Source organism: Corynebacterium sp. UBA4397, assembly GCF_002390965.1.
GTDB lineage: Bacteria > Actinomycetota > Actinomycetes > Mycobacteriales > Mycobacteriaceae > Corynebacterium > Corynebacterium flavescens.
Map to the genome: position 1 here is coordinate 1 of NZ_DGRD01000035.1, position 43,542 is coordinate 43,542.

Here is a 43,542-nt window from a genome sequence, read left to right on the forward strand (position 1 = left end):
AAATAAACAACAACTCAATAAACAACAGGGTGAAGGCCTGCACACACGCAACACCAGCGTGTGCGCGGGCCTTCAACCCGTTTTAACACCCCACAACACACACGCCCGGGCCGGGGGTGGTGGAGGCAAGATGAAGAGTCGGGATGACCTGTATCGAGAGTCATCGATAGCGACCGCACACCACTTTCACTGCCCGAGTAAAGCTCTCATCAACACGGCCCAGCTAGACAGCTAGGTCGAGGCGCACGCCATGGATGAACTTGAGGTCGCGGGGTCGTAGCGGCTTAGGGGAGTATCCTGGGAGCTAGAAGTCCTATTGGGAATTGAGGCTCTCATGTTCAGTATTACGCAACGTGCTTGGAACGTACTTATCTTCACAGGTATTGCGGCCGCTGTTTTCGGAATTATCGCGCTGATATGGCCAGCCCAGACGGCGCTTACTCTTGTCCTTATCTGGGGTTGGTATGCCTTTATTGACGGCGTAATTGAGCTCGTTGCGGCATTCCGGCCGGAGGGGCGCGCCACGCGCGGGTTGTTAGTAGTCACGGGCATTGTCGGCGTGCTTGCTGGACTCGTGGCTATTTTCCGCCCCCTGGAGAGCGCAGTGGCGCTCGCCTGGGTACTGGGAATCTGGTTGCTGGTCCGTGGAGTGTCCTCGGCTATTTCAGCTTTTTCGGAGGCATCCGTTACTCCACGGTGGACGCTGGTGCTCGGTGCCGTGTGCTTCGTGGTCGCGGGCTTGATTTTCATCATGAACCCAGGTGCGGCAGCGTTGACGCTGAGCATGTGGTTGGGCGCTCTGGCACTCGTGTGGGGAGTGTCGATACTTGTGGCAGGATTCGCACTACACCGCATGTCTGGGAAAGAGAAGGCAGCGGTGTAGCCCCCGCGATCTTCTAGGTGTGAGCGCTTAAGCCCTCAACTAGCGGCGTGGTCGCACGACCGATCAGCCGCGAAAGCGTGCCATCACTAAAGGCGAGGTCACCCGCACGGATGGCCTCGCCTAGTGCTGTGCTGAACCCGATTAGAGCCTCGTCTACGCCGGCTTCGCCCAGCGCGCTGATCAACTCAGCGGTACTCACAGGGCGATACTCCACCTCGCGTCCGATGACTGTAGATATGGCGCTTGCCAGTTCTTTGTAGTCCCAAGGCTCGTCGCCGCCCAATTCAAGTGTGTGGCCGAGGAAACCTTCTCCCAATGCAATGGCTGCGAGGCCCGCCGCATAGTCAGCACGACTGGCACTGGCCACTTTACCTAGCCCAGCGTTGGCCAAGACTGTTCCGGTGGTGCGGGCGGTAGCTACATCGGGAAGATAGTTTTCGGTGTACCAGTTGTTACGGGCTATGACGAAGGGGACGGCGCTGGCCTTGAGCGCAGCCTCGGTTGCTTTGTGCTCCGGAGCCACGGGATTGCTCGTAGTATCCGCCTGCGTGACGCTGGTGTAGATCAACTTGGAAATACCTGCCTCCGCGGCGGCGTCGATGACGGTCTGGTGCTGCTTGATTCTTTTTCCAATTTCGGAACCAGAAACAAGGATGACGGTGCCAGCGCCTTCCATGGCTGAAGCCACGGTTGCGGGATCATCGTAGTCCATGCGGACTGTGTTGACTCCCAGCTGCGCCAAGGGCCGGAGATGCTCGGTGTTGCGGCCGGCAGCAATGATGCGTGCAGGCTCCAAGCCGCGTTCAATAAGCGCGTGTACTGTAAGCGAGCCGAGGTGGCCGCTGGCGCCGGTGACAAGGATGGTGGGTTGCTCGTTGCTCATGATGAGAGCCTCTCTGTAGGTCTAAGGCGGGGGGAGGGAATGTTCCTCCCTTGCCTTTGCCACAAAGCGCAACACTTATGGTTTATTCCATATTATCCCCGCCCTGTTGAAACATGGCGGAGAGCAAATGCGCGTCTAGGAGTTCAGACGGCGTACGGCCTCACGAATGATTTCGGGACGCTTAGAGAAGGCGAAACGCACCTTGTGCTTCCACGGATCGGGATGATCTGTAAAGGCGGTCAGCGGAATGGCCGCCACGCCCTTTTCTGCAGGCAGGCGCTTACAAAACTCTCCTGCGTCTTCACCAACATCCGCGACGACATAATAGGTTCCCTTTGTATCGTGCACGCGGTAGCCGGCGCTTTCGAGGCCTGCCACGAGGATAGACCGGCACTCGGAGAGCTCTGCGACCATGCTCTCCACCCACGCGCCTTCTTCGCGCAGCGCATACGCCACCGCAGCCTGGAAAGGCGTGGCGCCGACGAAGGTGATGAACTGCTTGGCTTTCACCACGCCGTCGAGCAGCGCGGGGGTGGCAATGGCCCAGCCCGTTTTCCAGCCTGTCACGTTGAAGGTCTTGGCGGCTGAGGATACCTTAATCGTACGTTCAGCCATGCCAGGCAGGAGCCGGATTTCTCTATGCTGGGCATCCCCGAAAGTCAGGTGTTCGTAGACTTCGTCGGAAAGGACGAGGAGGTCTCGCTCAACGCACAGGCTGGCGAGGTCACGCATCCCCTGCTCACTAAAGATCGCGCCGGTGGGATTGTGCGGGGAGTTGATGATGATCATGGCCGTACGATCCGTGACGGCGGCGCGGATGGCCGGGACATCAATATCCCATGTATTGCCAACGGCTTTGAGAGGGACTGCGACGCGCTGGGCACCGGCGAGTGCGATGGCTGCGGCATAGGAGTCATAGTAGGGCTCTATGACTATGACTTCTTGGCCGGGTTCAACCAAGCCGAGAACGGAAGCGGCGATAGCCTCCGAGGCTCCTACCGTGACAAGCACGTTGTCTACAGGAACGTTGTTGTCGGCGCTGATGGCCTCGCGCAGGGCCATTACGCCCATTCCGGGAGCGTACTGGTTACGGCCGGTGGCGATCTGTTCCTGGGCGATCTCGAGCATGCGCTTCGGGCCGTCACTATCAGGAAAACCTTGACCGAGATTGACCGCGTGGTTGTCCAGAGCGAGTTGGGTCATGGTGGCGAAGATGGTCTCGCCGAACTCTTGCATCCTTTTGACGACCATTAGAGCACCAAGAGATCGTAGCGGGTGGCTTTGACGTCACTGAGGCGCTTGCGTGCGCGCTCGAGGCGTGCCCATTCGTCTTGGGGGATTGACTTGCGGGCAATACTTACCGTCTCCGCATCAGGGGTTCCCCAGGCGATTGGCATCGGTGTGACCTGCTGCCAGTGCTGCGAATCCGAGCTGTTGCGGTGTCCAGAGACGGCCGCGACTGGAATCTTGGTTCCCACGGTGCGCTTGACCCCAGGAATACTCGTTACGGTGCGCAGGCACACTCCCCAGCGCGGCTCGATGGTGGGGTCGACGTTGGTATTAACCAAGGCCATCAGGACCATGTCACGCTCGTTGACCTCGGCGACAACGGCAGGGGCGAGCGGGTACTTGTCATAAAGATCTTGGGCGGTTCCCACCTTGCGCGAGGCCAAAACCCCGACGATGGCAACGAAAATACCGAAGAATAGAAGCACGAGGCCGACGGTTATCCGCCACGCGGCATCCACGGTGAGATAGAGCGCCACCGCGCCGGCGATGAATAGCAGGCCCATGACAAGCCCGGAGTTGCGCAGGCGAGACGAGTCCCGCAGGAGTTCGTTGTTTTTATGTGCGAAGGTCTCATCGACCTGAAACTTGAAGATCTTCATTAGCTCATAAGTCTACTGCGTCGATGAGGCGATAGGAATATCCCTGCTCGGCGAGGAAGCGTTGCCGGTGAACTGCATAGGAGGCGTCGAGGGAATCGCGGGCCACCAGAGTGTAGAAGGCGGCTTCGCGGCCGTCGGCCTTAGGGCGCAGCAGGCGCCCGAGGCGTTGGGCCTCCTCCTGGCGGGATCCAAAGGTGCCAGAGACCTGAATGGCAAGGGCTGCCTCAGGGAGGTCGATAGAAAAATTTGCCACCTTGGAGACGACGAGAGTGGGCAATGCGCCACTGCGGAATTCGGCGAAGAGTTTCTGGCGGCGCTTCGTCGAGGTGCGACCATCGATGACCGGGGCGCCCAGATGCTCCCCGAGGGCGGAGAGTTGGTCAATATAGGCTCCAATAACAAGTGCCTGTTGACCGTGGTGGAGCTCCAAGAGCTTGTCGACGGCGTGCATCTTGCCCTGGGCAGTAGCGGCAACGCGGTAGCGATCTCGGGCGGTGGCCGTGGCATAGGCCATGCGCTCGTCGAAGTTCATGTCGACGCGCACTTCAACGCAGTCTGCGGTAGCGATGTATCCGGCGGCCTCGAGCTCTTTCCACGGGGCATCGTAGCGCTTAGGGCCGATGAGGGAAAACACGTCTGATTCCATGCCGTCTTCGCGCACCAAGGTTGCGGTAAGGCCGAGGCGACGCCGCGATTGCAGGTCCGAGGTCATCCGGAAGACCGGGGCGGGAAGTAGGTGCACTTCGTCGTAGATGATAAGGCCCCAGTCCCGCGAATCGAATAATTCCAGCGCTCGGTACTCACCTTTGGTCTTGCGCGTGACCACCTGGTACGTAGCTATGGTAACCGGCTTTATCTCCTTCTTTTCCCCTGAGTACTCGCCGATCTCGTTGGCGGTCAGCGAGGTGCGTTTGAGCAGTTCCTCACGCCATTGGCGTCCGGCGACCGTGTTGGTGACGAGGATAAGCGTGGTGGCCTGGGCCCTGGCCATGGCTGCGGCTCCGACGAGGGTCTTTCCCGAGCCGCAAGGCAGGACGACCACTCCGGAGCCACCAGCCCAGAAGGAGTCTGCGGCATAAGACTGGTAATCACGCAGCGACCAGCCTTCCTCTTTCAGCGAGATGGGGTGGGATTCCCCGTCGACGTAGCCGGCGAGATCCTCGGCGGGCCAATTGGCCTTGAGGAGCTCCTGTTTGAGTCGCCCGCGTTCTGAAGGCGCAACCGCAAAGCTGTGCTCATCAATGCGGGCACCGAGCATGGCGCCAATCTTCTTGTGCCGAGAGAGCTCTTCGAGGATGGGGACCTCGGAGGATTCGAGGATGAGACCGTGGGCGGGGTGTGACTGGAGGCGGACTCTGCCGTAGCGCGACATGGTCTCAGCGACGTCGATAAGCAGGGACTGGGGCACGGGAAACCGGGAGAAGCTCTCTAAGACGTCGACAACCTGCTCGGCATCGTGGCCGGCGGCGCGGGCATTCCACAGCGCCAGCGGGGTAATCCGGTAGGTGTGGATATGCTCCGGCGCGCGCTCAAGCTCGGCAAACGGGGCCAGCGCGGCTCGGGCCTGTGCCGCCTGGGGGTGGTCGATCTCGAGCAAAACGGTTTTATCGGATTGGACAATCAAGGGTCCAGACATGGACGTTCTCCTCGGAATACTTGTGGCTTTAGGTCAGCTTAACGGAGGTGATCCGGTGCAATGGGAAACGGATGGTGGCACCGTCTGCGCTCGTGCCATCGACCTGTCCACCGGCCACAGACAGAGGGGTGATCTCGCGCTTGCGCGGGTTGCCTGCCTTGTCCGCATAGGTGATGAGGACGGTCCTCCTCCCGCGCGCCGCTGCCTGCAAAATATCTAACTCTGCAGCCTCGGGTTGGGTGGGGGAGGGCTGGCTGGCACTAGCTCGCAGGGCCGCGATGGCGCGTTGCGGGTCGGCAGGATGCGGGCGTGGCTTCTTGGGTGCAGGTGTCGGTACGAGTGCGGGTTGGGCAGTGGCGTTAAGCGTAGCTCCCGTAGCGTCTTCCGCGGCGGGAGAGAGCCCGTGAGCGCGCAGCTTCTCCAGCAGTTCTCCCACGTGCAGGTCGGACACGGCCACCGTCGGGGCGAGGCGGCGTAGTTCACTCAAGCTGCGCACCGCCAACTCGAGCAAGGCCGGATCTTCGCTGCGCAGATAGCTCAGTGCTACCCCGGAACGCAGCGTGCCGTGACGTTTGGCCGAGTCTTCGACCAAGTAGGCCACCGACTGCGGGACATCGCCGCGCTCTTTCAGAAACGCGAGAATCTCTGGGGCAGATAAGCCACTATCCATAGCCCGGCGAATAGATTCCTCGCTCAGGCGGTAGACGCTGGCTAGACCAGGCGATTCGAGGTCTGCCATGCTCACAAGAGTGCGATGGGCGGATGGAACAAGAGGTCCTGGAACCAGGATCGTCATATCGGCTTGGATGAGGAAGTGATCCACCGGCTCGGGGGTCAATGCTGCGGCGGCAGCTGGTCCCTCGATGAGTACGCGGGTGGCCTGACCTTTGGCCACCGCGCCGATCCACTCCGCCTCGTGGACAAGGGCTTCGATAGTTGCGACGGCGGTATGGGAAGAGACCAAGGGTGCCGCAAAGCGGAGCTCCTCATGAAACTGTGCAGAGTCTAAAGGCACGCGCGCATGCAGAAATATCTGGAGAATCCTCTCCCGGAGTTGCGGCACAGAGGTAGATCGTGCGTCGGGGGATAGAGTGCGGCCGGGTGCCTGTGGGTTCCACGGGGAGTATATCCACGCCTCGAGTATGCGCCGCCATTGATCTGCCAGAGAGAGGTCAGCCCACTGCGCACCCTCCTCAGTAAGCGCTAGGAAGTTGCCCTCGTATCCGTGCGGCTCGCCGCGGCTGACTAGGCGCGCGGCGTGCGCAAGCTCACTCAAGCGTCTGACTTCTTCAGGCCTTAAGTCCAGCCTCTTGGCGAGTGCCTGCAAGGGGCGCACACCGACGGTTTTATCCTTGAGCAATTCGATGGGGCGAGGCCCTATTTCCTCCAGCACGCGGCTAATTCCGCGCACTACTTCGAGCCCTGCGGCAGCGCCTGCCTGATCGGCCTCTGCGGATCCTTCCATAGGCGCGTCTCCCATGCGGCCGGTGGGCTGCAAAGGAATCGCTTCAGGGTAGAGCCCATGTAGCGCGCGATGGATGGCCTGTGGCAGCCGGACGGTGGAAGAATCCACGCGCTGCAGCAGACCCTTGGCTATAAGGCGCGGAATGGGCCGCAGTGGGTCCGCGGCTGGATCTGCATCCCGGGAGGTGCCAAGGCCTCCGGAGGTGTCGAGAGTTCGCACAATGTGAGCTTCATCGGCGGGTAGATCAGCTATGGCCTGAGGATCCACGGTTAGCTGATCGAGCAAAGACCAGCGGGTGGGCAAGGCCGGCATGAGCTCACGCGGGATCATTACTTCCCCGAAAACCAAACCGCGGGCCTTGAGCTCGCGGGTGACCTGTGGATTTGGATCAGCGACCTCTTCTAATTCCCCGCCGCGGCGCGCAATCTCCTCGAGCACAGCAAGTTGTTGGGCGTTGCAGTCAGCCAAGGCCCTGGCGAGGGAAGAACGCAGGGACAGGCGGGTGGCCAAGGAGGCAAAGCTGGGGGGAAGAGGAACGAGGGCGTCGGGGCGATTGCCCAAGAGCTTGGCGAGTTCCGAGTTAGTTCTTTGGGAGAGCCAGTCACGAAAACTGGGAGCAGATATGGATTGGGTCATTGTGACGTTTTAGTTTAGTGGGCGATTAAGTTACTTTTTCGCGCCGGGTTTGGAATAATGAGCACTATGTCGAATGAGAAGAAGGGCTTCGTCTCCCCGGCTTGGCCGAAAAACGAGCACCGTGAACACGCAATTACCGAGGTTTCTTCACCCTTTGCTGGTGCTCCCAGCCCTTATGGTGATGATCTGATTCTCCCCATGCCGGCGGAGAAGCTCAACTACGTGCATCCCTACACTCGCATCAACAAGTAGCGCGCGTCGAAATTCCCGCTCCTCTCAGCAGGCCAAGGCCTGCTGAGAGGAGCCCTTTTTGGGTGTGTACCAAAGTAGAACAAAAGGCGGGGCGGGCAAGAACCAATGAAGTGGTCCTTGCCCGCCCNNCCCCCCCCCCCCCCCCGCCTTTATTGCGCGTAGCTGCTATTCGGCGCAGCTACCATCTTGAGGCGTGAAACTTTTTAGAGGCTTCCGAGTAGCTGTGCAACGGGGTCAATGTAGTTGCGGTTTGCAGAGTAGAAGTCATTGAAGTTACCGCGGTTGGCGTTGTAGTGAGCGGTCAGCTCAGCAGGAACGGCGATGCCGTACTTGGCGGCGGTGTCAGTGACCAGCTTATAAACGGCGTCTACAGCGACCTCATCCGGCTTGTTGGCAGCTGCCTGCTGCACGGCGGCAGGAGCGGCGGCGGGGACGGCTGCAGGCTGCGCAGCAGGGGCGGTGCGCTGGGTGGCACCGGAGTTTAGGCCTAGGCGGGAAGAGCAGGAAGGCCATGCGCCCCAGCCCTGGGAAGCGAGCACGCGCTCGGCGACGACGATCTGCTGTTCGCGGGATGCCTGGCTGGCAACGGGTGCGAACTCTCCTCCGCCGTGTCCGCTCCAGGTCTGTGCAGAGAACTGCAGGCCGCCGTGGTAGCCGTTACCGGTGTTGATGGCCCAGTTTCCGCCGGACTCGCACTGTGCGAGGCGGTCCCAATCGGAATCAGGTGCGGCGGAAGCGGTCGGCGCCATGATGGCGGCGGCTGCGCCGAGGGCTACGGTGCTGGCGGCAAACTTAGCGGCGATGGAGCGGTGCTTGGTGGAATGGCGTCCCATTAAATAAAATCCTCTTCTCTAGGTTTCTCGCGCCCACGTGAAAATCAGTCCGGCAAGTGGAGTGTGTGAAAATTTGGCTGTACATAGATGCGAGACGCCGTGGGAACCCCGGACTGTGTGGGGCAGGGTTCCTGAAGTGGACGTCTCAAGTACCTGAGGGAGAGAGTAGCCGTTTATAACGAAATAGTCACGTAATGGGCAAGGAATTGTGTCGAACGTGGAGTCGCTATCTACGTTTCCGCTGGTCGTGCCGAAAGTGTGAGTTACGCCACTACTGTGACGTGTGTTGTTGTTGTGATCGAGGGTGGTGTGTTATTGCCCGAAAATTGTCTATCGCGGTAGACTTAATCTCCTTGTTTACTTAAGAGCTAAACTGAGAAGAGAAAGTGGGTAGGCGCGTGCCAATCGGCAAAGTTAAGTGGTTTGACGCTGAAAAAGGTTTTGGATTCGCCAGCAATCCGGGCGATGAAGACGTCTATGTTGGCCGCTCCGTCCTACCCGAGGGCGTCGAAGAACTCGTGCCAGGTCAACGCATCGAGTTTGATTTTGCGGCCGGGCGGCGCGGCCCCCAGGCGCTTCGCGTAAAAGTACTGGAAACGCCTCGCCGCAAGCACGCTCACGCGCGCAAGCCGGTAGAACTGGCCAGCATGCTCTCTGATGTGATGACTTTGCTGGAAACCCAGGTGCAGCCCGTCCTCAATAAAGGCCGCTACCCAGACCGCAAGACTGGGCGGCAGGTTGCGGAGATCCTGCGCGCCATTGCCAGGGACCTCGATAGCTAGCTAGTTTGAGGCCTCTTTGAGCTCCTCGTCCGTCATCGTGGACAGGGACCATACAGTTGTATAAGGGGTTTCCTCGCCGGCATCATTGGTGCCGATCATTAGAGAGGAAACCTCAACGACCATCAGCTTGGCCTTCTCGCCTTCGGCAGCACTGTTAGCATTGCCGTCGCTGCCGGCATCCCTCTCAGAGTCCTGGCCCATTGATACGGATCCGGGAATATCTGCGCTCTGGGCGTCATTCGGGCCGTGGATCTTTTCATCGTTGGCTGCGGGATTGTCATAGATGCTCAACACCCGCCACTCGTGGTCGGTGATGTCCTCGGGCAATTCAAGGTGCAGGGTGTCATCGGCTCCGACCGCCAGGTTCGGAACCTCGCCCTCGGGGCACTCGACGCCGGGCTCGCACACGAGGTAGGGCGCAACCTCCAGGGACTCTTCTCCCACGCTGGCCTTGATGGTGACCTCTGCGGGCTCGGGGCCCGGGCGTCCATTCCACCATTTTTGAAAGATGACGACGCCGACCACGATGATGACGACGGCGATGATGAGTGCCAAGACTTGCAGCAGCGTCTTTTTTCTTGCTTCCTTAGGGGTTGCCATGGCCTCAAACTTTACTCGAAGCTCACGCGATAAAGATCAGCCCACCGTTTCCCGGTGATCCAGAAGTCTTTGCTGCCGGGGATATGGGCGATACCGTTGAGGACATTGTCTTTAGAATCAGCCCCGGCATCGTCTAATGCTGAGGCGTCAATAACGCCGTTGACCTCGCCGGAAGCGGGATCGATGCGGAGGAGTTCAGTGCTCTTCCACACGTTGGCGTAGACGAGTCCGTCCACGCACTCGAGCTCGTTGATATTGCTAACGGGGCTACCCTCACGCGTGACGGTGCTGCGGGGGCCGCGCTCGGCAAAGCTCGTCGGATCCAGGTGACGAAGCTGCGCTGAGCCATCAGACATGATGAGCTCATCTGGCATCGCGCACAGACCCCACCCTTGGCCTGGATAGGAGATCTCCCCGGTCTTTTCCAGAGTATCCGCATCGTAGTGCATTGCGCGCTCGTTCTTCCAAGTCAGCTGCCAGATGCGATCACCGGAGCGAGTGATTCCCTCGCCGAAGTAATCGGCGGGTAGATCCTCTTGCTGCAGCACCGTAGAATCCGCTGGGTCGAAGCGAAGCAGCCGGGACTTTCCATACTGCCCCGTGCCGATCAAAAGCTTGCCTTGCTCGTCAACCTCAAGGCCCTGCGTAAAGGAGTCCGCGAGCATGGGCACACGCTCGTGAACGACGACGTTGAGCTTTTCGACGTCGGATTGTGTCGCAGAACCTGTCGCAGAACCCGGCTCAGAATCTGCTGCATCGGAGGTGCAAGCTGTAATGCTCACCGCTACTAGAGGAACAAAGGCCATGGAAAGCGCTTTGTGCAGAGAATACGTTGGGGCAGGAGCACGGTGAGGCGTAGTCCCTGAGGAAGGCCGGCGTGCATGCGAAGAAGAACCCATGTGGGTAATTGTGCCTCACATGATGAATAATGAGGAACGTGACTAACCGGAAATCTAGCCCCTTGATTCAAGCGCACGCTATCGACATTGCCCGCGCGGCTTTGGAGGAAGTGGGCGAGGGCGGCGTCGGCAAGCACATCGGCGTTGCCGGAATGGGTGCGAATGTGGCAACCCACCGCTTCGCGGCCGACGTGCCCGGCTACCCCGGATGGGAGTGGCAGGCAGTGGTGGCCTGTGCTGCGGGCTCGCGCCACGTCACCGTTAACGAAGTGGCGCTGGTGCCAGGTGGAAGCGCCCTGCAAACGCCGGATTGGGTGCCCTATAGCGAACGCCTGCGCCCCGGAGACCTAGGCCCGGGCGATCTCATGCCGCCCGCGCCTGATGACGAACGTTTGGATGAGGGAGAGCTTTCCCCAGCTGGCCTGGCCCAAGCGGAGAAGCGCTGGCGTGCAGAATACGGTCCTAATTCCGAGATGGCGGCGCAAGCCCCACTGCAATGTAAGACCTGTGCTTTCTATCTTCCCTTTCTGCCTAATTTTGGTGTGTGTGCCAATGAATACTCTGCAGATGGGCGCGCAGTACACGCCACCTATGGTTGCGGCGCCCACTCGGGAATCAAGCTCAAGGAAGATTTGCGGCCTTCCGGCTCCGCCTTTGACGATGAGAAGCCGATCTATTAGTTCTTCAAAGGTGCCGAAGGCACTCGGAGGAGTGCAAAAGAACGCGGAACAATAAAGCATGCCGCGAATGTTGTCGGTTGTGTGTTCTCTGCCTCATTGATTTTGTGTTCAAGGTCCCAACAGGCCAGACTGAATCTGTAAAAATTCCTCCTGGCACTAGGTAAAGGGGCTGCATCGATGAGCGATGTACTAGATAAATATTTCAAAATCTCCGAGCGAGGTTCTTCCGTAGGAACGGAGGTTCGCGCCGGCGTCGTCTCATTCTTCGCAATGGCCTACATCATCCTCCTCAACCCCCTCATCCTGGGCACCTCCCCGGATTCCAACGGGCATACCTTGGGAATCCCCCAGGTCGCCGCAGCCACCGCACTGGTAGCAGGCGTGATGACCATCGCTTTCGGCGTCATTGCCAAGTATCCCTTCGCCATGGCGGCGGGGCTGGGTATGAACTCCTTCGTCGCCGTCACCATGGTCGCCACCAAGGGCTTGAGCTGGCAGGAGGCCATGGGCCTCGTCGTCATCGAGGGCATCATCATCGTCCTTCTGGCCGTGTCCGGATTCCGTACCGCGGTATTTGAGGCTATTCCGCGTTCGATGAAAGCGGCCATGGGCGTCGGTATTGGCATGTTCATTGCCATCATCGGCTTCGTGGACGGCGGATTTGTCACCCGCGTGCCGGATGCCGCACAGACCACCGTTCCGGTTGGGCTGGGCATCAACGGTTCCATCGCCACGTGGCCCGCATTCGTCTTCGTCATCGGCCTTATCATCTGTGCCTTCTGCGTCATCCGGAAGATCCCCGGCGGACTCTTTATAGGAATCGTCTCCACCACTATCATCGCCATCATCATCCAAAAGGTCACCGGGTCTGAGGACTGGGGCATGGCCACCCCAGGTGCGCCGACCTCGTTGGGTGGGCTGCCTGACCTGTCCATCGTGGGCGATGTCAGCATCTTCGGCGCGTTTACCCGCTTGGGCGTCATCGCCACCGTTTTGCTCGTCTTTACGCTCTTGCTGACCAACTTCTTTGACGCCATGGGCACCATGACCGGTTTGGGCAAGCAGGCCAACCTCGTTGATGAAGATGGCGTACTGCCGGACATGAAGAAGGCACTGGTTGTTGAGGGCGTCGGTGCAGTAGCCGGCGGTTTGGGTTCCTCCTCCTCGAATACCGTATTTGCTGATTCTTCCGCTGGTATCGGTGACGGCGCGCGCACCGGTCTGGCCAACATCATCACCGGTGTGCTTTTCCTCCTGGCGATGTTCCTCACCCCGCTTTACGAGATCGTTCCCATCGAGGCCGCCGCCCCTGTACTGGTCATCGTGGGTGTCATGATGGCCAGCCAGATCACGGAGATCAGCTGGACCAAGATGGAAATCGCCATCCCTGCCTTCCTCACCATCGTGGTCATGCCCTTTACCTACTCCATTGCTAACGGCATCGGTGTCGGTTTCATCTCCTTCGCGCTCATGGCTACCTTCGCAGGAAAGGCCAAGCAGGTGCACTGGATCATGTGGCTGGTGGCAGCCTTGTTCGTGGTCTACTTCGCCATGACGCCCATTTCGAGCTTGTTTGGCTAAGGCGGTACTCTCAGGTGCATGCGCACCTCAATTGCTGATCCTCGTGACCCTCGCCTCGACGATGTCAGGGACTTGAATAAGTCCGACAAGTCGGGCGAGGGTCTCGTCATTGCGGAGGGGCCTTTGGTGGTCTCCCGTCTAGCCCAGTCTCGTTTCTCCTTGCGCTGCGTCGTCGGCTTTGGCCCCAAGCTCGATTCCTACGTGGAGCAGTACGGAGACCCCGGCTGCCCGCTCTATGAGGTGGAGCGGGAAGTACTGGCCCAGGTGGCGGGATTCGACATGCACCGCGGCCTCGTTGCCGCCGCTGACCGCGCCCCCGAGCCCGAGCTTTCCAGCGTTCTGGAGGAAGCGACAACCCTCGTCGTCCTCGAAGGCGTGGGAGATCATGAAAATATCGGCGCTATCTTCCGCAACGCCGCGGGAATGGACGTTGACGCAGTCCTACTCGGCTCGGGGGCCGCTGATCCTCTCTACCGCCGTTCGGTCCGTGTATCGATGGGGCACGCGCTGCGGCTGCCCTTCGCCCATTTAGAGGGCGGGCACACCACGTGGCAACGCTCTCTTGAAAGACTGCGCAGCGCAGGATTCCGCCTAGTGTCTTTGACTCCGGACGAGTCTGCTGTGCACCTGGCTGAGGCTATGCGCGGCGCCGACAAGGTGGCATTGCTCGTGGGGGCGGAGGGGCCGGGACTGACGGAACATGCCATGCGCGCCACCGACGTACGTGCCCGCATCCCCATGGCCGCGGGCACCGATTCCCTCAACGTGGCCACCTCGGCGGCCATTGCCTTCTATGAGCGCCAGCGCTCGCGGACGGCCTTCGCTGCGCGCGAGATGTAGCTAGAAGCACGGGAAGCAAGCCGCTTTCCGCTCTCCCAGAGCTCCTGACTCGTTGAACCAGGCTCGGTGTCATCGGCGAAGTTATTCTCATAATCGTCATAATCGCTCAAGCCGAGCTTTCCGGCGGAATCGCTCGCGAGTTCACTCAGGGAGCGCCGTGATTGGCGCGCCCGCGCGATCTTCGGCTCCGGCCTGCCATCTACCGCATAGCCCACGACATCTAAGTCGGGGCCGTCGCTGCCGATCTCACTTCCCAGCCAATAAGACTGTGCCTCCTGCATGAGTCCACGCGGCTCAAACGGCAGGGAGATTCCTCCCAGTGCAGGGTACTTTTCCCCCGCCCAATAGGCAGCCTCAAAGGGCTCCGGCAGCCCGTGGTCCTCGAGGAGCTCGAAGCGGGTGCCGCACAGGGAACGCTTGAGTTCTTGCTGTTCCCAATGTGCGAATCCGGCGTAGCCCTCATCTCCGCCTTCACTGAAGGCATAAATATTGCGGGCTGGCACTGCCTCCAAGAGCTTGGTGGGTAGCTTGGATAACCGCAGTGACTCGCCCTCGATGACTGTCTGCACGACCGCGATGCCGGGATAGCCGCCAATGTAGTACTCGTGCGGGTCTGCCGTAGCCGAGCGATTCAAGGGAAATTGACCGATAGCGGTTACCGGCAAGCGCGGATTGAGCTGAGCCAAAAACTTCCGGCCAAAACCGCGGTCTGCCTTGGGCTGGGAAGCCAGAACCTTGGCTGGATCTGGGCAGTTGACGTACCAGACGGTGAGGACTGCTCGAGAGATTTCCACGGCAGATTCCTTTTAGTCGCGCGGACGCTTGGTATTAGAACGCACACCAAGGAGGACGTCCTCCCAATGGGGCGTCACTGCCTTGCGACGGCGCTTGCTTGGCTTGCGCTCCGCGGGTGGATTCTGCAGGAAATTATCCTTTTCTTCTCCGGCAGAGCCGTCTGCCTGCGCGGGCTCTTGGGAGGAGGCAGATTCATTGGCAGAGGCTTTCTCTTCCCCGGAATCTGCGGAATCCTCTGCCGCCTCGGGGCGGGGTGCTGTGGGGGTGGTGAAATCTGCAATGTCCGTCACCGAGCTGGGGCCTTGTCCGTCGAAGGCTTCTTCGTAGCGTTCTCCTCTTCCGATGGAGGTCAGAGAACGTACAGGTTGCACGAAGTCAGGGTCCGTGAGATCGGCTGCAACTGAGTTGCGAGCTTCCACTGTGGCCGGCGTGGACATGGACTGCCGGAAAGTCCACTCCGCCTCGTTCTGGGAAAGGCCGGCCTTCCAGGTGATACGCACGATCCACGGCTCGCCCTGGTGGCGGTAGGCATCCCAGGTTGATTCGGAGAGCGAATGCCCGCGCGCTGCGAAGGAGGTGGCGAGTATTTCCCACAAGGTGAGCTTCGCCGGTCCATCCTCGCGCACTGGGTGTGCCTGCTTGGCGACGTCGGCCACGCGCTCGCGCTCCAACATCACTGGGTAGGCAAAAGGCTCAATGCGTGATTCCGGTACACCCAACTCAGCGGCAAGATCGGCTGCAGACCCGCCAGCGCGGATGCGATTCTGAATCTCTGCAGGACGCAACGGGATGGGCTCGGTCGCGGCTCGCTGCTGCGTGGGCAGGGAGTGAGGCTGGGTTATCGCCGTGGTAGCCGCCTGGCGCCGCTGGCTGGCGGGGGCAGCAACGCCCGCGCCTTTCGATGGTTGTTGCTGCGGTTGAGCCGCAGCAGAATCAGCAGCAGCAATAACGTCAGCGGTGGGGGAGAGCAGCTCGCGGAGCTCTTCGGTGACAGCGAGGAAGAACTCTTCGCCACCTTCAGTGCGCAGCACCAAGGAAGATTCGGTTGAGTCGCTGCTGACGAGGAATAGCTCGCGCATAAATGGCGCTCCTTCGGCACGGTAGATCGACAGGTATCCAGGCCGACGCCCGTGGGCGGCAGCTGTGATTGGTTCCACTCTAACGCAGAAAGGCCCCCCGATCCGCTAAGGACCGGGGGGCATGTTGTCGCTATGGACTAGCGACGATCAAGGATGTAGTCGATGGCCTGGGTGAGCTTTTCGACGTCAGCCGCATCAATGGCCGGGAACATACCAACGCGCAGCTGGTTGCGTCCGAGCTTGCGATAAGGCTCCACATCGAGGATCCCGTTAGCGCGCAGAGTCTTGGCCAGCGCAGCTGCGTCGACGTCATCGGCGAAGTCAATGGTGCCGACGACGAGGGAGCGTGCCTGCGGTTCCGCTACGAAAGGAGTTGCCTCCGCGCGCTTTTCCGCCCAAGAGTAGAGGATCGAGGAGTTCTTTGTGGTGCGCTCGACCATCCCATCGAGGCCGCCGTTCTCATTCATCCACGCGATCTGGTTCTCGAGCATGATGAGAGTGGCCACGGCCGGGGTGTTATAGGTCTGATTCTTCCGGGAGTTATCTACAGCCGTCTGCAGATTGAGGAAGGCCGGGATGAAGCGCTCGGAGGAATTGATCTTCTCGATACGCTCGAGGGCCGCCGGAGAGGCTGCGGCCAGCCACAGCCCGCCGTCAGAAGCGAAGCACTTCTGCGGAGAGAAGTAGTAGACGTCCGCATCGGCGATGTTTACGGGCAATCCGCCGGCGCCGGAGGTTGCGTCAATGAGCACGAGCTGCTCTTTGTTCTTGGGGTTGGGGCGGACGACGGGCACCATGGCGCCCGTGGAGGTCTCGTTGTGAGCCCAAGCGATGACGTCTGCACCCTCGGAGTCAGCTGCGAGAGGATCCGGGGAAGTGCCGACGGGGGACTCGTTGATGGTGGGGGCGTCTAGCCACGGAGCGAGCGAGCTGGCCTTGGCGAATTTTGCGGAAAACTCGCCGTAGGTCAGGTGCGCGGACTTACGCTGAATGAGGCCATAGGTAGCGGCATCCCAGAATGCCGTTGCGCCACCCAAAGACATGATGATCTCATAGCCTTCCGGAAGGGAGAAGAGATCCGAGAGGCCCTCCCGAATAGATCCGACCACGTTCTTGACGGCGGGCTGGCGGTGGGACGTGCCGATGATGGTATTCGCACCCTTGTTAATTGCCTCAATTTGGGCGGGGCGAACTTTGGAGGGGCCACACCCGAAGCGTCCGTCGACGGGGAGTAGATCTGCTGGCAGGGAGATTTCTGGAGAAGTCATGCGGATAGTTTAACGATTTTTCGAGGGTAGGGAAGAAAAATATTGAACTACTCGCTGTTGGCAGTGTCACAAAGTTTGATACTGTGTGAGGAGATTAAGTCAACCATGCCGGTATGATCCCGGCGTTATTGTTGAGAAAGGATCAACAAGTGGCATCTGAAGACGACAAGGTCGTACTCCACTATCCTGGCGGAGAGTACGAGATGGGTATCAAGCAGTCCACCGAAGGTGACTCCGGCTTTGATATTGGCAATCTTCGCAACGCAACAGGCCTGGTTACTTTCGATCCCGGATATACCGCAACGGGCTCTACGGAATCGAAGATCACCTTCATCAATGGCGAAGAGGGGATTCTGCGCCACCGTGGATATGACATTGCGGATCTGGCGGAACATGCCAGCTTCAATGAAGTCTCCTACCTCCTGATTAAGGGCCACCTGCCTAATCTGGATGAGCTGCACGCTTTCAACAACGATATCCGCCACCACACCTTGTTGGATGAGGACTTCAAGGCGCAGTTCTCTATCTTCCCGCGTGATGCTCACCCCATGGCGGTGCTGGCATCTTCGGTCAATATTCTCTCGACTTACTACCAGGATCAGCTCGATCCCCTGGATGAGGAGCAGCTCGACAAGGCAACCGTTCGCCTTCTAGCCAAGGTCCCCATGCTGGCTGCTTACGCCTATCGTGCATCCCAGGGCAAGCCCTATATGTACCCGGATAACAACCTCAATGCCCGGGAGAACTTCCTACGCATGATGTTTGGTTACCCAACCGAAGAGTATGACGTCGACCCCGTGGTTGCTAAGGCTCTTGATAAGCTGCTCATCCTGCACGCGGACCACGAGCAAAACTGCTCTACCTCCACCGTGCGTATGATTGGTTCCGCGCAGGCCAACATGTTCGTCTCCATCGCCGGAGGCATCAACGCTCTGTCCGGCCCGCTGCACGGCGGCGCTAACCAGGCGGTGCTGGAGATGTTGGAGGATATCCAGGCCAACAACAACGGTGACGCCACTGACTTCATGAACCGCGTGAAGAACAAGGAAAAGGGTGTCCGTCTCATGGGCTTCGGGCACCGCGTCTACAAGAACTACGATCCGCGCGCAGCCATCGTGAAGGAAACCGCACACGAGATCTTGGAGCACCTCGGTGGCGATCCCATGCTGGATCTGGCCCTGCAGCTCGAGGAAATTGCCTTGAACGATGACTACTTTGTCTCGCGCAAGCTTTACCCGAACGTGGACTTCTACACCGGCCTCATCTACCGTGCTATGGGCTTCCCCACGGACTTCTTCACGGTTCTCTTTGCCATCGGCCGTCTTCCAGGCTGGATTGCGCAGTACCGCGAGCAGCTCGAGCTCAACACCAAGATCAACCGCCCGCGTCAGATCTACACCGGTGAGGTTTTCCGCAAGGTAAACCCACGCAGCGAGCGTTAGTTCTCCAGCTGAGGCAGCACTGATACCGCCGAATCGATGCTTAACCCCTATAATGAGGAAAGCTCGGTTCGGCTCTTGTCGTTCGAACCTTAAGAAAACCTCCATAGTTCCCAAGGAGAATTATCCCCATGGAAAAGCCTGTTATTGAAGCTCAGACCGGTCCCGCCCCGACTGACCTCGTCATCGAGGACATCGTTGTTGGTGACGGTGCCGAGGCGCAACCGAGCGGTGTCGTTGAAGTGCACTACGTCGGGGCGGACTACGAAACCAACCAAGAGTTTGATTCATCTTGGGATCGTGGACAATCCATCGAGTTCCCATTGACTGGCCTCATCGCCGGCTGGCAAGAAGGTATACCTGGAATGAAAGTGGGCGGACGCCGCCAGCTCATCATCCCTCCGGAAAAGGCCTATGGGCCTGTGGGCGGTGGGCATCCGCTCTCTGGCCGCACCCTCGTCTTCGTTATTGACTTGATCCGCGCAGAATAGCGTGTCTGCAGCCGGGCAGGCTGCAGTGTTCGACGCTGAACGGACCCTGACTTTTCACCCCATGTCGTCTTGGGGGGAGTCAGGGTTCTTTTGTGCTTCGCGCAGCAGAGTTCTTTTGCGGTAGGTCTCTTTTGTTGATCCCGCCCACAAGTGCGCGCGAAAAAGGCACAATGGGCTCTATGAACATTCCAAGCGTTAGTTTTAATGATGACCGGGAAATGCCCCAGCTCGGCCTGGGCACGTATAAAATGCAGGGCGAAGAGTGTAAAAGAGTAGTCCGGGAGGCAATTGAGCTCGGCTATCGCCACTTTGACACCGCGACCTTGTACGACAACGAGGAGGCCGTGGGCCAGGCTATCGCTGATGCCATTTCCGCTGGTGACGTCACTCGGGACGAGCTGTTTGTTACCACGAAGGTGTGGCACAGCCATCATGGAGCTGAGAAAACCCAGCAGTCTTTCCATGACTCCCTGTCCAAGTTGCAGCTTGATTATCTAGATCTCTACCTCATTCACTGGCCGTGGCCGCAGGGAGGGCTTTTCGTAGAAACCTTCGAGCAGATGGCTCGCATGCAGGGGATGGGGCAGATTGCCTCCATCGGGGTTGCTAACTTCTACGGGGAGGTGCTGAGCGAGCTCATTGATAAGACCGGCATCGTTCCGGTGCTCAACCAAGTGGAGCTACATCCCGGGTTTACTCAGCCCGCACTCCGGGAGTTCCACCAAAAGCACGGAATCGTGACTGAGGCGTGGTCCCCTCTGGCGCGAGGCATCGTTCTCAATAATCCGGATGTGAAAGCAATCGCTGCAGCGCATTCTGCCACACCTGGCCAGATCGTCATTGCCTACTTGCTGGGGAAAGGAATCTCCGTGATTCCTAAGTCGAGTCACAAGGCGCGGCTGGAGGAAAACCTCAAATCGGTGAAGATCAAGCTCAAGCGCAGTGATATCGAAGTGCTTGATTCCTTTGAAGGCAAGGAAGGCTTTGGCCGTATGTTCAAGGATCCGCGGGAGTTCCCGGGAGCGCAGGGGTAGAACTTGGCTTCAACTAAGTTCCCACAATGGAGGTTGTTAGCACTTTTAAGGAAGTGCTAACAACCTCCATTTTTTGCGCAAAGGCTGCATTGAGGAGGGAGAACCCGCGGTCTTGCCTTAGAGAACAGTGAGTGAATTGCCAAGGATTCATTGCAAAATTGCAATTTGCAAGATTGGCAAACGGCCTAATGGGGAGAATCGGGGGTGCTTCGCAGTTTGTTAAAAACGCACTACGTAACGTTTGTTGGGGGTAGTTAAGGCTTGTTAAGGGGCTTTTCTTGGCAGGATTCACGACGTTGCAAAATCTGCAAGGTAACTTACAATGCAATGCGAAACGTGGCCTAGGCCACTCAAACTAGTTTCGTGAAAGATTGAAAACTAGCAAGGAGAACACAATGTCTGAAGCAGTTGCCTCAGCTGATACTCGCCGTGAACCCACGGCAGAAGAGTTCATTGAGATGCGTGACAGTCAGGAGTTCGGTCGGCTTCGTAGCGCCTACCGAAGCTTTACGTTCCCTATGACTGTGGCGTTCTTTGTCTGGTACGTGGTTTACGTGCTGGCAGCAGTCTTCGCCCCAGACTTCATGGGAATCGACATCGGAGGCGGCTGGAACGTCGGCCTAGTATTTGGCCTGGCCCAGTTCGTCACCACATTCGCTATCACGTGGGTCTACGTGAGGTACGCGAACAAGAAGATCGAGCCGCTGGCGGCCGATATCCGTCAGAAGTTGGAGGGCTAAGAAATGACCACCGAATTTTTTGCGCAAGAGGCCGCCGAGATCTCGGCAGGTAACCCGATTCTCAACATCGCTGTCTTCGGCGCATTCCTAGTCGTGACCATGTACTTGGTACTGCGAGCCGGCAAGTCCACCAAGGAAGCCTCGGACTTCTACACCGGTGGAGGCACCTTCTCCGGGCGTCAAAACGGTCTGGCCATTTCGGGTGACTACCTCTCGGCAGCATCCTTCCTGGGCATCGTCGGCGCGGTTGCGCTGACCGGATACGATGGATTCCTCTACTCGGTAGGTTTCTTCGTTGCCTGGTTGGTCGCTTTGATGCTTGTGGCGGAGCCTCTGCGCAACGTAGGCCGCTTCACCATGGCTGATGTGTTGTCCTTCCGCCTTAAGCAGCGTCCGGTTCGCGTGGCCGCGGCCATTGCGACCATGTTCGTCTCGCTGTTCTACCTCATTGCACAGATGGCGGGCGCAGGCTCCCTCGTGGCCGTCTTGCTCAACATCCATGACTTATTCTGGCAGGCCGTAGTCGTCGGCGTGGTCGGCATCCTCATGATTGTCTACGTCCTCATCGGCGGCATGAAGGGCACCACCTACGTGCAGATGATTAAGGCAGTTCTGCTCGTGGCTGGCGTGCTTGCGATGAGCATCATGGTTTTTGTCTCCATCAAGGGCGGATTTAGCACCCTGTTCCAAGAGGCTATTAATAGCCACGCTGCCTCGCAGAACATTGTTAAGCAGGGCTACGAGGCCTCCCAGATTATGGAACCCGGTATGAAGTACGGTGCATCGGTGACCAGCAAGATTGACTTCATCTCGCTGGGCATGGCGCTCGTTCTCGGTACCGGCGGCCTGCCGCACGTACTGATGCGCTTCTACACCGTTCCGACCGCAACTGAGGCTCGTCGCTCTGTTACCTGGGCCATCGTCATCATCGGTGCCTTCTACCTCATGACCCTCATCCTGGGCTACGGCGCAGCAGCTTTGGTCGGCCCAGACCGTATTCTGGCAGCGCCTGGCGGCGCTAACTCCGCAGCTCCGCTGCTGGCTTTGGAACTTGGTGGCTCGGTGTTCATGGCGGTTATCTCCGCAGTCGCTTTCGCTACGGTTCTCGCCGTGGTCGCTGGCCTGGCCATCACGGCCTCCGCCTCCATTGCTCACGATGTCTATCACTCCGTTATTCGCAAGGGCCAGTCCACCGAGGCCGAGCAGGTCCGCGTCTCCCAGATCACCGTCGTGGTACTCGGAATCATCGCAATTGTCTTGGGCGTTCTGGCCATGACCCAGAACGTGGCCTTCCTGGTCTCCCTGGCCTTCGCCATCGCGGCATCGGCCAACCTTCCGACCATCTTGTACTCCCTTTACTGGCGCCGCTTCAACACCGCAGGTGCAGTGGCCTCGATGTACACCGGTCTGATTTCCTGTCTGCTCCTCATCTTCTTCTCCCCGGCAGTCTCCGGATCCCCGTCGTCGATGTTCCCCAACGCGGACTGGGCACTGTTCCCGCTCTCCTCGCCGGGCATCATCTCCATCCCACTGGCATTCTTCATGGGTTGGTTCGCCTCCATCATCACCAAGCCAGACAACCTTGAGGCGTTGTCTGCAGAGATGGAAGTCCGTTCCCTCACCGGCGTCGGTGTGGAAGCGCCGGTCGATCACTAGAATCAGCGCCGATATGGCCGCTGATGCGGCCAAATGCAAGCTAATCGAGGTCACTGTCTTAGCAACTGGGTACTATCTTCTTCGTGCCTAAACATGACCCGATGTGGAAGGCGGCAGCGGTGAAAACCGTTGCCGCCATCGCTGCGTTTTCGCTCTCTGTTTCATTCTTGAGTGCGTGCACAAACAGTGAGCGCGCATCCACACAGACCAAGCGCGATGACGGCACCCTAAAGTATGGGGAGTCATCCGTGCCGGCCAGCGCGGTCCCCGATAACACCGGTGAGATCCTCGGCGGCAATGACAAGCTCCAGCAGCTGAGCTACTACCGCATGAGTGATGGCATCCGGATGGGATCTAAATCCGAGCATGCTGCCCGCCCAGCGCTCAGTCTCATCAAGCTCTATATTGCGACCTACGTTGTGGAAGAGGGCGAGTTCGCCGACAAGTATGAGGCCTTGGATATGGTGGCAAATTCCTCCGATATCAGCGCGGAGGAGCTCTTTGACAAATACCCGGAATCTGTCGATGACATTGCCAAAGAATATGGGCTCGAATCCACCGAGTCCGGTCCGAGCTGGGGGCAGTCCTTGACCTCTACCTATGACGTCGTGGACTTCATCGTGCAGCTGCGCAAGCGCGATGAGACTCACCCAGTTCTCGTAGCCATGGCACACGCTGATCCCATTTCGGCTGATGGATACGAGCAAAACTATGGCACCGCGGAGCTTGATGATGTCATTGGTACAAAGTGGGGCTGGTCTGATGGGCGGGACCTGCACTCATCGGTATCTTTCGGGGAAGATTTTGTAGTCGCCGCCTCGAGCTATGGTAGCGCCGATGATCTCAGTGCTTATGTGAAAAAGCAGGTAACCGAGGACAACATTGAAAAGGCGGAGCGGCGTTACCAGCGGGCGCAAAAGGGGGAGACCTTCCCGGAGACCACAGAAAGAAAGAGCGCCGAGCCGCAGGCTACTTCTACTGTTCCTTCTAGCTCAAGCTCTGGTGCGGCTTCTACTTCCAGCGCCAGTCGTCCCTCAGCCACGTCCCAGCGATAGCAATTGCAGGCGCCGAGGAGTCTCCGTTTTCAACGAAGCTGGCAAAACCTACGTCGCCTGCGATGCCAGTGAACCAACCGTGGGCGCCGCCTGAACCGGTTTCCGCGGTTCCCGTCTTTCCTCCAAGGTCCGGTGTATCGCTGAGCGTCTTGGCGGAGCCGGTCGTGACCGTTTCCTTCATCATCGAGCGCAGGCTTTCCAGCGTGTGTTCGGGCAGTGGAGCGGGCTGGTGGTCAGCCTCTAACGCTCCTACTTCAAATCCGCCTGGGCCATCGACGCTCGTGATAAGCCGGGGCAAAGCCATCGTTCCGTTGTTGGCTAACGACGCCTCCATCAGGGCCAGCCCGAAAGGCGAGGAGAGTACCTCACCCTGGCCGATTGCCGCCTCAACACGGGCCGCGCCGGGCGAAGTCAACGGGACGGATCCAGTGACCGTCGTCAAGCCAGGCGAATCAAAATCAACGCCGAGCCCCAGGCTTAGGGCCGTGTCCCGCATCGTCTCCGGGGCGAAGGATTGGGAGATGAAGCCCTGGGTGGTGTTGCAGGACTGCGCAAACGCGGTGTGCATGGGGACTTTTCCGAGATCGAAGTTGTTGTCGTTGGGAATGATGCGTCCATCAATCTCCGCTGTGCCGGGGCAGTCGACTATGTCATCTGGGCCCACCGTTCCCGAAGTCAAAGCGCCCGCCGTGGTGACGGTCTTGAAAGTTGAGCCAGGCGGAAATAGACCAGTCAGCGCGATGCTTCCTTGTTCCGATGCGGCGGCATTCTGGGCCACGGCAAGGATATCTCCCCCTGATCCGATGGCGACGAATGCGGCGGGTTTACTCTCCGCATCGACGGCACGTTGTGCCGCCGCCTGCATGGGGAGATGCAAGGTGGTGGTGATGCGAACGATGTGCTCCGGGGCTGCGCTACCAAGAATCTCCTCGCCTTGCTCTGAAACCGCGCGCAAGCTCCACCCTGCCCCCTTGTCCAATGCCTCCATCCAGTAGTCCGAGAGGCCTTGATCCAAGGGAATGCTGAGCTCCCGCGAGTTGGATAGCAACCGGCCTTCCTCCCGCATGCTGAGACCGTCGATGGACTGCAACCGCGCCCTGACGGTGTCCATATCCCGACTTCTCAGGCTAAAAAGCGCAGTGCTCTCGCCACCTGCGGCATTGATGCGCTCCTCAATCCATTGGGGCGTGACATCGGGGAGAACTTCGGAGACGGCGTGCGCAATCTGTGCTGCCTGCCCCAATTACGCCGGCCCTGCGCTGATGACGGTGACCTGGGTCCACGACAAGAGCTTATTGCCGCTGCGATCCACGACCGGGGTCTCTACCCTGCGATCGGTGGAATAGAGGAAGGTGGTGTCGGTTGGCGCGGCTTCATCCAGCAGCGCGGGGCTCCATTTAACTAGGCCGCTATCAGGATCGCGCTCCGCAGTGCCAGTTGTCTTCAACTCCTCGCCGGAGGGCACCGTCCACGTGGTTTCCGTGCGATTCTCGCCTCCGGGCAACAGCGAGACATGCGGCTTTGTATCTCCGATGTTGTCACGCAACTGTTGAAGAGCTTCGGCCGTGGCACCTGGACCGCTGCTGTGTTTGGCGGCCGTCGTGGCATCTGCCTCGTTGAGGGCCTGGATGAAATCTTCTACTGGGTCCTTGCTCCAAGGAAAGCTACAAGCGTTAAGCGAGAGCGCGGAGACACACAAGAGCGCCGCCACCGCCTGGCGCGAAGCTATGGTGTTTAACCTGGATTCCTTCTGCACGAGCATGGAGGCGACGCTAACAAGTCAGCATGCGCGCCAACAAAGCAAAAAGGCGGGATCCGGGCATTCTCAGTGCGAATAACCGTTGATAGGCAGGCCAGGAACGGGCCAAGAATTCACATGGCTAGACGGAACTCATCCACAAGCAGGCGCGCTATCCTCCCTATGGCTACATCAGCGGCGGGAAGGTTAGCGCCGATTCTCGCCGAGCGAGTGACCACTGAGACGACAATCGGTACTTCACCCGGAATGCTGATGAGTGAGGTTTCTCCGCGTATGGGCCCGATGGTGCCGGTTTTGCCGGCGAAGCTGACATCAGCGGCGGGGAAACCGGAGGGGATTCGGTGCGTGAACACCTGCTGGCCCAGGACTTTGGCAGCAAAAGCCCGGCTAGGCGTGCTTAGCTCATCCGTGGTGAAGAACCAGTCGAGCATGCGGCATAGCTCCTTCGTCGTGCTTGTTGCACGGTAAGCACAGTAGTCTGTCGGCGCGTTCGGGGCTTGGGCGAGCAGGCGGATGGTTTCGCTGGCGGCCGAAGAATCCCGAGGTAAATCGGGAAGGTGTGCTGCTGCTATATCTGGAACAATAATGGTGGTGTTGTGCAGCCTTGCACTGCTCAGTACGCGATCGAGAAAGCTCTGAGGAATGATTCGCAGCAGGGTATTGGCCGCCGCGCTGTCGGAGACCATGATCATCAAACGAGCAAGATCCCGGATGCTGATGGAGACTGGGTCATCGAACATGCCCAGACCGATCATCCCCGGTGCTCCCGCCCGCGCAGTGACCTCGAGGCGAAGCCGCGGATCTATGGCAACCGCATCGACGGCGAGGCAAAATGCGCCCAGCACGTGCAGCTTATACATCGAGGCGATGGCGATGTGCTCGTCCTGGCCGCGTCCCAAGCACGGCCCCTGTGAACCAAGTAGCCGTGCTGCGGCCCATCCATCGCAGCCGGCTGTTGTGAGAATGCTGCCGATGTCCGCCTGTAAACCCACCTACTTCACCATTGCCTCGAGTGCTCGGGTGGATTCCCGCAAAGCGGAGTCGATCAGGGCCCGCAGATCGCGGCCATCCGGCGCGCTGAGATGATGCGCGGGAACCACCGCGCGCAGGCGTAGGTTGAAAGCGCCCGGCAAGAAAGTGCCCGGCCACAGTTGCGCGTGCTCGGGCGTTACCAACGCGAGGGCCTTTCCTGCCGCCACTAGTGCCGAAAAGGTTGCCCGGCCGGGGAAAGATTCCACACGCGGGGATAATCCCGCTGAGAAGAAAGCATCGGACAAACGGTCCGCCGCGGCGGGGCTAATCGCCCGAGTGTCGTCGTAGAGCGTATATCCCTGCAGATTATGCCCACGCAGGCGCTTCGACGATACTCCCGCCAGGATTCGGGGGACCTCGTGGAGCTGTCCGCGCGCGAGCGATCCCGTGGGGGAAGGATCTTCGATGACTGCGCAACCCAGGGTGCCCTCACCAACGGCCGTGAGCAACTGCTCGCAACTTGCCTCGCGCACGTGAAAGTCAGGCGCTGTCGAGGCCAATTACTGTGCAACAGCAGTAGCGCAAGGAACGGGCACCGAGGGCGCCAAGCCCAGCCGGATGCTCGAGTTGTGATTGGAAGAGTCTGTGAGCCTTTGCAGTTCATAAGCATCCCGCAGCAAGACGCGGGCTTGGGGGAGCAAAAGCTTTCCGCTCTCGCTGAGCGTGACACCCTGCGGGTGGCGCTCGAAAAGAGAGGATCCAATGGATTGCTCCAGGCGTTTGATCCCCTGGGACACCGGGGATTGCGTCAGGCCCAGCCTCTGTGCCGCGCGAGGGACGCTGCCTTCCTCCGCAACCGCCACGAAATACTCCCAGTACTTGCTGTGACGAAGGGGAGCGGCCATGTCTCAAAGGGTACTGGCCCAACGCTTCAAAAGCCTAGCGGACACAACGCGGCGGCAAGCTCGGCTGGCTGTTCATTTTCCTGTACGCGGTGATGTGATGCAGTCAAGCTTTCCTTTTAAAAATGATGTACGCCACATTATTGATTGATAGTTTTATTTAACAGAAGGTGATGTGAAGCACAGACACCTTTCGTGGCGACAGTGGACTTGGCCATCAGCGCTTGACAGCCCTGTTGGTGGAGAAGGTGCGTCACAAGAAGTTAACCAGGAAGCGGAGGTTTTATGGCCCAGTCCAAGTCACAATCGCGAGTGGTGACAGCGGTGCTAATGGTGTTGGCCGTGGTGGCTACTGTTGCTGGCATGGTGGTTTCCTCCACCCAGGCGGAGGGGACGACGTCGCGTTCGAACCTGTCTATCATCGCCGGTGCGGCGACGGGTGGGGGATGGGACACCACTGCCCGTGCGATCCAACAGGTCTCGCGTTCGGAGAACATTGTTAATAACCTGCAGGTAGTCAACATCCCTGGTGCAGGAGGGCTCATCGCCCTTGAAAGCCTGGCGCAATCGGTGGGCAATGAGAACCGGCTGCTCATCACGGGCGGAGGGATGATCGCCTCCTCCGTCATTGCCCAGCCTGGAGTCTCGATCGCGGATGTCACGCCTATCGCGCGGATGACCGAGGAGTACTCGGTGATTGCGGTGCCTGCGGGCTCCGAGTTCGCCACCTTGGAAGACTTCGCTAACGCCTGGGTCGAGGATCCATCCTCCGTTGCGGTTGGAGGGGCATCAATTGGCAACACCGATCACCTCCTAGCCAGCCGCAGTGCTTTGGCCTTGGGCATCGACGTCAAGAGTATGAAGTACATCCCTTTCGAAGGCGGCGGGGAGTTGCTCAACGCGATGCTATCGAACTCTGTCGATGTCGGCGTGACGGGATACAAAGAAATCCAAGACCAAGTGGAGGCAGGCAGCCTGCGCGTCTTGGGGATATCCGCGCCCGAGCGCCAGGAAGGAGTGGACTTCCCCACACTCCAAGAGGGCGGTATCGACGTCGTCGCCGCAAATTGGCGGGGTGTGGTTGCGCCACCGGGTCTGAGCGAGGAAGAGAAGAGTGAATTGGTCGCCATCTTGACCGAGGTCAACGAGTCCGAGGAGTGGCGGGAGATTGCAAGCCGCAATGGTTGGCAAAACACCTTCCTTACGGGACCGGAGTTGGACCAGTTCTTTGCCGACGAACTAGCACTGGCAGAAGACACCGTAGAAAGGCTGGGACTGTGATGAACCAACAAACGGATCAGAATTCGGGCCACAGAGCAGAACAACAACCAGATAATGGTTCCAGCAAGGCCGCAGTAAAGAAGAGCCGAATTCGTTATGGCGAGTTCACCATCGTGGCGATTCTCGTGGTCATTTCAGTGATCCTGCTGCTGGGAAGGCAAACTATTGAGGTCGTTGGGGATACGACTCCCGGGCCACTTTTTCTTCCAACTCTCCTTGGAATAGCTGGGCTTGTTGTGGCAGCGGCGTTGGCCGTTGACATTGTTGTTTCAGGGCGGAGATCCACCGCGGAGACGCATATCGAGGATGGCTCCTTCTCAGGAGACATGCTAGAGGATCTTGGCCAAGTAACGGAGGAGGCCAAGGACATTGCCGTCTCAACGGAGGACAAGGCTACTGCCGCGCCGTTCCTTATCATCGGGGGATTCGTTGTGGTCATTCTTGCGCTGCCATACCTGGGATGGATCCTCGGCTCGGCCGCATTATTTGGGATTGTCAATTATGCCTTGGGCAGCCGCAACTGGTGGCGAGACATCGCAGTCGCGCTTCTTGTTGGGTCGATAACTTATTTACTTTTCGTCACGGGGTTAGGTCTTAACCTGCCCTCCGGAATCTGGGGGAACATCTAATGGAACAACTGCAGCTTCTCCTCGGCGGCTTTGCGGAGGCTTTGTCCCCTAACCACCTGCTCTTCCTAGTCATCGGCGCAGTGCTTGGCACCGCGGTCGGTGTGCTCCCCGGCCTAGGATCGTCGATGGCGGTGGCTTTGCTGCTACCCATTACCTTTGCCCTTGATCCCACAGCGGCGTTCATCATGTTTGCGGCCGTCTACTTCGGTGGACTCTTCGGTGACTCCACAGCCGGCATCCTCCTGAACACGCGGGGCAAGCCTCCGCCATCGCGTCCTCCCTCGAGGGGCACCGCATGGCCAAGGATGGCCGTGCGGCAACGGCGCTGGCCACTGCCGCTATAGGAGCATTTATCGGCGGAACCCTCGCCACCATCCTGGTGGTCTTTGCCTCGCCCTACATGGTCATCTTGGCCACCAAGTTCGGCCCGGCTGAGTACTTCGCGCTGGCCGTATTCGCCTTCGTGGCCATTTCCTCGGTGGTCTCGGAGTCCATCATTCGCGGGCTTGGCGCCCTCATCATCGGCCTGGCCCTGTCCATGGTGGGAATTGACGGCCCGAGCGGCACCGAGCGCTTCACTTTTTCGGTCCCGCAGCTTTTCGAAGGCATCGACATCGTTGTCGTCACTGTCGGTCTTCTCGCGGTGGGGGAGATTCTACATTCGGCCACTGCGCGCGAGGACGTTGTTTCCAAGTCCCGCATCGCCTCCGCACCGCGGGCAACGATGTCGGGCGCGGACTTTCGGCGCGCGCTGCCCTCGTGGCTGCGCGGTACCGCATTCGGCGCTCCTTTCGGTCTGATTCCGGCCGGCGGCTCGGAGATCCCCACCTTCTTGGCCTATGGAAATGAAAAACGCCTAGCTAAGAAACGCGGCCAGACCGACTTCGGTACCACTGGCTCCATCAACGGCCTGGCTGCGCCGGAGTCCGCCGGCAACGCCACCGCCAGCACCTCCTTGGGAACACTGTTGGCCTTAGGCTTGCCGACGTCGGCTACAGCAGCAATCCTCCTCGCCGCTTTCCAGCAGTTTGGCCTGCAACCAGGTCCCCTGCTCTTCGAGCGCTCCGGGGACATGGTGTGGACGCTGCTCGCTTCGCTGTTCTTGGCGCTTATCGTCCTTTTGGCCTTGAACCTGTTCATGGCCTCGGTGTGGGCGAAACTGCTGCTCATTCCCAACAACTACCTCTATGCCGGGATCTCTGTCCTGGCGGTACTTGGGGTCTATGCAGTAAGCGCCTCCACGGTAGATCTCCTCATCATGTTGTTGCTCGGCTGCCTGGGATTCCTTATGCGCCGCTATTCGGTGCCCATCGCGCCGGTGCTTATCGGCCTAATTCTGGGACCACTGGCCGAGGTCTCCCTGCGCCGCGCGCTGACCATTTCGGAGGGTGACCTGTCTGCCTTGGTCTCGAGTCCAATCACCATCGGTATCTACATCTTCCTCGCTGGGGCAGTAGCCATGACGCTCTTCCAGCACGTACGGCACATGGGTGCCAAGGCACCCGCGGCCAACACGGCCTCGGAGAAGGCAGCCTAAAGCAAAACTAAACCTCGACTACCAAGCTATTTCTACTGGTAGTCGAGGTTTTTGGTGCCCCAGATAGGATTCGAACCTACGACACCGGCTTTAGGAGAGCCGTGCTCTATCCCCTGAGCTACTGGGGCAAGGGTGGTTTAAGTGCGCCGACGTGTTCGGCTACTTGCGCCAAGAAAATAGATTACCAGCATGGCCCGTGGCGGCGCTAAATCAGATAACTTGTTAGTCATGGCAAATAATTCCGCCGGTAAAACTACTGGTAACACCACTGATAAAACTGACCTCAAGTTCATCGATGTGCAGCGTCGCGAGATCTTTACCGAGCTCGTCACCAAGGATGGCGTAGACACCCTCGCTGTAGAGAAAACCATCCCTGGTGGTTCCTCCAAGCGGCTGCTGCTGCTCAATAAATTCGATGCCCAGCAGCTGAAGAAGGAACTTGAGAACTATCTTCACACCATCTACTCGAAGGAGCTCTCCGGCATGGATGCAACGCTCTCACCGGCAGATATGGTGGAGCTTTTCGGCGAGGATGAAGACGAGTAACCCTGAGTAGCTCTGGCTATAACGAAGTATCGAAGAGCTACCCACGCACGGCGCTAGGACTTGACGCCGTGCAGTTCTTCTATCTTGGCACGCACGGCAGAGGCCTGTGGGTTGGTTTCATGGGTGCCGTCGCCATAGAGAACCGTTGGGACGATGCGGTTGCCGTCGTTGACGGACTTGATCCATTCGTTGATGTCCTCGGTGCCTTCCGCTTCGACGTCAATAAGTTCATAGGGGGTATCCGTGCGGTCGAGGCGTTCGCGCAGGCGGGAGCAAAACGGGCACCAATCCGCAAAAAAGATCGTGACATCTGCGCTGGTGTGAGGTGTTTCGATGGCCATTTAGGCTGAACCCTTTCTTTGATATGTCAGGAAGCGGTACTTAAGAGGCAGCTCGCTGGGGGGCTGCCCGGGAATGTCGAGGTGACCTTTTTCGGAGACCAGCCAGTCAGTGCTGGCTTGGAGGCCGAAGTCACTGGGGACCTCAGGTGCATAAACCGCCCTAACCCCGTAGATATTCCCCACGTTGACCCCTATGAGGGTGATTTCGATGGTGTCGACGCGGTCGAGGGTTGCCGCATAGAGCTGCCCGCCGCCAATGACCCACGCGGATTCAAGCGGCGGAATGGTGGGGCTGACACTGGCGCCTGCGGACCATTGTCCGGCTTCCCGTGAGGAGACAACGTAATTGTCTCGCCCAGGCAGCGGACGAAAGCGCGGGTTTAGCGAATCCCAGGTGCGCCGACCCATGACCACCGGACTGCCCACGGTCACTGCCTTAAAGTGCTTGAGATCCTCTGGGACGTGCCAAGGCATGGCCTGTCCGTCACCGATGACGCCGTCGAGGGATTGAGCCCAAATCGCCCCCAGCATTAGACGGACACCGGGGCCTTGATTGAAGGGTGGGGGTCGTAGCCGATGAGCTCAAAGTCGTCGAAGTTGTAATCAAAAAGGGAAGCGGCTTTGTGGAGTTTGAGCTGGGGGTATTCACGCGGTGCCCGGGAGAGCTGTTCCTCGACTTGGGTGATGTGGTCATTGTAAATATGGCAGTCACCGCCGGTCCAGATGAGGTCACCGACTTCCAAGCCCGCCTGCTGAGCAAACATGTGGGTCAGCGCGGCATAGGAGGCCAAGTTGAAAGGAACCCCGAGGAACATGTCCGCAGAACGCTGATAGACCTGCATGCTGAGCTTTCCATCCGCAACATAGAGCTGAAACAGAAGATGGCAGGGCATAAGTGCCATCTTGTCGAGCTCCGCGACATTCCACGCGGAGACGATATTGCGCCGAGAATCCGGATTATTGCGCAAGGTGTCTAGGGCCGATTGGATCTGGTCAATGTGTTCGCCAGCTGGTGTGGGCCAAGAACGCCATTGCACTCCGTAGACGGGTCCGAGCTCGCCGTTCTCATCGGCCCAGGCATCCCAGATCTTCACGCGGTTTTCTTGCAACCAGGAGACGTTGGACTCGCCGCGCAGGAACCACAGTAACTCGCCGATCACGCCATGGAAATAGACTTTCTTCGTGGTCAGGAGGGGAAAAGACTTGCTGAGGTCGTAGCGCAACTGAGCGCCGAATATCGAGCGGGTTCCCGTCCCAGTGCGGTCGCCTTTGGAGGCGCCATCGTGGAGCACGGAACGGAGCAGGTCTTCATATGGCGTTGCGATCATGGTGAACAGTCTAATCAAAGAGCTGGTGAAGAAAACAGCGGGGCAAAACAAGGCTGAGGCCTCAAGCTCTGGAATGCAGACCCTAGTGGACGGAGTTCGTGAAGGACATCAACGGTGCTTAGAAGCCACCGTTGATGTCGGCGTACTTGGCCGCGTGCTCCAAGATGTCATCGGCCAATTCGGGGCGGCAGATGAGGAGATCGGGGATGAACGTGTCCTCGTTGTTGAAAGTGATGGGGCTGCCATCGAGGCGCGAGCAGTGCAAGCCAGCGGCCAAGGCAACGCCCACGGGGGCTGCTTGGTCCCATTCGTATTGCCCACCGGCGTGAATGTAGCCATCAAAGTCACCGAGTAAGACGTGCATGGCCTTTGCCCCAGCGGAACCTACTCCCACGGTGTCAAAGCCCATGTTCTCGGCGATGTAGCTTGCCACCTGTGGCGGACGGTTACGCGAGACCACGAAGCGCTTGGCCAGCGGGCCGGTCACGGCGCGCACATCTGAGGACTTGAAGGTGACGCCGAGGTCCGGCAGGCTTACCGCGGCAAACTGGGGAGCGCCGTCGATGACCAACGCAATATGGACTGCCCAATCCTGGCGGCCGGTGGCAAATTCCTTGGTGCCGTCCAAAGGGTCGATGACCCAAACGCGGTGCTTTTTCAACCGGCTGAGGTCATCGGTGGCCTCCTCTGAGAGGATGCCGTCTTCTGGGCGGTGGTGCGCAAGCACCCGTGCTATCCATTCTTGGGCGGCCTCGTCACCGGCATCACCGAGCGAAAGCCCCCGCAAGAGGCCGCCATTGCGTACTCCTTTGAGGATCTCGCCGCAGCCTTCTGCGAGGGAGTTAGTCAGGCGGGAATCGGAAATCTCAACGCTCATGCTGACCAGACTACCCCGCGGGTTAGAGTAGGGCATGCCGGAAAGTATCCTTTCACGTTTTCATCCCCAGGTAGCGGGATGGTTCCAGGAGGTTTTCGCCGCCCCAACTTCAGTCCAGGCTGCGGCTTGGGAGGCCATTTCCCGCAACGAGCATGCCTTAGTTGTGGCGCCGACCGGCTCCGGTAAGACGCTGGCGGCCTTTCTCTGGGCCTTGGATAGCCTCGTTGAAAGAGAGGGCCAGACTGCGCTTCCAGTGGGAAAGGCGCAGGGTACCCACGATGGGGTGCGCATCTTGTATATTTCACCGCTTAAAGCCCTCGGCGTCGATGTGGAGAATAACCTGCGGGCGCCACTGGCGGGAATTTCCCGTGTGGCTGAGCGCATGGGACTGCCCATCCCGGATATCTCGGTGGCGGTGCGCTCGGGAGATACCCCAGCCGCGGAGCGTGCACGCCAGGTACGCAAGCCCCCAGACGTGTTAATTACCACTCCAGAATCTGCCTATCTCATGCTCACGTCTAAAGCCGCGGGCATTTTATCTACGGTGGACACGGTCATCGTGGATGAGATTCACGCACTGGCGGGCACGAAGCGCGGCGTGCACCTGGCGCTAACCCTCGAGCGGCTGGCGGCGGTGGCAGGCTCCTTCCAACGCATTGGGCTTTCAGCCACGGTGCGTCCCCTGAGTGCGGTTGCAAACTTTCTCGGAGGTGGTCGCCCCGTAGAGATAGTCGCACCCCCTGCGCAGAAGCGCTGGAGTCTGCAGGTCCACGTGCCGGTGGAGGACATGTCAGATCTTCCCACCCCGGAGCAGGGCTCAACCATCGGTGAGCTCACTGTTGATGATCGCACTGGGATCACCCGCGAGAATCTCCCGCCGGTGGCTGAGGATTCAGCGCTGCCGAGTGCGAAGTCGATCTGGCCGTTCATCGAGGAGGAACTCTATAGAGAGGTCATGGAGCACCGTTCAACGCTCATCTTTGTCAACGCCCGCCGCACCGCCGAGCGTTTGACCTCGCGCCTCAACGAGCTCTATGCGCAGGAGTTTGATCCAGATAGTCTTTCCCCTGAGACCAGGCGCGATCCTGCGCAGCTGATGAAGCAGGTGGACGTGGCGGGCAAGGCTCCCTCGATCATCGCCCGCGCGCATCATGGCTCGGTTTCTAAGGATGAGCGCGCGCAGACAGAGACGATGCTCAAGGAAGGTACCCTGCGCGCCGTGGTGGCGACCAGCTCCCTTGAACTGGGAATCGACATGGGTGCCGTCGAATTGGTTGTCCAAGTAGAGTCGCCGCCCTCGGTGGCCTCCGGCCTGCAGCGTGTGGGCCGCGCCGGGCACTCGGTGGGGGCCGTCTCGCACGGTTCTTTTTATCCCAAGCACCGTGCAGATCTCGTCCAATCGGCTCTGACCGTCACGCGCATGCAAGAGGGGCTCATCGAGGAAATGCATTCGCCGGCCAACCCTCTTGATGTGCTGGCGCAGCAAACCGTGGCCCAGGTCGCCGCTCATGCGGATGGTATTGACGTCGATGAATGGTATGACACCGTGCGGCGAGCCTGGCCCTACCGCGATCTGGCCCGGGAGGTGTTTGACTCGGTCATCGATCTGGTTAGCGGTGTCTATCCCTCCACCGACTTTGCGGAACTGAAGCCGCGGGTAGTCTATGACCGAGTCACCGGGTTGCTTACCCCACGACCAGGTGCGCAGCGCGTCGCCGTTACCAGCGGAGGAACCATCCCGGATCGCGGCATGTTCGGGGTGTTTCTAGCCGGCGGCCAAGGCGCGCCGCGCCGAGTGGGAGAACTCGACGAGGAGATGGTCTACGAGTCCCGTGCGGGTGACGTATTTACCCTCGGGGCCACAAGCTGGCGAATAGAGGAGATCACCCGCGACCAGGTCATAGTTGCCCCGGCCCCCGGTCACACAGGCCGGCTGCCTTTTTGGAACGGTGACCAGGCCGGCCGCCCCTTCGAACTGGGGCAGGCGCTGGGCGCGTATCGCCGCGACGTGCGCGAGGACCCGGGTCTTATCCGCGACGTCGACAAGCGCGGGCGTGCGAATATCTTGGCCTACCTGAACGAACAGTACGAGGCCACGGGTCTCGTTCCCGATGAAAAAACCCTGCTTCTGGAGCGTTTTCACGATGAGCTAGGGGATTGGCGAATAGTGCTGCACTCGCCCTTTGGCCGCGGAGTCAACGCTGCATGGGCCCTCGCCGTAGGTGCGCGCGTGGCAGAAAGAACGGGCATGGATCCTCAGGCCGTTGCCGGCGACGACGGCATCGTCCTGCGCCTTCCGGAGGGTGAGGAGGAGCCGGATGCGTCCCTTTTTATCTTCGACGCGGATGAGATAGCAGATCTTGTCTCCGAGCAGGTGGGCGGCTCAGCGCTTTTTGCCTCTCGCTTTCGCGAGTGCGCGGCCAGGGCTTTGTTGCTGCCACGGCGCAATCCGGGCAAGCGTGCCCCTCTCTGGCAGCAGCGGCAGCGCGCCGAGCAGCTTCTCGACGTCGCCCGCAAATATCCTTCATTCCCCATCATCTTGGAGACAGTGCGTGAGTGCCTGCAGGACGTTTATGACCTCCCGGCTTTAAGCACCACGATGCGCGAGCTCGGGCATCGCCGAATTCGCATCGCGGAGGTGACAACGCAGCAGCCCTCGCCCTTTGCTTCGACGCTGCTCTTTAACTACACAGGCGCCTTTATGTACGAGGGGGATTCGCCCCTGGCGGAAAAGCGTGCTGCTGCGCTGGCTCTTGACCCGGCGCTCCTGGCCAAGTTGCTGGGAACCGTCGAGCTGCGCGAGCTTCTAGAACCCGAGATCATCGAGCAGGTGGATGCGCAACTGCAGCGCACTGCGCCGGGGCGAAGGGCGCGCACCACCGAGGAGGTGGCGGATCTCTTCCGCGTCCTCGGCCCTATTCCTATTGATGAGCTACCCGCGCACACGGATGTCCCGCTCGCGGCGATCAAGGGCCTTGGCTCGCGCATCATGTTCGTGCGGATCGGCGGGCGCGAGCACGTGGCCCAGTCTCACGATGCGCCATTGCTGCGTGACGGACTAGGGGTTCCGGTCCCGCCGGGCGTGGCGGCGCAGCAGGCCACCATCACCGATGCTTTGGCACAGCTGGTGGCGCGTTGGGCACGCACGCGTGGGCCCTTCATATTGCGCGATCTCGCGGAAGCCTTTGGTCTTTCTGTCTCGGCCGCGCATACCGTGCTTGGATCCTTGGATAACATCGTGGAGGGGCGCTATCGCCAGGGAATCGAGGAGACGGAGTACTGCGCGAGCGAGGTCTTGCGCATCATTCGCTCGCGTTCTCTTGCGGCGGCGCGTGCAGCCACCGAGCCCGTCTCGCAGGCTGCTTATGGGCGTTTCCTCCCGGATTGGCAGCAGGTCGCGCCCAGTGGACAGCGCCCGGCGTTGCGTGGGGCTGATGGGGTATTTGCCGTCGTCGAGCAGCTGGCCGGGGTGCGCCTGCCGGCCTCTGCATGGGAGTCTTTGGTGTTGCCGGCGCGGGTGGGGGACTACTCTCCACCGCTGCTTGACGAGCTCACCCTCAACGGGGAAGTGCTTATCGTCGGCGCGGGTAAGGCCGGCAACGCGGATCCTTGGATCATGCTCTTGCCGGTGGATTACGCGGCCCAACTCATTCCACACCACGACACACACTCCCTGAGTGTGGTTCAGCAGGCGGTAGTGGCGGTTCTATCCCGGGGAGGCGGATTTCTTTTCCACGACCTTGCCCGGGAAGTGCCGGCGACGCCCCAGGAGCTGCGGGAAGCAATGTGGGAGCTTGTGGAGATGGGCATAGTTTCCCCGGATTCCTTTGGCCCAGTGCGTTCCCATCTTGCAGCCTCCGGTCGGCGCGCTGCCACCGCCCATCGTGCCAAGCGGCGCCCCACCCGCTCGCGCCTGCGCATGGGCAGGACCTCTTTTGCCCAGGCGCAGCAAGCGGGACCGGGAGCCGGTGGCGCTGTGCCTAACGATATGGCGGGGAGGTGGGCACTGTCCATGGCGGCTTCGACGGAGGCCACCGCCCGCTCGGTGGCGCACGGGGAGGCCTGGCTGGATCGCTATGGCGTTGTCACCCGCGGCAGCGTGGTCGCGGAGGACGTCATAGGAGGTTTCGCCTTGGCCTACAAGGTACTCTCCGGTTTCGAGGAAAGCGGCAAAGCCCTGCGCGGTTACGTTATTGACGGGCTGGGCGCTGCGCAGTTTTCCACGCCCGCCGTCATCGATCGACTGCGTGGCCTCGCGGATTCCCCCGATGTCATGGGCTGGCCCTCGGGGACGCAGGAGCCGCAGACTTATGTCTTGGCCGCGGCGGATCCCGCTAATCCCTACGGCGCCGCGCTGCCCTGGCCGCAGCGCGATGATAGTGATGGCCAGACAGGCAAGGGTGGGCCCACGCGTGCGGCTGGTGCGCTGGTAGTGCTTGTCGACGGCCTACTCATCGCCCACCTTAGCCGTGGCGGCCGCAGCCTGAGCACCTTCTTCGATGCCCTGCCTGGAGGCATTAGCCACGAAGAAGCGGTGCGCTTTCTACTGGTGGCAGTAACTGAGCTTATCGCCGCGGGCAGGCTCTCACCCCTAGTCATTGAGAAGGCTAACGGGCGCCCAGTACACGAAAGCGCCCTGGCTTCGCTCCTGCGGGAAGCGGGTGCCGGCATCACTCCCAAAGGCGTGCGCATCAGCGCCCAAGCGCGTGCCCCGCGCATTCCGCGCGGTGGGCGAAGGGTCAGCCAGGCGATAGATGACCTCAGCTTTGACGATCCGCAGGACCCCGCGAGCCCTGATGAAGGTAGAGACCCAGGAAGGACAGAAGGGGGCGGAGGCGGCTTCCGTCCGCGCGGCCCAGCGCCGTTTCGGGGGCAGCGGCGTCGATAGCGTTCCACGCTATGGGAGGAAACCTGCGGCCGATGTGGCGCCCGCCTCTCTCGGAGGTGATAGGCGGGGGATTTGGGTTCCCCCGCCCTTGTAGGAAGCATCTATAACGGGATAGAAATATATCTCATGTCAGACACTACCGCCCGCCCCAATAAGGCCCCGAATATACTTGCTCCTAATGCTGATGACACTGGGCTGAAAGGCGCGCCGGGTAATCCGGAGCGCCTTGGAAAAGAGGGCAAGCGTGCTCTCATCGCCGCGATGTCCGGAACCGTAATCGAGTGGTATGACTATGCGCTTTATGGTGCCGCTGCTGGATTGGTCATCGGACCGCTCTTTTTCCAGGGATCGGCTGTGGGCGGACAGCTGGCAGCCTTCGCTACTTTTGCGGTGGGATTCGTTGCGCGCCCCTTGGGAGGAGTGCTCATTGGGCACATAGGTGACTCCTGGGGGCGGCGTCCGGCAATGATGCTTTCGATCATGCTGATGGGAATTGCGACTGTGGGCATCGGGCTCCTTCCGACCCAAGTACTCATCGGCGTCGCCGCGCCGATCTTGCTGGTTCTCTTTCGCCTGATTCAAGGCATGGGCGCCGGTGCCGAGTTGGCTGGGGCTATGACAATTGTGGCGGAGTTTGCGCCCCTGCGGATGCGGGCATTCTTCACCGCCCTCGTGCTTTCGACGCCGCCCCTCGGCATGGCGATGGCAACTGGTGCATTCTTGGCTGTCTCCTCGCTAGGGGAGGAAGCCCTGCTCGGTGGGGCATGGCGCATTCCTTTCCTGGCTTCCGCCGTGCTTTTTGCAGTGGCCATCTTCATCAGACGCCGCCTCGAGGAGACTCCGGAGTATGTGGCTGCGGTGCAGCGCACCGAGGAGCAGCGGGAGGAAATCCCCTTTGTGGCGTTGTTAAAGAAGAGCTGGCGCGAAGTAGTCATTGGTTTCGGCGCGGTGACCGGACATAATGCCCTCAACTACGCAATGGCAGTATTCGGTATTTCTCTGATGACCTCGCCCGCAGTGGGAATGGAGCGGCCGACCGCGCTCGCTGCCGTGACTTTGGGAACCCTCGCCGGAGTGCTCGGCACGCCCTTCGGCGGCCTAGCCGCTGATAAGTTCGGGGCAGGACGAGTACTAGCTATAGGCAGCCTGTGCGCTGCAGCATTTGCATTCCCGCTTTTTAACGCGCTTTCTTCCGGCAACGCAGTGCTGGCTGGAGTCATGATTGCGGTTGGTTATGGGTTCATCATCGCCATGACTTCGGGCGCTCAAGGGGCATTTCTCGCCAGCTTATTCGGTGCTCGCGAACGATATTCTGGAATTGCCCTCGCCCGCGAGCTCAACGGAGCTGTAGTAGCCGGGTTTACCCCGCTGGTATTGGCATGGATCATCCAGGCCTCGGGTGGAAGAGTCATCTTCGGTGCCATTGCTGTTGCTATTTGCTGCGCTATCTCTGTGGCGTCGGTCCTGGCCGCGCGCACAAGGACGGTTCACTAGAGCTGGCATCGGAGCAAGAATCTGGGTTCTCCAGCGCAGAATGGATAGCACGGTGGATTTAGCGCGCCGAGGAGAGTAATCCTGAAACTGAAACAAGATAACTAAGACAGATTTTTGGAGGAATGAAGAAATGCGTATGAAGAGGCAGCTGCCGGATATTTCGGAGCTGAAGAATGTCATGAAGTTTGGCAAACCCACGCTGGATCGCCGCGCAGCCCGTCTTGATAAGGCGGCTGATGTGTGGGATCTGCGAAAGATCTCCAGGCGGCGCATTCCTAAGGCTGCCTTCGACTATGTTGATGGCGCTGCGCGTGATGAGGTGACCTACCGGGAGTCCCGTGATTTCTTCCGCGAGATTCGTTTGCTTCCGAACGTCCTCACTGGGGCAGATGATGTCAAGTTGTCTACTACCATCGCGGGCGCTGACTCTTCCTTGCCCTTCGGCATTGCCCCCACAGGCTTTACTCGTTTCATGCACGCAGAGGGAGAGGACGCGGGCTCAGCTGCAGCCACAGCCGCGGGTATCCCCTTCACGCTCTCAACCATGGGTACCCGTTCCGTGGAAGAAGTGGCGCGTACATCGGGCACTGGGCGGCGCTGGTTCCAGCTCTACCTGTGGAAGAATCACGCGGCCTGCGAAGACCTCATTGATCGCGCCGCCGCCACTGGCTATGACACCTTGGTTGTCACCGTAGATACGCCGGTGGCAGGGCAGCGCCTGCGTGATACTCGCAACGGCATGCGCATCCCGCCGCGGCTAACGCTGGGAACTGTCGTGGATGCCGCGTGGCGGCCAGAGTGGTGGTTTAACTTCCTCAGCACTGATCCGGTCACCTTCGCTTCCCTTACAAGCACGACAAGCACCTTGGGCGAGCTCGTTAACACCATGTTTGACCCTGCGCTGAGCTTCGAGGACTTGGCGTGGATTCGGCAGCAATGGAAGGGCAAGCTCTTTGTGAAGGGCATTCTTAACCCCGCCGATGCACGCAAGGTCATAGATCTCGGTGCAGATGGCGTAGTCGTCTCCAGCCATGGTGGACGCCAGCTCGATCGCGTGGTCAACACCCTGCAAGCGCTTGAAGCAGTGAAAGCCGAGGTAGGCGATGAGGCAGAGATCATCTATGACTCGGGCATAATGTCGGGCACCGACATAGCCATAGCGCTAGCCCTAGGAGCAGACTTTGTGCTCATCGGCCGCGCTTATCTCTATGGCCTTATGGCGGGTGGACGCGAGGGCGTCGACCGAGTCATCGAGCTCTTGTCCGCGGAGCTAAAGAACACGGCGCAACTGTTGGGGGTCACAGACATAGCGGAACTCAATCGCAGTCACGTCATCACACCGTGGCAGGCGCAGCGCGAGCATGAGCTCTCCTAGATGCCAGAAGGAGATTCGGTACTACAGCTGGCCAATAGGCTTCACTTCATGGAGGGCCGGGAGGTCACTGGGTGCTCCTTTCGCGTACCGCGCTATGCCACGGTGCATTTAGAAGGCACGAGCTGCCAGCGGGTGTGGCCCTATGGCAAGCACCTCTTCATGCAGTTCGATGACCGTATAGTGCACACACATCTGAAGATGGAGGGCACGTGGGCTATCCACTACGTGGGGGACAGGTGGCGTCGTCCAGCACACAGCGCGAGGGTGGTACTGGCTCTGGCCAATCGCCCACGTGATATTGAGCTGGTGGGCCACTGGTTAGGCCTAGTAGAGGTTTTTGGACTCGATGATTACTACGAATCCATCGCCGACTTGGGCCCCGATATCCTCTTGCCGCGGTGGGATAGGGAAGAGGCCGTGCGCAGGATTTCTATGCGGCCGGGCCGATCCATCGGGGCAGCATTGCTCGACCAAGGCAACGTGGCCGGCATTGGTAACGAGTACCGCGCCGAAGCCTGTTTCATTGCCGGGGTGCATCCGGCAGCCCGAGTGGGGGACATTGACTACGAGCATGTCCTCGACGTCGCGCGCCGCATCATGTGGGCCAATAAAGATTCCCCTATCCGCGTGACCACTGGCGTGCGGCGGGCAGGGGAAACAACCTACGTATTCGGGCGGAATAACGCGCCCTGTCGGCGTTGCGGCACGCTGATCCAGAAGGGGTTTCTGGGCGGAGTAGACGCCGGCGGCGATGAGGGCGAGCTCGAGCGGGTTATTTGGTGGTGTCCGGTGTGCCAACCGGCTCCGGTGGGGTCGAACCGGGGTCAGCCTGGCTGGCGTTAACGGGCGAATCCCGGTTCTTCCGGCGCCTTTGACGCAGGAAAAGATAAATGCCCACGCCCACCACGATGAGTACGAGGAGGACATAGATCACCGAGGAAAAGCGGTCGATGAAATCGGAAACGATGTGGTAGTTCTCGCCGAGCTGAAAACCCAAAAGAATTAGCACGGTATTCCAAATCAGCGACCCCGCAGTGGTCCATAGACCGAATTTGAGCATTGGCATGCGGTCTACGCCGGCGGGGATTGAGATGAGCGAACGCACTCCGGGAATGAAGCGCCCGAAGAACACAGACGCGGAGCCATGACGATCGAAGAATCCGAGCGCCTTGTCAACGTCCTCCGGCGTGGTCAGCCACATCCAGTCGGCGATGCGGCGCAGGCGAGAGATGCCCACTGCCGCGCCGATCCAATAAAGCACGAAGGCTCCAAGGACAGAGCCAATGGTGGACCAGGTTATGGCGGCCAAGAGGTTGATCTCCCCGCGCGAGGCCGTAAAACCGGCGAGGGGGAGAATGACTTCCGAGGGGACCGGCGGGAAGATATTCTCAAGGAAGATGGCGATACCTACCCCGGGCGCGCCCAAGGTGTTCATCAGGCTGACTATCCAGTCGATGACAGTGTGCAAGTCATATCTTTCTGTTGTGAGGAAGCGGGGTGGTGAAACCAGCCACCGAGCTTAGCAAAAGCCCGGGGGTAGCGAAGATGTGACAAGTGTGAGACCTTAAAGAATGCGCGCTCGGAAGGCCGCGACTCGACTAGGGTAGCGGTTATGAAGACGATTTTAAATATTATTTGGTTTGTTGTCGGCGGATTCGCCCTTGCTGCCGGATACTTCATTTTTGGCGTGGTGGCCTGCTTGCTAGTGGTTACTATTCCGGCAGGCGTGGCTAGCTTCCGCATGGCGCGTTTCGCGCTCTGGCCTTTTGGGCGCACTGTGGTGCAACCGGTGGGCGGTACCGGCGGAATGTCGGCCTTGAGCAACGTCGTGTGGTTCATCTTCGCAGGCGTGTGGCTAGCAATAGGCCACATGGCCACTGCGCTGGCGCAAGCAGTGACGATTATCGGGCTGCCCGTTGCCTTGGCCAATCTCAAGATGATCCCTGTGACCTGCTTCCCCTTCGGGCGCAAGATCGTCACCAGCGATAGCATTCCAGCAGGTTGGGAACCGATGATCCGGCTCTAGAAACTAATTGAGGACTCCGTTGTGTCTTTAATGAAGGTCTCTAGCGGACCTAGAGGTTTTGAGTGCAGTGTTTTGTAGGTCAGTTGTCCTGAATACTGAAATCCGCTTTTGCTACCGGTCTCCGCATGAGCCCGATCATTCAGGATAGACCGGATGGCCTTGCTACCGCAC

Annotated in this window: 41 protein-coding genes, 1 tRNA gene and 1 pseudogene; 21 read left to right on the forward strand and 22 right to left on the reverse strand. The window is 59.6% G+C overall.

What is annotated here, in order from left to right; all coding sequences use genetic code 11:
- Nucleotides 1–334: 334 nt before the first annotated feature.
- Complete coding sequence (locus B2696_RS08105) at nt 335–883, forward strand: HdeD family acid-resistance protein (RefSeq protein ID WP_286954947.1); 549 nt, start codon at nt 335–337, stop codon at nt 881–883.
- A 13-nt stretch (nt 884–896) separates the two neighbouring features.
- Here B2696_RS08105 and B2696_RS08110 read toward each other — a convergent pair whose 3' ends face one another.
- The 5 genes from B2696_RS08110 to B2696_RS08130 form a co-directional block, all read right to left on the reverse strand.
- Nucleotides 897–1,766 (reverse strand): SDR family oxidoreductase, encoded by an 870-nt coding sequence (locus tag B2696_RS08110; RefSeq protein WP_286954948.1) that lies wholly within the window; start codon nt 1,764–1,766, stop codon nt 897–899.
- A gap of 135 nt (nt 1,767–1,901) precedes the next feature.
- Nucleotides 1,902–3,017 carry an aminotransferase class I/II-fold pyridoxal phosphate-dependent enzyme gene (locus tag B2696_RS08115; RefSeq protein WP_276623656.1) on the reverse strand — a complete coding sequence of 372 codons (1,116 nt, stop codon included), beginning with the start codon at nt 3,015–3,017 and terminating at the stop codon, nt 1,902–1,904.
- Complete coding sequence (locus tag B2696_RS08120; protein WP_286954949.1) at nt 3,017–3,655, reverse strand: DUF3239 domain-containing protein; 639 nt, start codon at nt 3,653–3,655, stop codon at nt 3,017–3,019. The genes B2696_RS08115 and B2696_RS08120 overlap by 1 nt, the downstream gene beginning before the upstream one ends.
- 4 nt (nt 3,656–3,659) lie before the next feature.
- The gene (locus B2696_RS08125) at nt 3,660–5,291 is read right to left on the reverse strand and encodes a DNA repair helicase XPB (RefSeq protein ID WP_286954950.1); all 1,632 of its coding nucleotides are present in this window, start codon (nt 5,289–5,291) and stop codon (nt 3,660–3,662) included.
- 28 nt (nt 5,292–5,319) lie between these two features.
- Nucleotides 5,320–7,392 carry a helicase-associated domain-containing protein gene (locus B2696_RS08130; protein ID WP_286954951.1) on the reverse strand — a complete coding sequence of 691 codons (2,073 nt, stop codon included), beginning with the start codon at nt 7,390–7,392 and terminating at the stop codon, nt 5,320–5,322.
- A gap of 66 nt (nt 7,393–7,458) precedes the next feature.
- Between B2696_RS08130 and B2696_RS08135 the strand changes: the two genes are divergently transcribed.
- Nucleotides 7,459–7,644 (forward strand): hypothetical protein, encoded by a 186-nt coding sequence (locus B2696_RS08135; RefSeq protein ID WP_075729403.1) that lies wholly within the window; start codon nt 7,459–7,461, stop codon nt 7,642–7,644.
- Between the two features lie 203 nt (nt 7,645–7,847).
- Here the strand turns inward: B2696_RS08135 and B2696_RS08140 are convergent, their stop codons facing one another.
- Nucleotides 7,848–8,477: a resuscitation-promoting factor Rpf1 domain-containing protein gene (locus B2696_RS08140; protein WP_286954952.1), complete on the reverse strand. Its 630-nt coding sequence runs from the start codon at nt 8,475–8,477 to the stop codon at nt 7,848–7,850.
- A gap of 398 nt (nt 8,478–8,875) precedes the next feature.
- Between B2696_RS08140 and B2696_RS08145 the strand changes: the two genes are divergently transcribed.
- Nucleotides 8,876–9,259 (forward strand): cold-shock protein, encoded by a 384-nt coding sequence (locus B2696_RS08145; protein WP_075729405.1) that lies wholly within the window; start codon nt 8,876–8,878, stop codon nt 9,257–9,259.
- Here B2696_RS08145 and B2696_RS08150 read toward each other — a convergent pair whose 3' ends face one another.
- Nucleotides 9,260–9,859: a DUF2771 domain-containing protein gene (locus B2696_RS08150; protein WP_075729406.1), complete on the reverse strand. Its 600-nt coding sequence runs from the start codon at nt 9,857–9,859 to the stop codon at nt 9,260–9,262.
- 11 nt (nt 9,860–9,870) lie between these two features.
- A complete protein-coding gene (locus B2696_RS08155) occupies nt 9,871–10,641 on the reverse strand; it encodes a glutaminyl-peptide cyclotransferase (protein WP_286954953.1) in 771 nt (256 codons plus the stop codon).
- 146 nt (nt 10,642–10,787) lie between these two features.
- Here B2696_RS08155 and B2696_RS08160 point away from each other — a divergent pair, with 146 nt between their 5' ends.
- The 3 genes from B2696_RS08160 to B2696_RS08170 all read left to right on the forward strand — a co-directional run bounded on the left by B2696_RS08160 (nt 10,788) and on the right by B2696_RS08170 (nt 13,859).
- Nucleotides 10,788–11,438, forward strand: a complete 651-nt coding sequence (locus B2696_RS08160) for a DUF3027 domain-containing protein (protein WP_286954954.1) — start codon at nt 10,788–10,790, stop codon at nt 11,436–11,438.
- Between the two features lie 177 nt (nt 11,439–11,615).
- Nucleotides 11,616–13,019, forward strand: coding sequence for an NCS2 family permease (locus B2696_RS08165; RefSeq protein ID WP_286954955.1), 1,404 nt, complete (start codon nt 11,616–11,618; stop codon nt 13,017–13,019).
- A gap of 18 nt (nt 13,020–13,037) precedes the next feature.
- Entirely contained in the window at nt 13,038–13,859 is an 822-nt protein-coding gene (locus B2696_RS08170; protein WP_075729410.1) for a TrmH family RNA methyltransferase, read from the forward strand.
- Here the strand turns inward: B2696_RS08170 and B2696_RS08175 are convergent.
- The 3 genes from B2696_RS08175 to serC all read right to left on the reverse strand — a co-directional run bounded on the left by B2696_RS08175 (nt 13,811) and on the right by serC (nt 17,001).
- Nucleotides 13,811–14,653 (reverse strand): DUF6928 family protein, encoded by an 843-nt coding sequence (locus tag B2696_RS08175; protein WP_286954956.1) that lies wholly within the window; start codon nt 14,651–14,653, stop codon nt 13,811–13,813. The two genes, B2696_RS08170 and B2696_RS08175, sit on opposite strands and share 49 nt — an antisense overlap.
- Nucleotides 14,654–14,665: 12 nt before the next feature.
- Entirely contained in the window at nt 14,666–15,733 is a 1,068-nt protein-coding gene (sepH, locus tag B2696_RS08180) for a septation protein SepH (RefSeq protein WP_286954957.1), read from the reverse strand.
- Nucleotides 15,734–15,870: 137 nt separating this feature from the next.
- Entirely contained in the window at nt 15,871–17,001 is a 1,131-nt protein-coding gene (serC, locus tag B2696_RS08185; RefSeq protein ID WP_276621874.1) for a phosphoserine transaminase, read from the reverse strand.
- Nucleotides 17,002–17,150: 149 nt separating this feature from the next.
- On the opposite strand from serC, the gene B2696_RS08190 reads away from it, so the two are divergent.
- The 6 genes from B2696_RS08190 to B2696_RS08215 all read left to right on the forward strand — a co-directional run bounded on the left by B2696_RS08190 (nt 17,151) and on the right by B2696_RS08215 (nt 23,416).
- The gene (locus B2696_RS08190) at nt 17,151–18,443 is read left to right on the forward strand and encodes a citrate synthase (protein WP_075729414.1); all 1,293 of its coding nucleotides are present in this window, start codon (nt 17,151–17,153) and stop codon (nt 18,441–18,443) included.
- Nucleotides 18,444–18,571: 128 nt separating this feature from the next.
- Nucleotides 18,572–18,931: an FKBP-type peptidyl-prolyl cis-trans isomerase gene (locus B2696_RS08195; RefSeq protein WP_075729415.1), complete on the forward strand. Its 360-nt coding sequence runs from the start codon at nt 18,572–18,574 to the stop codon at nt 18,929–18,931.
- Nucleotides 18,932–19,101: 170 nt separating this feature from the next.
- A complete protein-coding gene (locus B2696_RS08200; RefSeq protein WP_075729416.1) occupies nt 19,102–19,965 on the forward strand; it encodes an aldo/keto reductase in 864 nt (287 codons plus the stop codon).
- A 395-nt stretch (nt 19,966–20,360) separates the two neighbouring features.
- Nucleotides 20,361–20,705, forward strand: coding sequence for a DUF485 domain-containing protein (locus B2696_RS08205; RefSeq protein WP_075729417.1), 345 nt, complete (start codon nt 20,361–20,363; stop codon nt 20,703–20,705).
- Between the two features lie 3 nt (nt 20,706–20,708).
- Nucleotides 20,709–22,361 carry a solute symporter family protein gene (locus B2696_RS08210; RefSeq protein WP_286954958.1) on the forward strand — a complete coding sequence of 551 codons (1,653 nt, stop codon included), beginning with the start codon at nt 20,709–20,711 and terminating at the stop codon, nt 22,359–22,361.
- Between the two features lie 83 nt (nt 22,362–22,444).
- Nucleotides 22,445–23,416: a hypothetical protein gene (locus B2696_RS08215; RefSeq protein ID WP_286954959.1), complete on the forward strand. Its 972-nt coding sequence runs from the start codon at nt 22,445–22,447 to the stop codon at nt 23,414–23,416.
- On the opposite strand, the gene B2696_RS08220 is transcribed toward B2696_RS08215, so the two are convergent.
- The 5 genes from B2696_RS08220 to B2696_RS08240 all read right to left on the reverse strand — a co-directional run bounded on the left by B2696_RS08220 (nt 23,373) and on the right by B2696_RS08240 (nt 27,052).
- Nucleotides 23,373–24,659 (reverse strand): penicillin-binding transpeptidase domain-containing protein, encoded by a 1,287-nt coding sequence (locus B2696_RS08220; RefSeq protein ID WP_286954960.1) that lies wholly within the window; start codon nt 24,657–24,659, stop codon nt 23,373–23,375. The genes B2696_RS08215 and B2696_RS08220 overlap by 44 nt on opposite strands.
- A complete protein-coding gene (locus B2696_RS08225; protein ID WP_286954961.1) occupies nt 24,660–25,178 on the reverse strand; it encodes a hypothetical protein in 519 nt (172 codons plus the stop codon).
- A gap of 110 nt (nt 25,179–25,288) precedes the next feature.
- Entirely contained in the window at nt 25,289–26,167 is an 879-nt protein-coding gene (locus B2696_RS08230) for a serine hydrolase (RefSeq protein WP_286954962.1), read from the reverse strand.
- Complete coding sequence (locus B2696_RS08235) at nt 26,168–26,680, reverse strand: hypothetical protein (RefSeq protein ID WP_286954963.1); 513 nt, start codon at nt 26,678–26,680, stop codon at nt 26,168–26,170.
- A gap of 27 nt (nt 26,681–26,707) precedes the next feature.
- The gene (locus tag B2696_RS08240) at nt 26,708–27,052 is read right to left on the reverse strand and encodes a LysR family transcriptional regulator (protein ID WP_286954964.1); all 345 of its coding nucleotides are present in this window, start codon (nt 27,050–27,052) and stop codon (nt 26,708–26,710) included.
- A gap of 312 nt (nt 27,053–27,364) precedes the next feature.
- On the opposite strand from B2696_RS08240, the gene B2696_RS08245 reads away from it, so the two are divergent.
- The 3 genes and pseudogenes from B2696_RS08245 (at nt 27,365) to B2696_RS08255 (ending at nt 30,496) form a co-directional block, all read left to right on the forward strand.
- Nucleotides 27,365–28,330 (forward strand): Bug family tripartite tricarboxylate transporter substrate binding protein, encoded by a 966-nt coding sequence (locus tag B2696_RS08245; protein WP_170216836.1) that lies wholly within the window; start codon nt 27,365–27,367, stop codon nt 28,328–28,330.
- Complete coding sequence (locus B2696_RS08250; RefSeq protein WP_075729423.1) at nt 28,330–28,959, forward strand: tripartite tricarboxylate transporter TctB family protein; 630 nt, start codon at nt 28,330–28,332, stop codon at nt 28,957–28,959. Before B2696_RS08245 ends, B2696_RS08250 begins: the two co-directional genes overlap by 1 nt.
- Nucleotides 28,959–30,496, forward strand: a pseudogene (locus tag B2696_RS08255) (tripartite tricarboxylate transporter permease). Before B2696_RS08250 ends, B2696_RS08255 begins: the two are co-directional and overlap by 1 nt.
- Nucleotides 30,497–30,548: 52 nt before the next feature.
- Here B2696_RS08255 and B2696_RS08260 read toward each other — a convergent pair.
- Nucleotides 30,549–30,624: transfer RNA gene (locus B2696_RS08260), tRNA-Arg, on the reverse strand.
- 100 nt (nt 30,625–30,724) lie between these two features.
- On the opposite strand from B2696_RS08260, the gene B2696_RS08265 reads away from it, so the two are divergent.
- Nucleotides 30,725–31,042: a hypothetical protein gene (locus tag B2696_RS08265; protein WP_286954965.1), complete on the forward strand. Its 318-nt coding sequence runs from the start codon at nt 30,725–30,727 to the stop codon at nt 31,040–31,042.
- 53 nt (nt 31,043–31,095) lie between these two features.
- Here the strand turns inward: B2696_RS08265 and B2696_RS08270 are convergent, their stop codons facing one another.
- From B2696_RS08270 to B2696_RS08285, 4 genes are all read right to left on the reverse strand, one after another.
- A complete protein-coding gene (locus B2696_RS08270; RefSeq protein WP_075729425.1) occupies nt 31,096–31,383 on the reverse strand; it encodes a glutaredoxin domain-containing protein in 288 nt (95 codons plus the stop codon).
- Nucleotides 31,384–31,914 carry a dihydrofolate reductase gene (locus B2696_RS08275; RefSeq protein WP_286954966.1) on the reverse strand — a complete coding sequence of 177 codons (531 nt, stop codon included), beginning with the start codon at nt 31,912–31,914 and terminating at the stop codon, nt 31,384–31,386.
- A complete protein-coding gene (locus B2696_RS08280; protein WP_286954971.1) occupies nt 31,914–32,720 on the reverse strand; it encodes a thymidylate synthase in 807 nt (268 codons plus the stop codon). The genes B2696_RS08275 and B2696_RS08280 overlap by 1 nt, the downstream gene beginning before the upstream one ends.
- A 109-nt stretch (nt 32,721–32,829) precedes the next feature.
- Nucleotides 32,830–33,588: a 3'(2'),5'-bisphosphate nucleotidase CysQ gene (locus B2696_RS08285; protein WP_174775539.1), complete on the reverse strand. Its 759-nt coding sequence runs from the start codon at nt 33,586–33,588 to the stop codon at nt 32,830–32,832.
- Nucleotides 33,589–33,622: 34 nt separating this feature from the next.
- On the opposite strand from B2696_RS08285, the gene B2696_RS08290 reads away from it, so the two are divergent.
- The 4 genes from B2696_RS08290 (at nt 33,623) to B2696_RS08305 (ending at nt 42,188) form a co-directional block, all read left to right on the forward strand.
- Nucleotides 33,623–38,476, forward strand: a complete 4,854-nt coding sequence (locus tag B2696_RS08290; protein ID WP_286954967.1) for an ATP-dependent helicase — start codon at nt 33,623–33,625, stop codon at nt 38,474–38,476.
- Nucleotides 38,477–38,602: 126 nt separating this feature from the next.
- Nucleotides 38,603–39,970 carry an MFS transporter gene (locus B2696_RS08295; protein ID WP_286954968.1) on the forward strand — a complete coding sequence of 456 codons (1,368 nt, stop codon included), beginning with the start codon at nt 38,603–38,605 and terminating at the stop codon, nt 39,968–39,970.
- 130 nt (nt 39,971–40,100) lie between these two features.
- Nucleotides 40,101–41,345, forward strand: coding sequence for an alpha-hydroxy acid oxidase (locus B2696_RS08300; RefSeq protein ID WP_286954969.1), 1,245 nt, complete (start codon nt 40,101–40,103; stop codon nt 41,343–41,345).
- Nucleotides 41,346–42,188, forward strand: coding sequence for a DNA-formamidopyrimidine glycosylase family protein (locus tag B2696_RS08305; RefSeq protein WP_075729430.1), 843 nt, complete (start codon nt 41,346–41,348; stop codon nt 42,186–42,188). It abuts the gene before it with no gap.
- On the opposite strand, the gene B2696_RS08310 is transcribed toward B2696_RS08305, so the two are convergent.
- A complete protein-coding gene (locus B2696_RS08310) occupies nt 42,118–42,813 on the reverse strand; it encodes a DedA family protein (protein WP_286954970.1) in 696 nt (231 codons plus the stop codon). The genes B2696_RS08305 and B2696_RS08310 overlap by 71 nt on opposite strands.
- A gap of 144 nt (nt 42,814–42,957) precedes the next feature.
- Between B2696_RS08310 and B2696_RS08315 the strand changes: the two genes are divergently transcribed.
- Complete coding sequence (locus B2696_RS08315; protein ID WP_075729432.1) at nt 42,958–43,371, forward strand: YccF domain-containing protein; 414 nt, start codon at nt 42,958–42,960, stop codon at nt 43,369–43,371.
- The last annotated feature ends 171 nt before the right edge of the window (nt 43,372–43,542 follow it).

Bases quoted from the DNA above. Each gene is read 5' to 3' on its own strand.
- B2696_RS08105 (WP_286954947.1), top strand. From the start codon at position 335: ATGTTCAGTATTACGCAACGTGCTTGGAACGTACTTATCTTCACAGGT.
- B2696_RS08110 (WP_286954948.1), bottom strand. From the start codon at position 1,766: ATGAGCAACGAGCAACCCACCATCCTTGTCACCGGCGCCAGCGGCCAC.
- B2696_RS08115 (WP_276623656.1), bottom strand. From the start codon at position 3,017: ATGGTCGTCAAAAGGATGCAAGAGTTCGGCGAGACCATCTTCGCCACC.
- B2696_RS08120 (WP_286954949.1), bottom strand. From the start codon at position 3,655: ATGAAGATCTTCAAGTTTCAGGTCGATGAGACCTTCGCACATAAAAAC.
- B2696_RS08125 (WP_286954950.1), bottom strand. From the start codon at position 5,291: ATGTCTGGACCCTTGATTGTCCAATCCGATAAAACCGTTTTGCTCGAG.
- B2696_RS08130 (WP_286954951.1), bottom strand. From the start codon at position 7,392: ATGACCCAATCCATATCTGCTCCCAGTTTTCGTGACTGGCTCTCCCAA.
- B2696_RS08135 (WP_075729403.1), top strand. From the start codon at position 7,459: ATGTCGAATGAGAAGAAGGGCTTCGTCTCCCCGGCTTGGCCGAAAAAC.
- B2696_RS08140 (WP_286954952.1), bottom strand. From the start codon at position 8,477: ATGGGACGCCATTCCACCAAGCACCGCTCCATCGCCGCTAAGTTTGCC.
- B2696_RS08150 (WP_075729406.1), bottom strand. From the start codon at position 9,859: ATGGCAACCCCTAAGGAAGCAAGAAAAAAGACGCTGCTGCAAGTCTTG.
- B2696_RS08160 (WP_286954954.1), top strand. From the start codon at position 10,788: ATGAGGAACGTGACTAACCGGAAATCTAGCCCCTTGATTCAAGCGCAC.
- B2696_RS08165 (WP_286954955.1), top strand. From the start codon at position 11,616: ATGAGCGATGTACTAGATAAATATTTCAAAATCTCCGAGCGAGGTTCT.
- B2696_RS08170 (WP_075729410.1), top strand. From the start codon at position 13,038: ATGCGCACCTCAATTGCTGATCCTCGTGACCCTCGCCTCGACGATGTC.
- sepH (WP_286954957.1), bottom strand. From the start codon at position 15,733: ATGCGCGAGCTATTCCTCGTCAGCAGCGACTCAACCGAATCTTCCTTG.
- serC (WP_276621874.1), bottom strand. From the start codon at position 17,001: ATGACTTCTCCAGAAATCTCCCTGCCAGCAGATCTACTCCCCGTCGAC.
- B2696_RS08195 (WP_075729415.1), top strand. From the start codon at position 18,572: ATGGAAAAGCCTGTTATTGAAGCTCAGACCGGTCCCGCCCCGACTGAC.
- B2696_RS08200 (WP_075729416.1), top strand. From the start codon at position 19,102: ATGGGCTCTATGAACATTCCAAGCGTTAGTTTTAATGATGACCGGGAA.
- B2696_RS08205 (WP_075729417.1), top strand. From the start codon at position 20,361: ATGTCTGAAGCAGTTGCCTCAGCTGATACTCGCCGTGAACCCACGGCA.
- B2696_RS08210 (WP_286954958.1), top strand. From the start codon at position 20,709: ATGACCACCGAATTTTTTGCGCAAGAGGCCGCCGAGATCTCGGCAGGT.
- B2696_RS08225 (WP_286954961.1), bottom strand. From the start codon at position 25,178: ATGCTCGTGCAGAAGGAATCCAGGTTAAACACCATAGCTTCGCGCCAG.
- B2696_RS08240 (WP_286954964.1), bottom strand. From the start codon at position 27,052: ATGGCCGCTCCCCTTCGTCACAGCAAGTACTGGGAGTATTTCGTGGCG.
- B2696_RS08250 (WP_075729423.1), top strand. From the start codon at position 28,330: ATGAACCAACAAACGGATCAGAATTCGGGCCACAGAGCAGAACAACAA.
- B2696_RS08265 (WP_286954965.1), top strand. From the start codon at position 30,725: ATGGCAAATAATTCCGCCGGTAAAACTACTGGTAACACCACTGATAAA.
- B2696_RS08270 (WP_075729425.1), bottom strand. From the start codon at position 31,383: ATGGCCATCGAAACACCTCACACCAGCGCAGATGTCACGATCTTTTTT.
- B2696_RS08275 (WP_286954966.1), bottom strand. From the start codon at position 31,914: ATGCTGGGGGCGATTTGGGCTCAATCCCTCGACGGCGTCATCGGTGAC.
- B2696_RS08285 (WP_174775539.1), bottom strand. From the start codon at position 33,588: ATGAGCGTTGAGATTTCCGATTCCCGCCTGACTAACTCCCTCGCAGAA.
- B2696_RS08290 (WP_286954967.1), top strand. From the start codon at position 33,623: ATGCCGGAAAGTATCCTTTCACGTTTTCATCCCCAGGTAGCGGGATGG.
- B2696_RS08295 (WP_286954968.1), top strand. From the start codon at position 38,603: ATGTCAGACACTACCGCCCGCCCCAATAAGGCCCCGAATATACTTGCT.
- B2696_RS08300 (WP_286954969.1), top strand. From the start codon at position 40,101: ATGCGTATGAAGAGGCAGCTGCCGGATATTTCGGAGCTGAAGAATGTC.
- B2696_RS08305 (WP_075729430.1), top strand. From the start codon at position 41,346: ATGCCAGAAGGAGATTCGGTACTACAGCTGGCCAATAGGCTTCACTTC.
- B2696_RS08315 (WP_075729432.1), top strand. From the start codon at position 42,958: ATGAAGACGATTTTAAATATTATTTGGTTTGTTGTCGGCGGATTCGCC.